Below are 55,932 nucleotides of genomic sequence, written 5' to 3'. Positions count from 1 at the left end.
GAGACGGAGGTGCGGTGCAGGTGGCGGAGGTCCGAGAGCGAGCCGGACTCGACCGTCCGCCCGGCCCTGATGATGGTGACCTGGTCGCAGAGCTTCTCGACCTCGGCGAAGATGTGGCTGGAGAGCAGGACGCTCCGCCCCTCACGCGTCAGCTCGCGGACGGTGTCGGTGAAGACGCCCTCCATGAGCGGATCGAGGCCGGAGGTCGGCTCGTCGAGGATCAGCAGCTCGGCGTCGGAGGCGAGCGCCGCGACGAGGGCGATCTTCTGCCGGTTGCCCTTCGAGTACGTCCGGGCCTTCTTCGTCGGGTCGAGGTCGAAGCGCTCGACGAGCGCGTCCCGCCTGGCGCGGTCGATGCCGCCGCGGAGCCGCGACAGGATGTCGATGGCCTGTCCGCCCGTGAGGTTCGGCCACAGGTTCACGTCGCCGGGCACGTAGGCGATGCGACGGTGGAGTTCGACCGCCTCGCGCCAGGGGTCGCCGCCGAGCAGGCGGGCGGTGCCGGCATCCGCCCTGGCGATGCCGAGGAGGATGCGGATGGTGGTGGACTTGCCGGAGCCGTTCGGCCCGAGGAAGCCCATGACCTGGCCGCGTTCGACGCGGAGGTCGAGCCCGTCGAGGGCGGTGACGGCGCCGAAGCGCTTGACGAGGCCGGCGACCTCGATCGCCGGGGTGGATGCTGCGTTCATGACGGTTCCTTGCTGCTGGGTCGGTGAATGGTCGGGAGTGCGCTCGTCGCGCTCACCGAGGCGGATCGCCGATGTAGAGCAGGTACTGGTCGAGGTAGGAGCTGTCGGCGAAGACGCCGTACGTGTAGAGCTCGATCGAGGGCAGGGCGATCTCGTCGAGCGTCGTCTTCAGCACCGTCTTGAAGTCGGCGAGGGGGATCTCGGGGTGCATCGCGAGCTGCACGATGAGGCCGCCGATCGCGTTCGTCACGAGCAGCCGTGCCCGGCCAGGCGGATCGAGGCTGGGGCGGAGGACGCCGTCCGCGACCGCGGCCTCGGAGTACGCGAGCGCGTCGGCGATCATGCGCTCGACGAAGGCGGTGCCGGCCGGGCTGCCGTCCTGCACGCTGCGGAGGATGTAGACGAGCAGCGCGCCGTGCTCGTCGGCCTCCGCGAGCTGGGCCATCGCGGCGGCGGGGCCGGCGAGTCCCTCGGCCTTGAGCGAGCGATGCCTGGCGAGCACCTCGACATCGCATTCGGCGCGGAGCGCCTCCTTGGAGCCGAAGTGGTGACGGATGAGTCCGGCGCTGACGCCCGCGCGGGCTGCGATCGTGCGCACGGAGGCCGGGAAGCCCTCGGCGGCGAAGCACTCGATGGCCGCGTCGCGCAACCTGGCCCGCGTCGTGAGGTCGCTCGGGCGATCGTCGGCACCGGCCGTGGCCGCCCTGGAACCCGCCGGGAGCGTGGGGGGCGGCACATCCGCTATACGCATGGATCGGATGTTACACGCGTGTATAGCGAACGTCCAGAGGTGCGCCGCCCAACCCGGTGCGGCCGGCAGGTGAACGTTGCGCGACCGGGCGCCGATGCGACGACATCGCGCACGTCCGGCCGTCACGCTGGAGGGGTGAAGGTCGCACTCCTCGCAGAATCGTTCCTCCCGCACATGAACGACGTGACGCATTCCCTGCTCCAGGTGCTCCGCCATCTCGATCGGCGAGGCCATGAGGCGCTCGTGATCGCCCCGCGCTCCGGGCTCGTCGGCGGAGCCCTCGACGAGTCGCTCCACGGTGCCCGGACGCTCTTCGTGCCGTCGGTGCCGCTGCCGAGCTATCCGGAGGTGCGCATCGCGCTCGCCGGGGCCCACCGCCTGGCCGGCGTGCTGCGCGAGCACGGCACCGACGTCGTGCACCTCGCCAGCCCGTTCGTGCTCGGCTGGCGGGGCATCGCCGCCGCCGAACTGCTCGGCGTCCCCTCGGTCGCCGTCTACCAGACCGACGTGCCCGGCTACGCCGAGCGCTACGGCATCCCGGGGGCCGCCCCGGCGCTCGCGAGGCACGTCTCCCGCCTGCACCGGCGGGCCACCATCACGCTGGCCCCCTCGACCTCGGCCATCGAACGCCTCACCTCGCTCGACGTCGAGCGTGACCGCATCGCGCTCTGGCGACGGGGCGTGGACACCGAGCGGTTCTCCCCGTCCCGCCGGACCGCGCGGTGGCGGCGGGATGTCGCCGGCGCCGTCGCCGACGAGGTGGTCGTCGGCTACGTCGGCCGGCTCGCCCCGGAGAAGCAGGTCGAGGATCTGCGTGCGCTCGCCGGCCTCCCGCGCACCCGGCTCGTCATCGTGGGAGACGGCCCGTCGCGTCCCCATCTCGAGCGGATGCTGCCGGGGGCGACGTTCACCGGATTCCTGGGCGGCGACGCGCTCGCCGAGGCGATGGCCGGTTTCGACGTGTTCGTCCACCCCGGCGAGAACGAGACCTTCTGCCAGACCGTCCAGGAGGCGCTCGCGAGCGGCGTGCCGGTGGTCGCCGTCGGACGGGGCGGGCCCCTCGACCTCGTCGGGTCCAGCATCGACGGGTGGCTCTACCGGCCGGGCGACCTCGCCGAGTTCCGGGCCCGCGTGCTCGACCTCGTCGGCGACGACGCCAAGCGGCGGGCCTTCGCCCTTCGCGCCCGCGAGGCGGTGCTCGGACGGGGCTGGGACGTCCTGGGCGACGAGCTGCTGGCGCACTACGATCGCGCGATCGCCGCGACACGGGCAGCACCGGCACCGGTTCCGGCTGCGCCGGCCGCGACGGCGATCGGCCGGGCGCAGCCGCCGGTGACGCCGTCGCCACCGCGCTGGCATCGCTACGTCGCCGTCGGCGACTCGCTCACCGAGGGACTCTGCGACGCCTCGCGGATGGCGGCGGGGGAGTACCGCGGCTGGGCCGACCGCCTCGCGATGCTGCTCGCGCTCGCGAGTCCCCACGGCGACCGGGTCGCCTACGCCAACGTCGCCGTGCGCAGCCGCAAGGTGGCCGACGCGGTCGAGACCCAGATCCCGCTCGCGACGGCGATGCGGGCCGACCTCGTGAGCGTGTTCATCGGCGCGAACGACCTGGTCGGACCCCGCCCCGACGTGCACGGCCTCGCGGACCGGCTCGCGGAGGCCGTCGCCGCGCTGCGCGCGACCGGGGCGGACGTGCTGCTCGTCACCCCGTTCATGCCGCGGCGGCCCGCGTCGCGGCTCTACGCGTCGCGGTTCACTGCCTTCGCCGAGCGCCTGCGGGGCATCGCGCGCGACACGGGCGCGATCCTGCTCGACGTCGGTGCGCTGCCCGAGCTCCGCGCCACGTCGATGTGGGCCGAGGACCGCGTGCACCTGAACTCCGGCGGACACCGCGTCCTCGCCTACGCCGCCGCGCGCGTCCTCGGCGTGCCGGATGCCGCCGCCCTGGGCGAGCTCGAGCAGGCCGCGCACGATGCGCCGCGGCCGGGCGGCGAGGGCATGTCCGGCGGGGGAGCGGCCGGCGATCGCCAGGTCGGCGACCTGGAGTGGTTGGCCCGCCACGCCGCGCCCTGGATGGCACGTCGGCTCAGGGGGCGGACCGCCGGCGACGGTCGCGAACCCAAGCGCCCGGAACCGACGCCCGTGCTCACGCCCGCCGGGACGGCGGCCACCGAGGGCGTCAGGCCCGCGACATCCGCTGTTCACGGGCGAAAAACACGGCCTCTGCTAGGCTGAGCGAGGTTGCCGGTGGGCTGCCGTGCAGGTGCACGGCGAGAATCGGCCGCCGATGGAGCAGGCCGGCAGGAAGCTGGTCCCCTGTGGTGGATCACCAATCGAACCCCAAGACGTGGCGCGATTCGAGTGGTGGACTTCTACTGGTGGCCAGCGTGAACGCATCGACCTGATGCGATTCGTATTGCCTGTTCCTGCTCCGACGTAGGAGTCGTGCCCAAAGGGGGTGCGACGAAAAACAAAGGAGAGAGACCTCTTGGAAGGTCCTGAAATCACGTTCGCCGAAGCCGTCATCGACAATGGCAAGTTCGGCACCCGCACCATCCGGTTCGAAACCGGCCGTCTTGCGCAGCAGGCGCAGGGCTCGGCCGTCGCCTACATCGACGAAGAGACCATGCTGCTCTCGGCGACGTCCGTCTCCAAGCAGCCGAAGGACCACTTCGACTTCTTCCCGCTCACGATCGACGTCGAGGAGCGCATGTACGCCGCGGGTCGCATCCCGGGCTCGTTCTTCCGTCGCGAGGGCCGCCCCTCGACCGAGGCGATCCTCACCTGCCGCCTCATCGACCGCCCCCTGCGCCCCTCGTTCGTCGAGGGCCTGCGCAACGAGGTCCAGGTCGTCGTGACCGTGCTGGCCATCGAGCCCGACGAGCTCTACGACGTGCTCGCCATCAACGCCGCGTCGCTCTCGACGCAGCTCTCCGGCCTGCCCTTCTCGGGTCCGGTCGCCGGCGTGCGCGTCGCGCTCATCGACGGCCAGTGGGTCGCCTTCCCGAAGCACTCGCAGCTCGAGGACGCCGTGTTCAGCATGGTCGTCGCCGGTCGCGTCGTGACCGAGAAGGACGGCTCGCAGGATGTCGCGATCATGATGATCGAGGCCGAGGCCACCGACAACGCGTGGAACCTCATCCAGGCCGGCGCCGTCAAGCCCGACGAGACGGTCATCGCGCAGGGCATCGAGGCCTCGAAGCCCTTCATCAAGCAGCTCGTCGAGGCGCAGCAGCAGGTCGCCAAGACCGCGGCGAAGCCCACCGCCGACTACCCGACCTTCCCGCCGTACCAGGCCGAGGTCAAGGCAGCCGTCGAGGCGTTCGCGAGCGCCGAGCTCAAGGACGTCTACAAGATCGCCGGCAAGGTCGAGCGTCAGGACGCCGATGACGCGCTCAAGTCGCGCGTCAAGGAGCACGTCGCGACCAAGGTCGAAGCGGGCGAGCTGCCCGAGTCGGCCAACGCCGAGGTCTCCGCGGCCTACAAGTCGGTCACCAAGAAGGTCATGCGCACGCGCGTCCTCGAGGAGGGCGTCCGCATCGACGGCCGCGGCCTCGCCGACATCCGCCCGCTCGATGCCGAGGTGCAGGTCGTGCCCCGCGTGCACGGTTCGGCCATCTTCCAGCGCGGCGAGACCCAGATCCTGGGCATCACCACGCTGAACATGCTGAAGCTCGAGCAGTCGATCGACTCGCTGAGCCCGGTCACCAAGAAGCGCTACATGCACAACTACAACTTCCCGCCCTACTCGACCGGTGAGACCGGTCGCGTCGGGTCGCCGAAGCGTCGCGAGATCGGGCACGGCGCACTCGCCGAGCGCGCCCTCGTGCCGGTGCTGCCCACGCGCGAGGAGTTCCCCTACGCGATCCGCCAGGTCTCCGAGGCGCTCGGCTCCAACGGCTCGACGTCGATGGGCTCGGTCTGCGCCTCGACCCTGTCGCTCCTGAACGCGGGCGTGCCGCTGCGCGCCCCCGTCGCGGGCATCGCGATGGGCCTCATCTCCGACACCGTCGACGGCGAGACGCGCTACGCGGCCCTCACCGACATCCTCGGTGCCGAAGACGCGCTCGGCGACATGGACTTCAAGGTCGCCGGCACGAGCGAGTTCGTCACGGCGATCCAGCTCGACACGAAGCTCGACGGCATCCCCGCGTCGGTCCTCTCCGGTGCGCTGACGCAGGCCAAGGAGGCTCGCACGACGATCCTCGCCGTGCTGAACGCCGCCATCGACGCGCCCGACGAGATGGCCCCGACCGCGCCCCGCGTGATCTCGGTGCAGATCCCCGTCGACAAGATCGGCGAGCTGATCGGCCCGAAGGGCAAGACGATCAACGCGATCCAGGACGAGACCGGCGCCGACATCTCCATCGAGGAGGACGGCACCGTCTACATCGGCGCCGTCGACGGCCCGTCGGCCGAGGCCGCGCGTGCCCAGGTCAACGCGATCGCGAACCCGACCAACCCCGAGATCGGCGAGCAGTTCCTCGGAACCGTCGTCAAGATCGCGGCGTTCGGCGCGTTCGTCTCGCTCCTCCCGGGCAAGGACGGCCTGCTGCACATCAGCGAGGTGCGCAAGCTCGCCGGTGGCAAGCGAGTCGAGAACGTCGAAGACGTGCTCGGCGTCGGCCAGAAGATCCTCGTCGAGATCACGAAGATCGATGACCGCGGCAAGCTCTCGCTCGCCCCGGTCGTCGCGGAGGAGGCGGACACCGCCGGTCGCGAGACCGCCGGGACGCACACGGAGGAGCCCGCCGAGGGCGCCGACGCGTAGTCTCCACGTCGCATGACACGCGGATGCCCCGCCCGATTCGTTCGGGCGGGGCATCCGTCGTCTCCGCCGGGTTCGCTGCAACGCCCGCCGAGAGCGTGTCGTCGCGCGCCGCGGACGCGAACGGCCGCGTCACGACGGCCGGCGCGACCATTCGCGTCCGCGCAGGCCGCGCGCGTGACTAGTACAGGTTGCTCGCGCTGCTGCGGATCATCGCGTCGCGTTCCGCGAGCGCGGCCTCGGCGAGGGCACGGGCCTCGAGGCGCCGCCGAAGGAGCTCGGGGTCGTTGCGGCGGGCCGCCCGGCGGAGCCCCCACTCGGCGACGGAGAGGCCGCCCCGCACCGCGAGCGCGGCGAGGACTCCTGAGGGGGGCGAAAGGGTCGCGGTACTCATCTCACTGCTCCTTCTCGGATGCGCCGGCGGTCGCGTCGGCGGCGGAAGCCGTCGCTGCGTCGCTCGGCGTCGGTGTCGCCGCCCCACGCACGAGCGGGAAGGCGTTGACGTGGATCTGCACCGGCATCGAGCCGGGCGTCGGCGTTCGCTTGTAGGCGTCGATGAACTTCTTCAGCACGACGTCGATGTCGGCGACGAGCTCGGCGAGCTGCCCTGGCGTCAGGCGCAGGTTGATCGTGTCGCTCGTCGCGATGTCGAGCCACTCCTCGCCGAAGACGTGCTCGCCCTCGACGATGAACTCGCGGAGGTTCTGCTCGCGGCTGCGGAACCACTCCTCCTCGAGGAGCTTCACCGCCAACCGGTCGGCGCTGCCCGGTGCGAGGGTGCGGGCGTCGGGCACCGCGATCGACCCCGGCATGCGCTCCCACCAGCGTTCGCGGCCCTTGCCGCGCGTGGTGTCCTCGCGCACGAGCCCGGCGCGTTCGAGCTGTCGGAGGTGGTAGCTCATCGAGCCGCTGGACTCGCCGAGCCGCTCCCCGAGCCCGCTCGCCGTGAACGGCCCGTACGAGGAGAGCTCGTCGTAGATGCGCACCCGCAGGGGGTGGGCGAGCGACTTGAGGCTCGCCGACGGCAGCACATGGTCGATGCCGGGGTGGCGGGTGCTGCTCGGCTGCGAGGAGAGGTCGCGGGCGTCGTTGGAGGTCATGATGCAAAGATACCGCTGCAAAGAAAGTGTTGCAAGGATTTCTTTGCATTACATTCTTTGCATGTCCTCCGTCATGCTCGGCGCTGCAGGAGCGGCGCGAGGCGGTACGGGATCAGCTCACCCATCGCGAGCGAGGTCTCGGTGCGCTCGACCCCGTCGATCGCGAGGATCTCCCCGTCGATCCGGAAGAGGTCGTGCGCATCTCGGCAGACGACCCGCACCAGGAGGTCGACCGACCCGGAGAGTCCGTGCGCCTGGATGACCTCGGGGATCTCGCCCAGTCGATCCGCCACCTCGCCGAGCTGTCGCTGCCGCACATGCACCGACACGAACGCCTCGAGCGGGAAGCCGAGCGGCGTCGGGTCGATGCTGCGCTCGAACGAGAGGAATGCGCCGGATGCCTCGAGCTTGGCCATGCGCGCCTGCACGGTGTTGCGCGAGAGGCCGAGGCCGTCGGCCAGGGCCACGACGGTCGCGCGGGGATCGGCCCCGAGGGCGAGGAGCAGCGCTCGGTCCACATCGTCGTAGGCGGTCATACCGCCACACGATAGCACCGCCCGACGGCGCCTGATTGCGCAAGATGCTCAACAGATTCACTCATGCTTGAGCGCAGTGCTGGATCGACGTAGTCTCACGGTATCCGGCAACGCCGCCGGGTGCGGCTGCTCACGAGGCGGCCGCCGAGCGCGAGGATCCTCCGATGACCCCATCCGACCGACACGCCACCGGGCTCCTGACCAGGCCCGACGAGTTCGTGCAACTCATCACACCGACGGGCGAGCGACGTTCCGATCCCGAGCTCGACCCCTGGGTCGCCGACATCGACACGGACGCCCTGAGCGCACTCCACCGCGACATGGTCGTCGTGCGCCGCCTCGACACCGAGGCCACGGCGCTGCAGCGCCAGGGCCAGCTCGGACTCTGGCCGCCGCTGTCCGGCCAGGAGGCCGCGCAGATCGGCTCCGCCCGTGCGCTCCGCGAGGACGACTTCGCCTTCTCCAGCTACCGCGAGCACGCGGTGGCCTGGGTCCGCGGCGTCGGCCCCGCAGACCTGCTCCGCGTCTGGCGCGGTGCCGCGGCATCCGGCTGGAACCCGTACGAGCACGGCATGGCCGTGCCGCAGATCATCATCGGCGCACAGGCGCTGCACGCGACGGGCTGGGCGATGGGCGCGAGGTGGGACGACACGGATGCCGCAGCCGTCGCGTACTTCGGCGACGGTGCGACGAGCGAGGGCGACGTGAACGAGGCCCTCGTCTTCGCCGCGAGCTTCGACGCGCCCGTGGTCTTCTTCTGCCAGAACAACCAGTGGGCGATCTCGGAGCCCGTCGGGCTCCAGTCGAGGCAGCCGCTCGCACGCCGGGCGGACGGCTTCGGCATCCCGGGCGTCCGGGTCGACGGCAACGACGTGCTCGCGGTCATGGCGACCACGCGCATCGCGTTGGACCGCGCGCGTCGCGGCGAGGGCCCCACGTTCATCGAGGCGGTCACCTACCGCATGGGCCCCCACACGACCGCCGACGACCCGAAGCGGTACCGCGGCGAGGACGAGCTCGCGGAGTGGCGTGGCCGCGACCCGATCGCGAGGGTCGCGGCGCTGCTCGCGGCATCCGGTGCCGATGTCGCGGCGGTCGAGCGCGAGGCGGGGGAGGAGGCCGACCGCATGGCCGCCGACCTGCGTACGGCGATCACCTCGATCGCCGACCCCGAGCCGCTCAGCGTCTTCGACCACGTCTACGCCGAGCCGCACGCCCACCTCGACCGGCAGCGCGAGCACTACACGCGCTACCTCGGGCAGTTCGACGACGCGGCCGGCGCCGCAGCGCCCGCGCGGGGAGGCTCGCGATGACCACGCTCACCCTCGGCGGCGCTCTGAATGCCGGCCTTCGTCGCTCGCTCGCGGGAGACGACAAGGTCGTGCTCCTCGGCGAGGACATCGGCACCCTCGGCGGCGTCTTCCGCATCACCGACGGGCTGAAGGCCGAGTTCGGCGCCCACCGCGTCGTCGACACGCCCCTCTCGGAGGCCGGCATCGTCGGCACCGCCGTGGGCCTGGCGTACCGCGGCTACCGTCCCGTGGTGGAGATCCAGTTCGACGGGTTCATCTACCCCGGGTTCGACCAGATCGTCGCGCAGGTCGCGAAGCTGCACTACCGCTCGCACGGCAACGTGCGGATGCCGATCACCATCCGCGTCCCGTTCGGCGGCGGCATCGGCGCGGCCGAGCACCACTCCGAATCGCCCGAGGCGTACTTCGCGCACACGGCCGGCCTCCGCGTCGTGGCGTGCTCGGATGCCGCCGACGCCTACGTCATGATCCAGCAGGCCATCGCGAGCGACGATCCCGTGCTGTTCTTCGAACCCAAGCGCCGGTACCACGTGAAGGGCGAGGTCGACGAGACCGCGAGCCTCGCGGACGCGAAGCCGATGGGCGTCGCCTCCGTCGTGGCATCCGGAACCGACGTCACCCTCGTGACCTACGGCGCGCTCGTGCAGACCGCCCGCGATGCGGCCACCGCGGCCCGTGAGGACGGCGTCTCGATCGAGGTCATCGACCTGCGCTCGCTCTCGCCGATGGACCTCTCGACCGTCGCGGCATCCGTGCGCCGTACGGGGCGGCTCGTGATCACGCACGAGGCCGGCCAGCAGGTCGGGCTCGGCGCCGAGATCGCGGCGAGCATCACCGAGCGGTGCTTCGAGTTCCTCGAGGCTGCCCCGGTGCGCATCACCGGCCACGACATCCCGTATCCGCCCGCGAAGCTCGAGCGTCACCACCTGCCGGACCTCGACCGCATCCTCGACGGCGTCGATCGCGTGCTCGGACGCCCGAACTCGCTGAGCGGGGTGGAGGCGTGAGCATGATCCGCGAGTTCCCGCTGCCCGACCTCGGAGAGGGCCTGACCGAGTCCGAGGTCGTCGCCTGGCGCGTCGCCGTCGGCGACCGCGTCGAGCTGAACCAGATCGTCGCCGACGTCGAGACCGCCAAGGCCGTCGTCGAACTGCCGACGCCCTACGCGGGCGTCATCACCGCACTGCACGCCGTCGAGGGCGAGACGGTCAACGTCGGCGAACCGCTCTTCTCCTGCGAGACGGGTGACGGCGCGTCCGGCGACAGCCTGCCGGGTGCGCCGGCGACGGATGCCTCGGAGCCGACGCCCGGCGATGCCGATGCGCCCTCCGCCACGACGCCCGAGCGGGTTCCGGATGCGGCGCCTGGCCCGAACCTCGTCGGCTACGGCGCTCGCGACGAGGGCGGCCCGAAGCGGCGAGCGCGTCGCGCGGCGCTCGCCGCCGACCTCGTGCCCCAGTCCGTGGTCGGTGGCGACGGGGACGCCGCAGCCGCCGCGACGACCGTCGCCGCCGAGCACGTGGTCCCCCGACCCGAGCGGCCGCGGTCCACGCCGCCCGTCCGCAAGCTCGCCCGCGATCTCGGCGTCGACCTCGAGTCCGTGCCCGGCACGGGGGAGCGCGGGCTCATCACGCGCGCCGACGTGGAGGCGGCGGCATCCGCCGGACCCGCTGCCGACGGCCGGCCGACGGACGCCACGGCCGGGGGCGAACGACGCATGGAGGCGCCCTCGGACGTGCGCATCCCGATCCGCGGCGTGCGCAAGCACACGGCGGCGGCCATGGTCCGCAGCGCGTTCACGGCCCCGCACGTCACCGAGTTCCTCACGATCGACGTGACCGCGACCATGGACTTCGTGCGGGGGCTCCGGGAGGATCGCGCCTTCGCCGGCCACCGCATCACGCCGCTCGCCGTCGTGGCGAAGGCCGTCTGCCTCGCGGCCCGCCGCACGCCCGAGGTCAACGCGCGCTGGGAGGAGGACACCCAGCAGATCGTGCAGTTCGCGGGCGTGAACCTCGGCATCGCCGCCGCCACGGATCGCGGGCTCGTCGTGCCCAACGTCAAGGCCGCCGATCGGCTGACCCTCGTCGAGCTGGCCGACGCCATCGGCGAGCTCGCGACCACCGCCCGCGAGGGGCGCACCGCCCCGGCGGACCTGACCGGCGGCACGATCTCGATCACGAACGTCGGCGTCTTCGGCATCGACGCCGGCACGCCGATCCTGAACCCCGGCGAGGCGGCCATCCTCGCGATGGGCGCCGTGCGCCGGCTCCCATGGGAGCATCGCGGCGAGATCGCCCTGCGCGAGGTCATGACGCTGAGCCTCTCGTTCGACCACCGGCTGGTCGACGGGCAGCAGGGCGCGGCCTTCCTCACGGATGTCGGCGCGATCCTCCGCGACCCGGCACGCGCGCTGACGATGGTCTGAGCGCGCGTCGCGCGGTGCGGCCGGCGGATGTGGCGCGCGCCGGCCATGCGCGGGAAAATGGGGGAATGGACGCATCAGGCACCCTCGATCCCGAGCAGACGGCGGCCGACCTGGCCCCGACGGGGTTCACCCACGCCGACGACCGGCTGCTCGCGACCTTCACGACGGCCGACTTCGCGAGCGCGGTCCGCCTGCTCGATGCGGTGGCCGTCGTCGCCGACGAGTCGAACCACCATCCCGACGTGCACCTCGGGTGGGGCCGCGTGACCTTCGAGCTCTCCTCCCACGATGCCGGGGGCGTCACCGGGCGGGACGTCGAGCTCGCGCGTCGCATCCGCGCGCTCGCCGACCAGCAGGGCGCGCGGCCGAACTGACCCGGCCGCGCCGCGCGAACGGGGCGACGTCGGACGTCGGCTCGCGGCATCCGTCGCTCGCGCCGATCCCGGCGCGGCCCGGCTCGTCAGTCGAGCCGGTGGAACTCGCCGTCGACGCGCCGGAACCCGCAGCGCTCGAGCACGGCGACGGATGCCGCGTCGCCGGCCGGCTTCGCGTGCACGGGGCGCGGCAGCGTGTCGACGAAGAGCCGCAGGGCGCGCACGCGCACGGCTTCGCCGAGTTCGGCGGGCAGCGCGTCGAGCGAGACGACGATCACCTCGCCCTCCCGGACGCTCTCGAGCTCGCCGACGATCTCGCCGTCGGCGCGGACCGTGCGGCGCACGAGCCCCGTCGCGGATGTGTCGTGGTGCGGGTTTCGGTGCAGGGTGTCGAGATCCGTGTCGCGGGTCGCGCGCAGGGTCACGACATGAGGCTCGCCCATGCCATCTCCTCGAGGATGCCGCGGACGGTGCCGTCGGCGGGTCTGCGCCCAGGGGTGCGGGCGCTGTGGGGTGTGGAGTTCAGCAGTCCGAAGGCGGCGTGTGCCCGGAACCGCAGTTCCACCTCGGCCCGGTCGGGCCTGAGCTCTGCGAGGGTGGCGACCCAGTGCTCGACGTAGCGGCGCTGCAGCGAGCGCACGTCGTGGCGGACGCCGGGGTCGAGCTGTTCGAGTTCGCGGTCCTGCACGACGATGACGTCGGCGTCGGCGAGGGCGAAGTCCACGTGGAACGCGATCAGCGAGCGCAGGGCGGATGCCGCGTCGGGGGCGTTCGCGAGCACCTCGTCGGCGCCGTCGAGCAGCGACCGGCTGGCACCCTCGAGGATCGCGGCGAGAACGGCCGACTTGCCGGAGAAGTGGCGGTAGACGGCCGGCCCGCTGACGCCGACGGCCGCGCCGAGGTCTTCGATGGTCACGCCGGCGTACCCGCGGTCGGCGAAGAGGCGCGCTGCGGCGGTGAGGATGGCGGCGCGCCGGTCGGCCTTCTGCCGCCCCCGCTCGGTCAACGGCTCGCCCGTGAACTCGGGCGACGTCGTCGACGTGGGTGTGCTTGCCATTTGCCTGCCTGCTCGCTACTCTCGGGAAATCGAGTTAGTGAACACTAACCGAAAATCGCGGCGCGGCACAAGAGGCTCGCCACGAGCACGCGGAGGGCCGATGCCGACACTCACGACCATGGTCGACCAGCGCGACGACGCCGCGCGGCGCAACGCCGACGGGCACGCCGCACTCGTCGATGAGTTGCGCGACCGCCTCGCCGCCGCCGCGCTCGGCGGCCCGGAGGCCTCGCGCGACCGGCACGTGGCGCGCGGCAAGCTCCTGCCCCGCGATCGCGTCGACCGGCTGCTCGACGAGGGCAGCCCGTTCCTCGAGCTCTCGCCGCTCGCGGCCGACGGCCTGTACGACGACCAGACCCCCGGGGCCGGCATCATCACGGGGGTCGGCCTCGTGCACGGCCGGCCGGTCGTGGTCGTCTGCAACGACCCGACCGTCAAGGGCGGTACCTACTACCCGATGACGGTCAAGAAGCACCTCCGCGCCCAGGAGGTCGCCCGAGAGCACCGCCTCCCGTGCGTGTACCTCGTCGACTCCGGCGGCGCCTACCTGCCCATGCAGGATGACGTGTTCCCCGATCGCGAGCACTTCGGCCGCATCTTCTACAACCAGGCCCAGCTCTCCTCGCTGCGCATCCCGCAGCTCGCGGCCGTGCTCGGGTCGTGCACCGCCGGTGGCGCCTACGTGCCGGCGATGAGCGACGAGTCCGTGATCGTGCGCGAGCAGGGAACGATCTTCCTCGGCGGCCCGCCCCTCGTGAAGGCCGCGATCGGCGAGGTCGTCACGCCCGAGGAGCTCGGCGGCGGGGAGCTGCACTCGAGGGTGTCGGGGGTCACGGACCACCTCGCCGACGACGACGAGCACGCCCTCGAGCTCGTGCGCGACATGGTCGCCACCCTCCCGCCCGAGGCGCCGCGCGCCTGGGCCGTGCGCGAGCCCAGGCCGCCGGCGGTGGACCCTGCGACGCTCACGGCCGCGGTGCCGGTGGGCGTCGCCCAGCCGTACGACGTGCGCGAGGTCATCGCCCGTCTCGTCGATGCGAGCGAGTTCAGCGAGTTCAAGCCCGACTACGGTGACACCCTGGTCACCGGCTTCGCGCACCTCGACGGGCACCCGGTCGGCGTCGTGGCGAACAACGGCGTGCTCTTCAGCGAGTCGGCCATGAAGGGCGCCCACTTCATCGAGCTCTGCGACCAGCGGGGCATCCCGCTCGTGTTCCTGCAGAACATCTCCGGGTTCATGGTCGGCCGCGACGCGGAGGCCGGCGGCATCGCGAAGCACGGGGCGAAGATGGTCACCGCCGTCGCCACCACCCGGGTCCCGAAGCTGACCGTCGTGATCGGCGGTTCGTTCGGAGCCGGCAACTACTCGATGTGCGGGCGCGCGTACTCGCCGCGCTTCCTCTGGATGTGGCCGAACGCCCGCATCTCCGTCATGGGCGGCGAGCAGGCGGCATCCGTGCTCTCGACGGTGAAGGGCGACCAGCTGGCGATCAAGGGCGAACCGTGGTCGGATGCAGCGGCCGAGGCCTTCGCGGCCCCGATCCGCGAGCAGTACGAGCAGCAGGGCAGCCCGTACCACTCGACCGCAAGGCTCTGGGACGACGGCATCATCGACCCCGCCGACACCCGCACGGTGCTCGCCATGGCGCTCGAACTGGCAAGCCGGACGCCGCTGCCCGAGCCGCGGTTCGGACTCTTCCGCATGTGACCGCGGCCTGACCGCGCGGCGGATGCGCCATCGGGCGTCTCCGGCATGCCAGAGTGTTCCCGTACGCGGATCGCGGATGGGGGCGGCATGCAGCGACCACTGGCCGGGTTGACGAGGCGGAACCTCGGCACCGAGCTGTTGGCGGGGGTCACCCTGATCGCGATCGCGATCCCGCTCAACATCGGCTACGCCCAGATCGCCGGGCTTCCCGCGACGGCCGGTCTCTACGCGCTCATCGTGCCGACCGTGGCCTACGCGCTGGTCGTCGCGTCGCGGCAGGTGGTGGCCTCCCCGGACGCCGCGGCGGCCGCCCTGGTCGCCTCCTCGATCGGCGGGCTCGCGGCGGCGGGCAGCGAGGACTACGCCACCATGGCGCTCGCGCAGGCGATCATCTGCGGCGTCATGTTCGCGCTGCTCTCGGTCTTCAAGCTCGGGTTCCTCGCGAACTTCCTCTCCAAGCCCATCTTGATCGGCTTCGTCGGCGGCCTGGCCCTGGACATCATGGTCAGCCAGGTCGCCAAGATGCTCGGCGTGAAGATCGACTCCGGCGGCGAGTTCGTCGACAAGGTGGTCGGGCTCGTGAGCGGGCTCGGCACGACCAACGCCTGGTCGTTGGCCATCTCCGCTGGCTCGGTCGCGGTGCTCCTGCTGGGCCGGAGGTACCTCCGCGCGGTGCCCTGGGCGCTCGTGGTGCTCGTGCTCACGACGGTGCTCGTGGTCGTCGTCGACCTCGACGACGCCGGCGTGGCCGTGCTCGGGGAGGTGCCCGCCGGTCCGCCGACGATCACCTGGCCGGTGCTCGAGTGGACGACCTGGCTCGCCCTCGTCCCCTCCGCCATCGCGCTCACGCTCGTCACCACCGCCGAGGGCCTGCTCGTCTCCCGCTCGTACTCCGAGCGACGCCGCTATCCGTTCCGCGCCAACCGCGACCTCATGGCCTTCGGCGTCGCGAACATCGCCGCAGGTGCGCAGGGCAGCTTCGCGGTGGGGTCCTCCACCTCGCGCACGGCGGCGATGGACCAGGCCGGGTCGCGCACCCAGCTGCCCTCGATGGTGCTCGCCGTCGGCACGCTGCTCCTGCTGCTGTTCGGCACGGCTCTCCTCGCCGACATCCCGTCTCCCGCGATCGGCGCGGTCGTCGGCGTCGCGATCATCCCCCTCCTCGGAATCCGCGAGTTCGCCGACCTCTGGCGCAAGGACCGATTCGAGTTCGTCGTCGGCGCGGTCTGCTTCCTGGTGACCCTGTTCGTGGGGGCGATCCCCGGCATCGTGGTCGCGTTCACGCTGGCACTCATCAATCTCGCGAAGCGCGCCGCCAACCCGGCCATCGACGTCCTCCTCGACTCCGGCGACCCCGGCGAGTCGCTGCTCGACGACGCGCCGGCCGGCACCACCACGGCGCCGGGCGTCGTCGTCATCCGCCTCGCCGCGCCCCTGTTCTTCGCGAACGGCAGCGTCTTCACCTCCGCGGTGAAGCGCGCGGTGACCTCGGCGGAGGGTGAGCCCGTGCACGACGTGGTCGTCGACATGGAGGCCGTGACCGACATCGACGTCACCGGGGCCGAGGAATTCGAGGCGCTGAAGGCGTGGCTCGCCCGCACCGGCGTGGCGCTGTCCTTCAGCCGCATGCGCGAGCCCGCCCGCCTCCGACTCGTGCAGCTCGGCCTCCTCGGCGACGAGCGGGTCTTCGAGACCAACCGCGCGGCGATCGCCGCCCTGACCACGACGGCGCCGGGATCCGGCGCCACCAGAGAGAAGAGCACACCATGAACGGCGCCATCGGCGGCATCCTCCCGCTCGCCCTGGGTGTGGCGATCAGCCCCATCCCGATCATCGCGGCGATCCTCATGCTCCTCTCGCCGAAGGCGCGCGTGACGAGCGTCGGCTTCCTGCTCGGCTGGCTCATCGGCATCATCGTGGCCGTCGGCGTGTTCACCGCGCTCGCCTCGGTGCTGCCCGAGTCCGATCCCGACGCGTCCAAGCCGATCAAGGGCGCCATCCAGTTGCTGCTGGGCGCCGCGTTGCTCTTCCTCGCCGTCGGCCAGTGGCGCAAGCGCCCGCGGGAGGGCGTCGAGCCCGCGCTGCCGAAGTGGATGCAGGCCATCGACAAGCTCAGCTTCTTCGGTGCCTTCGGCCTGGCCTTCCTGCTGTCGGCGCTGAACCCGAAGAACCTCATCATGGCGGCCGGGGCCGGCGCCGAGATCGGCGACGCACAGCTCGACACGGGAGAGCTCGTGCTCGTCATCGCGATCTACGTCCTGATCGCGGCATCCACCGTGGCCATCCCGGTCATCGCCTACCTCATCGCGTCCGAGCGGCTGCGCGGACCCCTCGATGCGCTGCGGGTCTGGCTCGGGCAGGAGAACGCGATCATCATGGCGGTCCTGCTGCTCGTGATCGGCGTCTCGATGATCGGCAAGGGCATCGGCAGCTTCTGAGCCGTTCCGCGGCGCTCGGGCACAGCCCGGTGCGCGGCATCCGCTCGTGCCCTGGCGATCAGGACCCGGATGCCGCCGCCGCGCGCTCGACCGCCGCGATCGCCTGCTCCACGCCGCCGCGCCACGGCGCACCGTGACCCGGGATCACCCACGTGGCACCGAGCCCGGAGATGCGCTGGAGGGAGGCGATGGCCTCGGCCGGGTCGTCGGTGAAGGGCGCCGGCTGCGGACCCTCGGTTCCCGTGAGTACGTGTCGGGTGGTGAGGCCGTCGCCCACGAAGACCGCGTCGACCGACGGGACGTGGATGGCGATGCTGCCGGGGGAGTGGCCGGGGAGCGAGATGATCTCGGGCGCACCCGGCAGGTCGAGCACGTCGCCGTCGCGGACGGCGACGACCTCGGCGAGCGGCGTGGTGCGCAGTCCGTCCTTGCGCAGGGCGTACCAGAGGAACCTCGTCGTGGCGCCGAGGCGCATGCGTCCCCACTCGGGCTTGGTCGACTCCTCGCCCTTGGCGCGGGCGGCGTCGGCCTCGTGCACGAAGACGGGAACGCCGTGGTCGCGGCGCAGGCGCTCGGCGAAGCCGATGTGGTCGCTGTCGCCGTGGGTGAGCACGACGCCGCGCACGTCGTCGAGCGAGCGACCCATGGCGTCGAGCTCGGCCAGCAGCTCCGTCCACTGGCCGGCGAAGCCGGCGTCGATGATCGTCACGCCGTCGGGCGAGTCGACGAGGTGGACCGCGACGATGTCGTTGCCGATCCGGTGGAGCGAGTGTGCGAGCTGCATGCGAGCGGGCCTTCCGTGTGGGGGATCGTGGCGTGGTGGCGATGGCTACGATACATAGCTATGATGGCTAACGTCAATAGCCATTGATCTGGAGGTACCGGATGCCGACGCCTGATCGCACATCACTCGCCGAGATCGTCGAGGCCGGCCGGTCGCTGCTCGAGCAGCACGGCCTCGACGGGCTCACCATGCAGGCCGTGGCCGCCCGCGTCGGCGTGCGGGCGCCCTCGCTCTACAAGCGCGTGGCCGGCCGCGAGTCCCTCATCGCCCTCGTGGCCGAGGCGACCCTCCGCGACCTCGCCGAGGCGGCCGAGCGTGCATCGGCCGCAGCAGGCGCGGATCCGGGGGCCCGCCTCGGCGCCCTTGCGCGAGCCGTCCGCGACTTCGCCCACCGGCGACCCGTCGCGTACGGCCTCGTGTTCTCGCCCGGCGCCGAACAGCGGCTGGACCCCGACCTGCTCGCCCAGGCGAGCGCGCCGGTGCTCCGGGCGGCCGCCGACCTCGCCGGCGAGGAGCGCGCACTCGACGCCGCGCGCACCTTCACGGCGTGGGCCAACGGCTTCGTGGGCATGGAGCTCTCGGGCGCGTTCCGCCTCGGCGGCGACGTCGAGCGCGCCTTCGAGTACGGCGTCGAGGCCATGGCCGCGGCGGTCGGCGGCGCTGGGGCGGCTGCGCGGTCCTGACGGGGGGTCCGCCTGCTTGCGATTTCAGTTAATCCTCACTAACATCGGATCCAGTTAGTGCGCGTTAACCGACTCTGGTCCGCGCCGACCCGCAGAGAGGCGGATGACGCGAGAGATGGCCACGATCGACGCCGGCAGCCGACCGTTCGAGCGCGTGCTCGTCGCCAACCGCGGCGAGATCGCCGTCCGGGTCATCCGCACGCTCCGTCGCCTCGGCATCCGCTCGATCGCCGTCTTCTCCGACGCCGACGCCGACGCACCGCACGTGCGCCTGGCCGACGAGGCCGTGCGCATCGGCCCCGCACCGGCCGCCCAGAGCTACCTCGATCCCGACCGGATCATCGCCGCGGCGCGCGACACGGGCGCCCAGGCCGTGCACCCCGGCTACGGGTTCCTCTCCGAGCATGCCGGGTTCGCCGAGGCCTGTCGTCGCGCGGGCATCGTCTTCATCGGCCCCGGTGACGAGGCACTCGCCGTCATGGGCGACAAGATCCGCGCCAAGCGCCACGTCGCGGCATCCGGCGTACCCGTCGTCCCGGGCGTCGCCGACCCGGCCCTCGACGACGACGGCCTGCTCGCGGCCGGGCTGCAGGTCGGCTTCCCGCTGCTCGTGAAGCCGTCGGCCGGCGGCGGCGGCAAGGGCATGCAGGTCGTGCGCGATGCCGGCGAGCTCGCCGACGCGATCCCGGCCGCGCGCCGCATCGCCCGCACGTCCTTCGGCGACGACACGCTGCTCCTGGAGCGCCTCATCGAGCGGCCCAGGCACATCGAGGTCCAGGTGCTCGCCGACGCCCACGGATCGGTCATCCACCTCGGCGAGCGCGAGTGCTCGCTCCAACGTCGCCACCAGAAGGTTGTCGAGGAGGCCCCGTCGCCGCTCCTCGACGAGGCGACGCGCGAGCGGATCGGGCGGGCGGCCTGCGACGCGGCGCGCAGCGTCGCCTACCTCGGTGCGGGAACGGTCGAGTTCCTCGTGTCCGATGCCGCCCCCGAGGAGTTCTTCTTCATCGAGATGAACACGCGCCTGCAGGTGGAGCACCCGGTCACCGAGCTCGTGACGGGCGTCGACCTCGTCGAGCAGCAGCTGCGCATCGCCGCGGGGGAGCCGCTGCCGCTGCAGCAGGAGGACGTGCGCCTGGTCGGCCACGCCGTCGAGGCGCGCGTCTACGCCGAGGCTCCCGAGCGCGGCTTCCTTCCATCGACGGGCGAGGTGCTCGCGTGGGGGGCGCCGACGGGCGACGGCGTGCGGGTCGACGCCGGCATCCGCGGCGGCCAGCACGTCACCGCCGACTACGACCCCATGCTCGCGAAGGTCATCGCGCTCGGCGCCGACCGCACCGAGGCCCTCGAGCGGCTCGACGCCGCGCTGGCCGGCACGGTCGTGCTCGGCGTCGACACGAACATCGCCTTCGTGCGGCGGCTGATCGCCGAGCCGGCGGTGCAGGCGGGTTCGCTCGACACGACCCTCATCGACCGCCTGCCCGCTCCGGAGGCTGTGCCCGCCTCGCCCGGGCAGCTCGCGGCTGCGGCATCCGCGGTGCTCGGCGACGGCGTCGCGACGACCGCGGATCCGTCGGCCGGGCCGCGGGCCTGGGCGGATGCCGCGGGCTGGCGCATCGGAGCCCACCGCACGCCGTCGGTCCTGCTCGCCCCGCGCGACGCGCCCGACGCCGTGACCGCCGTGACCGCCGTGACCGCCGGCACGCTTCCGACGCCCACCACCGACGGCGCCACGGTTCGCATCGCCGCCGACGGAACGATCTGGGTGCACGCCGAGGGTTCCACCACGGCGTTCGTGCAGCACGACCGCCGAGAGCTGGCTTCCGCCCGGCGTGCGGCCGCCGTCCGCGGCGGAGTTGCCGCCAACCCCGAGCTGCGCGCCCCGATGCCCGGAACCGTCACCGCCGTCTTCGTCGCCGACGGTGACCACGTCGACGAGGGCGCCCCCGTGATCGCGATCGAGGCCATGAAGATGGAGCACCGCATCACGGCCACGACCGCGGGCATCGTGCGGCTCGCGGCATCCGTCGGCGACCTGGTCTCACGAGACCAGCCTGTCGCACGCATCGAACCCGCCGTCGACACCACCGACGCGGCATCCGCATCCCTCGCATCCCAAGAGGAACACGAACAGGAGCACACGAATGCAGTATGACCTGAGCGCCGACGAGCAGCGCCTGTACGACGACGTCGCCGACTTCGCCGACCGGGTGGTCGCGCCCGCCGCCTACGCCTACGACACCGAGCGCCGCCTGCCGATGGAGATCATCGCGCAGATGGGCGACATGGGACTCTTCGGGCTGCCCTTCCCGAAGGAGGTCGGCGGCCAGGGCCGCAGCTACTTCGAGCTCTGCCTCGCGGTCGAGGCGCTGGGTCGGGTCGACCAGTCGATCGGCGTGACGCTCGAGGCCGGCGTCGGCCTCGGCGTCATGCCCATCTACCGGCACGGGACCCCCGAGCAGCAGGCCGAGTACCTGCCCGACCTCGTCGCCGGGCGGGCGCTCGCCGGGTTCGGCCTCACGGAGGCGGGCGCGGGCAGCGACGCGGGGGCCACGGCGACGACGGCCGAGCTCGTCGACGGCCAGTGGGTCATCAACGGGTCGAAGCAGTTCATAACGAACTCGGGCACCCCGATCACGCGCTTCGTCACGATCACCGCCGTGACGGGGCAGCGCACCGGCGCCGACGGCCAGGTCAAGCCCGAGCTCTCGACGATCATCGTGCCGAACGACACCCCCGGGTTCACCGTCGAGCCGGCGTACGACAAGGTCGGCTGGCACACCTCCGACACGCATCCGCTGACGCTCCGCGACGTGCGGGTGCCAGAGTCGAACCTGCTCGGCGAGCGGGGACGCGGCTACGCGAACTTCCTGCGCACCCTCAACGAGGGCCGGGTCGCGTTCGCGGCGCTCGCGACCGGTGCGGCGCAGGGCTGCCTCGAGGAGGCCCTCCGCTACGCGAAGGAGCGCAAGGTCTTCGGCACGAACATCGGCTCCAACCAGCACATCGCCTTCAAGATCGCCAAGATGCAGGCGCGCGTGCACCAGGCCCGACTCGCGTGGCACGACGCGGCCCGCAAGCTCGATGCGGGCAAGCCCTTCACACTCGAGGCATCCATCGCGAAGATGGTCTCGGGGGAGGCGGCCATGGACAACGCGCGCGACGCGACGCAGATCTTCGGCGGCTACGGCTTCATGAACGAGAACGCCGTCGCACGCCACTACCGCGACTCGAAGATCCTCGAGATCGGCGAGGGCACGACCGAGGTGCAGCTCATGATCATCACGAGGGAGCTCGGGCTGGCCGCCTGAGCGGGCGCCCGCGAGGAGGAGCAGATGACGGATGCCGCGACGGCGCCGGACTCGAGCGGGTCGGCGCCCATCCGCGAGGTCGTGCAGCGCGGCCTCTGGTACGAGGAGTTCGAGGAGGGGGTGCGCTACCTGCACCGCCCGGGGCGAACGGTGACCGAGGCCGACAACGTGCTGTTCACGACGCTCACCATGAACCCGCAGCCGCTGCACCTCGATGCGGCGTTCGCGGCGACCCAGCCCTTCGGGCGCATCCTCGTGAACTCGCTCTTCACCCTGTCCACCCTCGTCGGGCAGTCGGTGGGCCAGCTCACCCAGGGCACGCTGGTCGCGAACCTCGGCTTCGGCGAGGTCGCCTTCCCGAACCCGGTGTTCGTGGGCGACACGCTCTACGGCGAGAGCGTCGTCGTGTCGAGGCGGCTCTCGTCGTCGCGGCCGGGCGAGGGGGTCGTGGTGCTCGCGCACACCGCGCGCAACCAGGACGGCCTGGTCGTGGCCACGGCGTCGCGGACCATGCTCGTGCAGACGAGGGAGGCGGGCGAGCGACGGGCCGCCGGGTCGCGGCACGCCGGGACGACGGCCGGGCAGGGGACGAGCGGATGACGCATCCGTCGTTCCGCTTCGGCCCGGCACTGCTCTTCTGCCCGGCCGATCGCCCCGACCGCTACGAGAAGGCGCTGGGACGCGCCGACGCCGTCATCCTCGACCTCGAGGACGCCGTCGCGCCCGAGGCCAGGGCCGCCGCCCGGCGCGCGGTCGCCGCATCCGACCTCGACCCCGAGCGCGTGATCGTCCGCGTGAATCCGGCCTCCTCGCCGGAGTTCGCAGCCGATCTCGCCCTGCTCGGCGACACCCCGTACCGAACCGTCATGCTCGCCAAGTGCGAGGGCACGGCCGACCTGGTCGAGCTCATCGACTTCGAGGTCATCGCCCTCTGCGAGACGGCACGCGGCGTGCTCGCGGCCGAGCAGGTCGCCGCGATCCCCAACGTGACGGCGCTCATGTGGGGCGCCGAGGACCTCGTCGCGTCGCTGGGCGGCTCGACCAGCCGCCACGCCGACGGCACGTACCGCGGTGTCGCCGTGCACGCCCGCGCCCGCGTGCAACTGGCCGCGGCGGCCAACGGCATCGCGGCGATCGACACCGTGCACCTGGACATCGGCGACCTCGAGGGCCAGTCCGAGGAGGCCCGCGATGCCGCAGCGCTCGGCTTCGCGGCCACGGCCTGCATCCATCCGTCGCAGGTCGACGCCGTGCGCGCCGCGTACCTGCCCGGCGAGGAGCAGGTCGAGTGGGCCAGGGCGGTGCTCGCCGAGGCCGGCCGGGCGCCCGGCGTCTTCGCGTTCCGGGGCCGCATGGTCGATGCCCCACTGCTCCGTCAGGCCGAGGCGATCGTGCGGCGCGCGGGCACGCCGCGCTGACGGCGCCGCACCACTCGCACCGCCGGCTGCGCATCCGCACCGCGCCCGGCGACCGCCGGGCTGCGCGACGACGGATAACGCCTCGTCCGCGCGGGTCCCATCCGTTCGGTGCTCGGCTCCGAATCACCTCTGACCAGCGACATCGACCTCAATTCGGGGGACATGCCGACACGATTCGGTAACAGTTCATCCGGAATTCCCGTGGCGGCATCAGTCGCCGCCGACGGGCACCGTATTCTCGATGGCATCCTGGGGAGGAGGACGACGTGGCACGACGGCACATGGCAGGAGCTCGCGACACGCGCGCGACGGGGGTGGCGCTCGCCGAGCGCGAGGCCGAACGCGGCGCATACCCGAGCACGGATGCGTCGGATCCGACGCACGTCGAGCGCCGCACGCCGGCACATCTCGCCGAGTCGATCCCGTCGAACACGTTCTCCGGTCCCATCCTCGTCCCGCTGCGGTCGAGGCTCGGCGACACCGACATGATCGTGCACCCGCTCGCGCTCGGCACGAGCACCTTCGGCTGGACCCTCGGCAACGACGACGCCTTCGCCGTGCTCGATCGATTCGCGGGCACGGGCGGTGACCTCGTCGACACCGCCGACAGCTACGCCTCGGGCCGCAGCGAGTCGATCATCGGCTCGTGGATGGCCTCGCGGCGGACCCGCGACCGGATGCACCTCATGACCAAGGTCGGCCGGTCGGCCGCGAACCCCGGACTCTCGCCCGAGGCGATCCGCGCGGCCGTCGACGACAGCCTGCAGCGCCTCGCGACCGATCGCATCGACGTGCTGTTCTTCCACGGCGAGGACGCCGCAGTGCCCCTCGAGGAGTCGCTCGGCGCCGTCGGCGCCCTCGTGGACGCCGGCAAGGTCCGCACGGTCGGGGCGAGCGACTTCTCGCCCGAACGACTCATCGAGGCCCGCGTGCTGGCCGCGAACGGACTCCCGCGCTTCCAGGCGCTCACGACCAGGTACAACCTCATGGAGCGCAGCGGATTCGAGGGGGCCCCCGAACTCGTCGCGCACGCGCAGGGTCTCGCCGTGCTGCCGTACTTCCCGCTGGCGAACGGCTTCCTCGGCGGCGGCATCCGCCGTCGTGCCGATGTCCGCCATGACGCGAGGGGCGAACGCGCCGGCGCGCACCTCGGGCGCCGCGGCGCGAAGGTGCTCGCGGCGCTCGACGACATCGCCCGCGCGCACTCGGTCGCACCCGCGACGGTCGCCCTCGCCTGGCTCCTCGCCAAGCCCTCCGTGCTCGCCCCGGTCGCGAGCGCCTCGACGCCCGACCAGCTGGACGCGCTCATCGCGGCGGCATCCCTCGACCTGCACCGGTCCGAGCTCGTCGAACTCGACCGCGCCTCGCACTGAGCGCCGCGCGGGAGCGCGCACCCCCATCGCGAGGACCAGTGGCATAGGCTGGGTCGCGATGAACGGTGCCGTCGAACTTCCGCTCGGCACTGCCGAACTCACTTTCACCGCCGCCGGCGAGGCGCGGGTGCGACGCAGCATCCTCCCGTCGGGCGTGCGCGTGCTCACCGAGCAGGTGCCGGGCAGTCGCAGTGCGACGGTCGGCTTCTGGGTCGCCGTCGGCTCCCGCGACGAGAGCGCCGCCGAGGCGGGACATCCGGCCACCTTCGGGTCCACCCATTTCCTCGAGCACCTGCTCTTCAAGGGCACGCCGACGCGCACGGCGCTCGACATCGCGATCTCCTTCGACGCGGTCGGCGGGGAGCACAACGCGCTGACGGCCAAGGAGTACACCTGCTACTACGCCAAGGTGCAGGACCGCGACCTGCCGATGGCCGTCGAGGTGCTCTCCGACATGTTCACCTCGTCGCTCCTCGACCCGGTCGAGTTCGACAACGAGCGAGGCGTGATCCTCGAGGAGCTCTCGATGGCCGGCGACGACCCGGGCGACGTCGCGAACGAGCGGTTCTTCGAGGCGATCCTCGGCGAGCATCCGCTCGGGCGACCGATCGGCGGCAGCGCGGACACGATCAACCGGGCGACCCGCGAGGCAGTACACGAGCACTACCTCGCGAACTACCGGCCGAACGACCTCGTGGTCACCGCCGCCGGCGCCGTCGACCACGACGAGCTGGTCGCCGGCCTCGAGCGGGCGCTCACCGCCGGCGGATGGAACCTGGCCGTCGAGGCCGCTCCCGTCGAGCGGCGCGCGAAGACCCCGGTCGCTCTCGCGCCGTCCCGCGAGCTCACCGTCGTGCAGCGGCCGATCGAGCAGGTGAACCTGCTGCTCGGCGTTCCCGGCCTCGTCGCGACCGACGACCGTCGCTCGACCATGAGCGTGCTGAACACCGTCTTCGGCTCCGGCATGTCCTCACGCCTCTTCCAGGAGGTCCGCGAACGCCGCGGCCTCGCGTACGCCGTGTACTCGTTCTCGCCGTCGTACTCCGACGCCGGCCTCTTCGGCATGTACGCCGGCTGCGCGCCCGCGAAGGCCCCGACGGTCGCCGAGCTCATGCGCTCCGAGCTCGACCGCGTCGCCCGCGACGGCGTCACCGCCGAGGAGCTGCGACGCGCCACCGGGCAGCTCGCCGGGGCATCCGCCCTCGCCCTTGAGGACTCCGACACGCGGATGTCGCGCCTCGGGCGAGCCGAGCTCACGCTCGGCGAGTTCGTCGACCTCGACGAGGCCCTGCGCCGCATCGCCCGCGTCACGGCCGAAGACGTCCGCGCGCTCGCGGCCGACCTCGCCGCCCGCCCCTTCTCGCTGGTCGCCGTCGGCGCGAGCGAGGAGTCCGACTTCGAGGGCCTCGTGAACGGCCCGCCCCGCTCCGACGTCGCCTGATCGCGCGTCACCGTCCGACCGACTGCCGAGGAAGCGCACCGTGCCACACCATCTCTACCTCGTTCGCCACGGCGAACAGCTCGACGCCGAGCACGGCATGGGCGACGGCCCGCTCTCGCCGCGCGGTCGCAGGCAGGCCCAGCTGCTGGGCGAGCGCCTCGGCGGCATCCCCTTCGACAACGCCTGGCATTCGCCGTTGCAGCGCGCGACGGAGACCGCGGAGATCATCGCCGCGAAGATGCCCTCGCTCTCGCCCGAGCCGTCGGCGCTGCTCTTCGACTGCGTCCCGTCAGGCCCGGCCCCGGCGACCCCGAAGGCCTACGACGCCTTCTTCGGTTCCGTGACCGAGGCCGAGATCGAGGCCGGCACCGCGCAGATGGAGGATGCCGCGGCCGAGTTCCTGCGCTCGCACCGCGACGACCGCCACGACCTGCTCATCACGCACAACTTCGTGATCGGCTGGTTCGTGCGGGAGGTCCTCGGCGCGCCGGACTGGCGCTGGCTCTCGATCAACCAGGCGAACTGCGGGCTCACGGTCCTCACGCAGAAATCCGGTCGCCCCTGGAACCTCGTCGTGCACAACGACCTCGCGCACCTGCCGTTCGAGCTGCGCACCGGGCTCCCCGAGCCCTACGCGGTCTGACCACGATCGGCGGATGCCGCGTGCCGCATGCATCCCGGCACGTGGCGTCGCGTGGCGCTCAACCCGAGAGTCGCTTGGCGAACCAGGTGGTCGCGTTCGGGTTGTCGTTGTAGGGCTCGATCTCGACGAAGCCGCTCGATCGGTAGAGCCCGCCCGCGGCGGTGAGGCTCGCGTTGGTGTCCAGGACGAGCTCCTCGGCGCCGAACTCCCGAGCGCGCCGCTCCAGCTCGACGAGCAGCGCCCGCCCGGCGCCGCGCCCGCGCGCGGCATCCGTGAGCCACAGGTGCTTGACCTCGTACCGCGTGCGGCCCGTCGCGGGGTCGGGGGCGATGCGCCGGATGCCGCCGCAGCCGATCGCCGCGACCTCGGCCTCCTGCGTGTCGGCCGGTTCGTTCGGCTCGTCGGTGCCGCCCGTGCCGCTGGGCTCGACCGCCGCGTCGACGATCAGGAAGACGCCCACGGGCGGCGTGAAGGCGGCATCCTCCGGGAAGGTCGGCCGGTACTCGCCCTGCGTCGGGGGAAACCCCGCCGCACGCTCGGCGAAGTACGACGTGAGCATGCCATGGGCCTCCGAGCCGGTGACCTGTGCTGTCCTGAACCGCATGGCGTCCAGCCTAATGCGGGCTTGCTAGGGTGATTCCGTGACGATACGGGTGGCCGTGGCCGGGGCCACGGGCAAGATGGGCACTCTGGCGACCGCGCTCATCGAGGCGGCCGACGACCTCGAGTTGCACGCGGGGCTCTCCTCGACGTCCGAGCTCGACGAGATGCTCGGCGCCGACGTCGTCCTCGACGTCTCGCACCCCGCCGCGAGCGTGGGCATCGTCGAGTTCGCCACGGGGGCCGGCATCCCGATCGTCGTCGGGACCTCGGGCTGGTCGGCCGACCGCATCGCCGACATCCGCCGGTTCGTCCGCGATCACGACGAGGCCGGCGCGGTCCTCTTCATCCCGAACTTCTCGGTCGGCAGCGTGCTCGGCACCGCGTTCGCCGCGCTCGCCGCGCCCTGGTTCGACTCCATCGAGATCGTCGAGGCGCACCACGCCGGCAAGGTGGACTCCCCGTCCGGCACGGCGGTGCGCACGGCCGAACTCGTGGGCGAGGCGCGCGCGGCCAAGGGACCGGTCGCCGCCCCGCATGCCGACCAGCGGGCCAGGGGCCAGCTCGTCTCCGGAATCCCCGTGCACAGCCTGCGCATGTCCGGCCTCCTCGCCGAGCAGCGGGTCGTGCTCGGCGGCGACGGCGAGACCCTGACCATCGCGCACTCCACCCTCTCGCCGAGCTCCTACGAGGCCGGCATCCTGCTGGCCCTCCGGCACGCGCCCCAGGCGGTCGGCGTCACGGTCGGGCTCGGCACGCTCATCGGGCTCGACCTGCCCGTTGCCGGGGCCGACGCGTGACCGCTCACCCCACGGCCGACGCGACCACCGCCCGAACGGGGCGCCGGTGACCGCCAAGGTCGGAGCCCTCGCCATGGCGGTGCTGCTCGCCGTCTACGTCGCGCTCGTCGGCTGGCGTGCCGTGCAATTCCTCGGCACGGGGGAGCCCGTGGCCATCGGCATCGGCATCGCCCTCCTGGTCCTGCCGATCATCGCCGTCTGGGCGATCTGGCGGGAGCTCGCATTCGGCATGCGGTCGCAAGCCCTCGTCAAGCGGCTCGAGGCCGAGGGGGGTACCGACCTCGGCATCGAGATGCGCGAGAGCGGTCGCGCCGACCGTGCCTCCGCCGATGCGGAGTTCGCACGCTTCCGCGCGGACGCCGAGGCGGACCCCGACTCGTGGCGAGCCTGGCTGCGCCTCGGCATGGCCTACGACGCCGCGGGCGACCGCCGACGGGCCCGCACCGCGGTGCGGCGGGCTATCGAACTGGAGCGGGCCGGCTGAGCATCGCGTCGAGGGCCGACTCGACGCTCTCGTGGGCGAACGCGTACCCGTCGTCGACGAGGTGCTGCGAACTCACCTTCTGGCTCGCGAGCAGCAACTCGTCGGCCGCCTGCCCGAGGGCGAGGCCGAGCACGCGCTCGGGCACCGCCAGGGCATACGGACGGTGCATCCGCTCCGCCATCGCGCCCATGACCCGGTCCGCCGTCGCCGGAATCGGCCCGACGAGGTTCACCGGACCGGCGAGCCGCGAGCCGAGGAGGTGGGCGATCGCGCCGACCTCGTCGTCGAGCGCGATCCAGGGCCAGTGCTGGCCCCCGGTGCCGAGCCGGGCCGAGACGCCGAACCTGGTCAACGTCGCGACCCGCCGCATGGCGCCGCCCTCGCCGATGACCAGCCCGGTGCGGAACGTGACCGTGCGGGTCTCGGAGGGAGCGAGCCCCGCGGCGCTCTCCCATTTCTGGACGACGTCGGCGAGGAATCCCGTTCCCGCGGGCGAGGGCTCGGCGAGCAGCTCGCCCGGACGGTCGCCGTAGTAGCCGACCGCCGAACCGCTCAGGAACACGGCCGGGGGAGTGCGTGCCTTGCGCATCGCGTCGGCGAGCGTGCGGGTCGCGCTCACGCGCGACTCGATGATCTCCGTTCGGTAGGCCTTCGTCCACGGCAGGCGCGCGAGCGAGGCGCCCGAGAGGTTCACGACCGCGTCGATGCGGTCCATGATCGTGAAGTCGATGATGCCCGCCGCCGGCGACCAGGTCACCTCGTCGGCGGACTGCGCCCGCCGGCGGACGAGCCGGAGCACGTCGTGGCCGTCCCGGGTCAGCCGATCGACGAGGGCCGTGCCGATGAAGCCGGACGCCCCGGCGATGAGCACCCGCACGTCAGGCGAGTTCGGCTTCGATCGTGATGGGGATGCCCGCCAGCGCCTGGGAGATCGGGCAGTTCGCCTTCGCGTCCTCGGCGAACGCCTCGAACGCCTCTTCGGTGAGGCCCGGCACGCGCGCACTCACGAGCAGGTGGCTGCCGAGCACGCCGCGGCCGGCCTCGAACGTGATCGCCGCCGTCGTCTGGATGGACTCTGGAGCGTGGCCGGCACCGGTGAGCGCGTGGGCGAGTGCCATGGAGTAGCACGCCGAGTGCGCGGCGCCCAGCAGCTCCTCGGGATTCGTGGTGCCGGCCTCGCCCTCGGAGCGGGCCTTCCAGTTCACGGGGAACTCCGCGACGCCGGAGGAATCCAGCTTGGTCGTGCCCGAACCGCCCGCGAGGGTGCCGGTCCAGACGGTGGTCGATTCACTCGTGACGGCCATGGGTCCTCCTCGTCGAGCCGGGCTCTCAGCCTAGCCGCGCCCGGCCGCGGTTGTCAGGCCCGCTGCAGGACCCGTGCGCGGACGAGGAGCACGTAGATGCGGCATCCGAGGCAGAAGTCGAACACCGCGTTCAGGAACGCAGCGACGAACGCGATGCTCGCGGCGATCGGCACGGCTGCCGGGACGCCGGCGATCGCGAGCAGCACGCCGACCACCGTCACGATGAAGCCGACGAGTTGGGCGAACGTCGGCGGGCGCGGGTCTTCGAGCTCGACGGGCGGTGCGAGGCGCGGGCGCACGATCGCGCGGAAGAGGGCCCCGAACGGATGCCGCCGGACGCCGGCGATCGCGCCCCAGAGGAAGAGGGCGCTGATCGCCGCGAGCAGGACCAGGGCTGCCGTTGCGGCACCGGCCACCCAGAGCACGACGACGGCGAGCAGGAGCACCGCCGTGATGGCGGCCGCGAATCGCGGCGCGCGCGGGTCGATGCCGGCCGGGTCAGCCGTGGCGCGCTCGGGGTCGGCGGATGCGGGGTGATCAGGATGCGACATGGGAACTCCCGGTGAGGGTCTCGAGGTGGCTGCGGACGGCACCGGTGCGGGGGACGCCGCCGATGCGGGCCGAGAGGGTGCCGTCGGCGGCGAGGATGAGGGTCGTCGGCGTCTCGCGCACGGCGAAGCGATCGGCGAGGTCGGCGCGGCGGGTCAGGTCGACCTCGACGTGCCGCACGCCGGCGAAGTCGTCGGCGATCGCCCGCAACCCCCTCGCCGTCGCGGGGCAGCGGCTGCAGAACTCGGTCGAGAACTGCACGAGCGTCGCTGCCTCGCCGAGCTCCGTCTCGCGGAGATCGAGGGCGAGCGCCGCTGCCGTGCGTCCGGAGCGAACGGCGCCCACGTCGCCCGGTGCGGCGGATGCGGCATCCGTCCTCGTGGCGACGCGCAGCCTGCCGGTGCGCGAGCGCCAGACGAGGCCGATCGCCGTGGCGACCGCGGGCAGGGCGAGCCCGGCGATGAGCGCGGCCGGCCAGTCCATGCGACCGAGGCTATTTCGGCGCGGCACCGCGCGGTCGACTGTGACGAGGGATGACGCGACGCCGCGCCGCGGCATCCGCCCGACCGCCCTCCCATCGCGGGTAGCATCGAGACGATGTCCGAGACGATCGCAACCCCGTACGAAGACCTCCTCCGCGACGTGCTCGAGCACGGCACGCGCAAGACCGACCGCACGGGCACCGGCACGACCAGCGTGTTCGGCCGCCAGCTGCGGTTCGACCTCGCCGAGGGCTTCCCGCTCGTCACCACGAAACGCGTGCACTTCAAGTCGATCGCGTACGAGCTGCTGTGGTTCCTGCAGGGCTCCTCGAACGTCGGCTGGCTGCGCGAGCACGGCGTCACCATCTGGGACGAGTGGGCCGACGCCGATGGCGAGCTCGGCCCGGTCTACGGGGTGCAGTGGCGCTCGTGGCCGACGCCCTCCGGCGAGGTGATCGACCAGATCTCCGACGTGATCGAGCAGATCCGCACGAACCCCGACTCGCGCCGCCTCATCGTCTCGGCGTGGAACCCGGCCGACATCCCCGACATGGCGCTCGCCCCGTGCCACGCGCTCTTCCAGTTCTACGTCGCCGACGGGAAGCTGTCCTGCCAGCTCTACCAGCGCTCCGCGGACCTCTTCCTCGGCGTGCCGTTCAACATCGCCTCCTACGCGCTCCTGACGCACATGATCGCGGCGCAGACCGGGCTCGAGGTCGGCGACTTCGTCTGGACCGGCGGCGACTGCCACATCTACGACAACCACGTCGAGCAGGTCCGCACGCAGCTCGAGCGCGAGCCCTTCGCGCCGCCGACGCTGCGCCTCGCGCGCACCCGAGACACGGTCTTCGACTATGAGTACGACGACTTCGTGGTCGACGGCTACCAGCACCACCCCGCGATCCGCGCGGCCGTCGCGGTATGAGCGAAGCGGATGCCACGGGCGTCCACGGCGACTCCGGGACCTCGGACGGGACGCCGGCGATCGGGCCGAAGCTGGGCCTCATCTGGGCCGAAGCGGCGCGCGGCGTGATCGGGGCCGGCGGCGTGATGCCGTGGCACGTGCCCGAGGACCTCGCCCACTTCAAGGAGATCACGCTCGGCAGCCCCGTCGTGATGGGACGCAAGACCTGGGACTCGCTGCCCGAGCGGTTTCGCCCGCTGCCCGGCCGCGCGAACATCGTCGTCACCCGCGATGAGGACTGGGCTGCCGAGGGGGCCACGCGCGCAGGATCCATCGACGCCGGGCTCGCGCTCGCCGCGGCATCCGACCCCGACTGGGTCTGGGTGATCGGCGGCGGCGAGGTGTTCGCGCGGGTCATCGATCGGGCGGATCGACTCGAGGTCACCGAGCTCGATCTCGACATCCCGGGCGACGCCCATGCCCCCTCGATCGACCTGAGCTGGCGTCTCGTCGAGACCGATGGCGGCGCGACACGCCTCTCCCGTACCGGCGTCGCGTACCGCTTCCGCCGCTACGACCGGCCGTGACCGACTGACGCGTGACCGCATGACCGCGTGTCCCGCGACCCGGTGCGCCGCCGTGGTGCGCGAGGCGCGCCGCGGCCCGGCGGTGGACGGGGCGCGGCCCGCGTCGCGGGGCCGACCCGATACGCTGGAGGGCGTGACTCAGGAAAACCCCTTCGGACAGGTACTCGTCGCGCTCGTCACGCCGTTCACGGCCGACGGCGAAGTCGACTGGCCCGGGGTCGAGAAGCACATCGACGACGTGATCGCGGCCGGAGCCGACGGCATCGTCGTCACCGGCACGACCGGCGAGACCTCGACGCTCACGGACCCCGAGAAGATCCGCCTCGTCGAGGTCGGCAAGGACGTCGCAGCCGGGCGAGCGAAGATCATCACGGGCGGCGGCTCGAACGAGACCGCGCACGCGATCGAGCTCTACAAGCACTCCGAGCAGGCCGGTGCCGACGGCATCATGATCGTCACGCCGTACTACAACAAGCCCACGCAGGCCGGCATCCTGACGCACTTCCGCATGGTCGCCGACGCGACCGACCTGCCCGTCATCCTCTACGACATCCCCGGCCGCACGGGCGTCCCCATCACGTACGAGACGATCCTGCGGCTCGCGAAGCACCCGAACATCCTCGCGGTGAAGGACGCCAAGGGCAGCTTCTCCGAGGTCAGCCGCGTGCTGAACCAGACCGACCTCATGTACTTCTCGGGCGACGACGCGAACATCCTGCCGCACCTGTCGATCGGGGCCACCGGCCTCATCGGCGTCACGGCGAACATCGCGCCCGCGCCGTACCGCACGATCGTCGACGCCGTGAACCGGGGCGACCTGGCGGCGGCCACGGCCGCGCACCAGCAGCTCGAGCCGCTGGTGCGCGCCGTCATGACGCATGTGCCGGGCACCGTCGCGGCGAAGTACATCCTGCACGGCCTCGGCCGCATCGGCAGCCCTCGCGTGCGGCTGCCGCTCGTCGGCCCCGAGGAGTGGGAGGCGGCGCTCATCGAGGACGAGATCGACCACGTGCGCGGCGTCGAGGGCGTCGACTTCCGCAACTTCCGGCCCGACCGCAACGCCGCCGCCGGTGGCGCGCTGCCGAAGGTCGCCGGCACCACCCGCTGACCACATGCGGATGCCGCGACGAGCCCATGCCCGTCGCGACCCCGCCCGAGACATCCGCGGCCCCGAGGGTCGCACCGAACTGAACACCGAACGAAGGAGGGCCCATGCCCGATTCCATCATCGAACCTGCCCCGCTGACCCCCGGGACGCTTCGCATCATCCCGATCGGAGGCCTCGGCGAGGTCGGCCGCAACATGACGAGCTACGAGATCGACGGCAAGATCCTCATCGTCGACTGCGGCGTGCTCTTCCCCGAGGAGCACCAGCCCGGCGTCGACCTGATCCTGCCCGACTTCGGGTTCCTGCGCGACCGCATCGACGACATCGTCGGCGTCGTGCTCACCCACGGCCACGAGGACCACATCGGCGGCGTGCCCTACCTCCTGCGGCTGCGCGCGGACATCCCCCTGATCGGCTCGCAGTTGACGCTCGCACTCGTCGAGGCGAAGCTCAAGGAGCACCGCATCAAGCCCTACAGCCTCACGGTCAAGGAGGGCCAGGACGAGGAGATCGGCCCGTTCGACCTCGAGTTCATCGCGGTCAACCACTCGATCCCCGACGCACTCGCCGTCGCGATCCACACCGACGCCGGCACGGTCCTCGCCACGGGTGACTTCAAGATGGACCAGCTGCCGCTGGACGGCCGGCTCACCGACCTGCGCGAGTTCGCCCGGCTCGGCGAGGAGGGCGTCGACCTCTTCATGGTCGATTCCACCAACGCGGATGTCCCCGGCTTCACGCCGCTCGAGCGCGCGATCGGACCCGTGCTCGACGAGGTCATCGCCCGCGCCCCGCGCCGGGTCATCGTGGCGAGCTTCTCGAGCCACGTGCACCGGGTGCAGCAGGTGCTCGACGCGGCCCACCAGAACGGTCGCAGGGTCGCGCTCCTCGGCCGCAGCATGGTCCGCAACATGACCATCGCCGCCGAGCTCGGATACCTCAACGTGCCGGCCGGCGTGCTCGTCGACTACAAGAAGGCCGGCGACATCCCCGACGACAAGATCGTCTACATGTCCACGGGCTCGCAGGGCGAGCCCATGGCCGTGCTCAGCCGCATGGCCAACCGCGACCACCAGATCGAGGTGGGCGAGGGCGACACCGTGATCCTCGCCTCAAGCCTGATCCCGGGCAACGAGAACGCCGTGTACCGCGTGATCGACGGCCTCACCAAGCTCGGCGCCAACGTCGTGCACAAGGGCAACGCGAAGGTGCACGTCTCCGGCCACGCGGCCGCGGGGGAGCTGCTCTACTGCTACAACATCCTGAAGCCGAAGAACGTCCTGCCGATCCACGGCGAGTACCGCCACCTGTTCGCGAACGCGAAGCTCGCGCGCGACACGGGCATCCCCGAGCGCAACACCTTCATCGGCGAAAACGGCACGGTCTACGACCTGCTCGACGGCGACATGAAGGTCGCGGGCCAGCTCGACCTCGGCTTCGTCTACGTCGACGGCTCGACGGTCGGCGAGATCACCGACGCCGACCTGAAGGACCGCCGCATCCTCGGTGAGGAGGGCTTCATCTCCGTCATCATCGTCGTGGATGCCGCGACGGGTCGCATCATCTCAGGTCCCGAGATCCACGCGCGCGGGTTCGCCGAGGACGATGCCGTGTTCGAGGAGGTCAAGCCGAAGATCTCGGCGGCGCTGCTCGAGGCCGCCAAGAGCGGCGTGCGCGATTCGCAGGCGCTCCAGCAGATCGTGCGCCGCACGGTCGGCACCTGGGTCAACCGTCGCCTGCGTCGTCGTCCGATGCTCGTGCCGCTCGTCATCGAGGCGTAGCAGCAGACGCCCCGCCGGCACGGCGAGGGCGAGTCAGGGGCGGGTCGGGGTTCTCCCCGACCCGCCCCTGAATCATCCCCGCGGCGTATTCCGCCGGAGGCATCCCGGCCGATAGCGTTGGGCGACCCCGATCGACCCCTACCCGATGGAGGCGCGCCCATGGGCGTCTGGCGCAAGTGGATCTTCCCGATCGTCCGTATGGTGCTCGTGGCCGCGATCGCGGTCGCGCTCGTCAAGCTGGCGTTCTTCCCCGATGCTCCGCAGGCCGAGGCGGCCCTGCAGCCCACCGGCACGATCACCGAGCCGCAGGTGCCGGTGGCGCGCGCCTCGGTGCGCAACGACGTCGTGCTCTCCGGCACGGTCGCCGCCGACCCCGCGGTGGCCGTCAAGGCGACCGCGAACGGCACCGTCGACGAGGTCTTCGTGAAGGACGGGCAGCCGGTGAACGCCGGTGACGTGCTCTTCGACATCAAGGTCGTCGACGAACCGGTCGAGACGACGACGGCCGGGCCGGACGGGGCACCCCTCGTCGCGCCCGCCCCGCCCGGCCACCACTTCGAGCAGGTGCTCGCGCCCGTCGCCGGCGTGCTGACGGGCTTCGAGGTGCTGCCCGAGCAGGCGGTGGCCGTCGGACAGGACTCCGGTCGGGTGGCGCCGCCCTCGTTCCGCGTCCAGGCGACGCTCAGCCCAGAGCAGCAGTACCGACTGACGCAGGTGCCGGCCGAGGCGCAGGTGGCGATCTCCGGCGGCCCGGCACCGTTCGCCTGCACGGGCCTCACGATCTCGGTCGCGGATGCCGCGGCCGACACGGCGGGCGAGGGGGCGGCGCCGACCGGCGGATCCACCACGGCGCACTGCACGGTCCCCGGCGACGTGAAGGTCTTCGCCGGCCTCGCCGCAGAACTGACCATCTCGGCCGGGAGCGCCGACGACGTGCTCGTGGTGCCGACGACGGCCGTCGAGGGCGGGGCCGAGACCGGCGTGGTCTGGCTCGTCGGCGAGGACGGCGAGGGTGCCGAGCATCCGGTGACGCTCGGACTGACCGACGGCGAGAACGTGCAGATCCTCGACGGGCTCGCCGAGGGCGACCAGGTCCTGCAGTTCGTGCCCGGCGCGGCGGCCGAGCCCGACTGCATGGTCGATCCCATGGCCTGCGAGGGCGTGGTCATGGGCCTCGGCGAGTGAGCATCATCAGCCTCGAGGGCGTCGGCCGCACGGTCGAACGGCCCGATGCGCCGCCGTTGACCATCCTCTCGTCGGTCGATCTCGAGATCGCCGACGGCGATCGGGTGTCGGTCGTCGGACGGTCGGGGTCCGGAAAGTCCACGCTGCTCAACCTGCTCGGCCTCCTCGATCGACCGACGCAGGGCACCATCCGGTTCGACGGCGCCGAGGTGCGCCGACTGTCGGACGCGCGGCTGGCGAGGCTCCGCGGCGCGTCGATCGGCTTCGTGTTCCAGCAGTTCAACCTGCTGCCCGGGCGCACGGCGATCGAGAACGTGATGACGCCGCTCCTCTACGACCGCGGCACCGCCTTCTGGCGGCGCGAGCGACTCGCGACCGAGATGCTCGGGCGGGTGGGCCTCGGTGAGCGCATCACCTCGATGCCCGACCGCATGTCGGGCGGGGAGCAGCAGCGCGTCGCGATCGCGCGAGCGCTCGTGCGACGGCCCCGACTCATCCTCGCCGACGAGCCCACGGGAGCGCTGGACCTCGAGACCGGCGGGACCGTGATGGCGCTCATGGAGGAGGTCGCCCGCGAGACCGGTGCGGCGCTCGTCACCATCACGCACGATCCCGCGATCGCGCGGCGCGCCGTGCGCCACCTGCGGCTCGACGCGGGCGTGATCAGCCCGCTCGACGACGAGCCCGGGCCGGGCGGCACGAGTCCGGCGGATGCCACGGCACCGATCGGCGCCGTCGAGCGGGCGCCGCTCGCGCGTGTCGCGGCCACCGAGACCGACGAGGTGCTCGCGTGATCGCGTGGCTGGGTCGCACCCTCACGGGCGTCGTCTCGACCTTCGTGGAGTCCGCCGAGGAGTTGCGCATCCACCGCACCCGGGTGCTGCTCTCGCTGATCGGGGTCGCCGTCGCGGTGTTCGCGCTGACGACCGTCCTGGGTGCCGCCGCCGTCGCCCAGCAGGCCCTCGACGAGAGCAACGAGCGCGGCTCCGGGCGGCCCGCGATGCTCTCGGCGAGCCTGTTCACGCCCTCCGGCGAACCGGTCGACGCGGATGCCGCGAACGCCGCGTGGCGGAGCGCGGCGGAGCGGCACGAGATCGGCTACGAGTCCCGCGTCGCGTACGGCACCCTCTCCGCGCAGTTCGTCGACGGGCTCTCGAACGTGGACAGCACCGTCGTCGACGTCGACTACGGCGTCATGCACCGCACGGCCATGCAGGAGGGCCAGTGGTTCGTCGACGGTGACGAGCAGCGATTCGCCCCGGCCCTCGTGGTCAACCGGCCCTTCTGGGAGAAGCTCGGCAGTCCGCCGCTCGCGACCCACCCCACGGTCGAACTGCGCGGCGCCGACGGTCCCGTCACGGCCGTGGTGGTCGGCGTGGTGCGCACCTCCGACTACGAGACCTACCCGCGTTCGTTCGCGCTCGCGGACTCGGTCGACCGGTTCGGACTCGTTCCCGAGGCGTACCTCGCCTTCGGCTACGAGGCGTGGGTCCCGATCGACGCCGCCGAGGAGCTCGCGATACGGCTCACGGCGGAGCTCACCGCCGCGTTGCCGGGGACCGAGGCATCCGTGAACCGCCAGGACTATCTCTCATGGGGCGGGGGCGACCCGCTGCTCGTGCTGAAGCTCGTCGTCGCCGGCGTCGCCGTGGTCATCCTGCTGCTCGGCGCGCTCGGCCTCGTGACCATCTCGCTGGTGACGGTGAAGTACCGGATCCGCGAGATCGGCATCCGCCGCAGCTTCGGCGCGACGAGCGGACGCGTCTTCTTCTCGGTCCTCATGGAGAGCGTGGTCGGCACGGCGGTGGCCGGCGGCATCGGCGTGGCCCTCGCGATCGTCGCCGTGAAGAGTCCGCTGTTCGAGCAGCTCGTCGGCCAGGGCATGGTCGAGGACTTCCCCCCGTTCCCGCTCGACGCTGCGCTCATCGGCATCGCGTCCTCGGTGCTCGTGGGCGCCCTGGCGGGCCTCCTGCCGGCGGTCACGGCCGTGCGCGTGCGCGTCATCGACGCCATCCGGTTCTGACGCGCCATCCGGCTCCGACGCGGCATCCGGGTGCGAAACACGCTCGAAACCGCCGTGGCGTAGCATCCGGCCATGGCGGACTACACGATTCGCCCGGCGGTCGTGGGCGACGGATCCTTCCTCGCCGACATGGTGGTCGAGGCGGCGAACTGGCGGGCGGATGCGACCCGCCCGCGGCCCTCCGTGCTGAGCGACCCGGTGTACCGCAACTACGTGGCGGGCTGGCAGCGGCCGGCCGATCGCGGATTCGTGGCCGATGACGCGCAGGGCCGGCCGATCGCCGCAGCGTGGTACCGGCTGCTCGCGGCCGACGTGCCGGCGCACGGCTTCGTCGCCGCAGGCGTGCCCGAGCTCATCATCGGCGTACGACCCACCTGGCGGGCCCAGGGTGTGGGCCGGGCGCTCATGCGACAGCTCGCGGATGCCGCGCGCACGGCCGGGTTCTCGCGCCTCGCCCTCAGCGTCGAGCACGGCAACTTCGCCGAGGGGCTCTACCGCAGCGAGGGCTTCGCCGTCGTCGCCACGCGCGGCGGCCGCGACACGATGGTGCGCCGCCTCGGATGACGATGCCCCGGCCGAGGGCGTCGGATGCCGCGCCGGGGCACGCTCGATCGAGGACACTCGCGGCGGCCTGACGGTCGACGTCGGCCGTCGGCCCTAACGTAGTTCGCATGGCTACGAGCACCAGGTCGAACGGGCGCGCCCCGAGCGCATCCTCGCGCTCGGCCTCGAAGGCGTCGACCGCGAAGTCGGCGACCTCCAGGACCGCACCGACCAAGAAGCTCCCGGCGACGACGGCCCGGGGCGGCGGCGCGAAGGCGCAGGCCGCGGCATCCGATCGGCCGAACGTGCTCGTGCGCATGTGGATGGGCCTCGCGCACTTCACCGGCGGCGCGGCGCGCGCACTCGGGCCCGAGACGCTGTCGAAGGAGGAGCGTCGCGACGGACTGCCGTTCTTCCTCGTGCTGCTCTCGATCGCCGGCGCCGTGGTCGAGTGGTTCTTCATCAACGAGCCGGTCGCCCAGAACCTCGACTCCTGGACGTTCGGGCTCCTCGTGGGGCGGGTGGCCTTCGCGCTGCCCGTCATCATGCTCGTGTTCGCCGTCTGGCTGTTCCGGCACCCCAGTTCGGTGCACGACAACACCCGCATCGGCATCGGGCTCGCCATCCTCCTGCTCACGGTGTCGGCGCTGTGCCACCTCTTCGGCGGCAGGCCGGCCCCGAGCGAGGGCATGCCGGTGCTCGCGCGAGCCGGCGGCATCCTCGGGTGGATGCTGGCGGAGCCGCTCGCCCTGCTCATCACGCCGATCGGCGCGACCGCCGTCGTCATCGTGCTGCTGCTCCTGTCGGTGCTCATCATGACCAAGACGCCGCCGAACCGCATCCCGTCGCGCCTCCGCGAGCTGTACGCGTGGCTGTTCGGCGAGCCCGAGCCGGCCGAGGCCGTCGCGCCCGAGAAGGCCGAGAAGCCGCGTCGCGGCCGCAAGTCCGTGCCGGTGGAGCTCGACGGCATCGAGGCGCTGGATGCCGCCGACGACGAGGACCCGACGGCCAAGGGCGGCATGCTGCCGTGGTGGCGGCGCAACGACTCCAACCGCGAGGTCGATCCCGAGTTCGCCGCACCCGGCGCGGACGGGATCACCGCGGTCTTCGGCGCCGAGTCCGCCGCCGGCAGCTTCGAGTCTCCGATCGAGGGCGTGGGCGGCCCGGCCGGCTACGGCAGCGAGGTCATCGGCGACCTCGAGCGCGCCGAGTCCGCCCTGCACGCGTTCACGGGCGACGTCGCGCGCGGGGGCACCGGGCTCCGCGGTGACGACGCCGGCGCCACCGGCGTGCTCGCCGTCTTCGACGACGCGTCCGACGACCTCTCGGGTGCACCCGGGGGGGCGCTCCCGCCGATCGGCGAGCCCGCGGCATCCGAGCCCGACCGCCCCTACAACCTGCCCGCCTCGTCGACGCTCGCCGCCGGTGCGCCCGCGAAGTCGCGTTCAGCCGCCAACGACGAGGTCGTGCGCCAGATCACGGGCGTGCTCGACCAGTTCGGCGTCGACGCGAAGGTCACGGGATTCTCGCGAGGCCCGACCGTCACGCAGTACGAGATCGAGCTCGGCCCGGGCGTCAAGGTCGAGCGGGTCATCGCGCTTTCGAAGAACCTCGCCTACGCCGTGGCCTCCAACGAGGTGCGCATCCTCTCGCCGATCCCGGGCAAGAGCGCCATCGGCGTCGAGATCCCGAACGCCGACCGCGAGATCGTGACGCTCGGCGACATCCTCCGCTCCACGGCGGCGGTGAACGCGAAGCACCCGATGACCATCGGCGTCGGCAAGGACGTCGGCGGCGGCCATGTCGTCGCCAACCTCGCCAAGATGCCGCACCTCCTGGTCGCCGGCTCGACGGGCTCGGGCAAGTCCAGCTTCGTCAACTCGATGATCACCTCGCTCCTCATGCGCGCCAAGCCGGCCGACGTGCGCATGGTGCTCATCGACCCGAAGCGCGTCGAGCTCGCACCGTACGCGGGCGTGCCGCACCTCATCACGCCCATCATCACGAACCCCAAGAAGGCCGCAGAGGCACTGCAGTGGGTCGTGAAGGAGATGGACATGCGGTACGACGACCTCGCGTCGTTCGGATTCCGCCACATCGACGACTTCAACAAGGCCGTCGTGAACGACGAGATCGTGCTGCCGCCCGGGAGCGAGCGCAAGCTGAAGCCGTATCCGTACCTGCTCGTGGTCGTCGACGAGCTGGCCGACCTGATGATGGTCGCACCGCGCGACGTCGAGGACTCGATCGTGCGCATCACGCAGCTCGCCCGTGCATCCGGCATCCACCTCGTCCTCGCGACGCAGCGGCCCTCGGTCGACGTCGTGACGGGCCTCATCAAGGCCAACGTGCCGTCGCGCCTCGCGTTCGCGGTCACGAGCGTCACCGACTCGCGCGTCATCCTCGACCAGCCGGGCGCCGACAAGCTCATCGGCCAGGGCGACGGCCTCTTCCTCCCGATGGGCGCGTCCAAGCCGGTCCGCGTACAGGGTGCGTGGGTGAGCGAGGCCGAGATCGAGAAGGTCGTCAAGCACGTCACGAGACAGGCCAGGCCCGAGTACCGACAGGATGTCGCGGCATCCGTCGAGAAGAAGGAGATCGACGCCGACATCGGAGACGACCTCGAGCTGCTGCTCGCGGCGGCCGAGCTCATCGTCTCGACGCAGTTCGGGTCGACGTCGATGCTCCAGCGCAAGCTCCGGGTGGGCTTCGCCAAGGCCGGTCGCCTCATGGACCTCCTCGAGTCGCGCGAGATCGTCGGCCCGTCCGAGGGGTCGAAGGCGCGCGACGTGCTCGCCACCGCCGAACAGCTGCCCGACGTGCTCGCGCGACTGCGGGGCGAGCCCGCCGCGGGAGCGCCGGCGCCGCGACCGGCGACGCCGGCCCAGCCGACGGGTGCGCCCCAGGCGGCGCAGTCGGCCGACGACGGCTACGGTGCACCAGACGACCGGTACGACGACGACCCGGTCGCTCGCGCGACCCAGGGGCTGCCCGAGGTCGACGGCGACGCCGACGAAGACGCGTGGGGGCTCACCGGTCGGGACTGACCGTCCGTGCAGCGCGTTCGACGGCGCGCGTGCACGGTGGGCGTCCGAGGTGCAGGCCCGGCCGGTATTCTGTGGAGTATGACCTCCTCCGCCGGAAGCACCGGGCGATCGGCGAACTGGAACCTTCCGAACGCGATCACGATCGTGCGCATCATCCTCGCGCCGATCTTCTTCTGGATGCTGCTCGTCGACGACGGAGCCGACGGCTGGCTGCGCTGGGCCGCCGCTGCGCTGTTCATCATCGCGATCGCGACCGACGGCATCGACGGCCACATCGCGCGCTCGCGCGGACTCGTCACCGACCTCGGCAAGATCCTCGACCCGATCGCCGACAAGCTCCTCACGAGCGGCGCGCTCGTATGCCTGTCGATCCTCGGCGAGCTGCCGTGGTGGGTCACGGCGATCATCGTCGTGCGGGAGGTCGGCATCACGGTCTGGCGGCTCATCGAGCTCCGTCGCGGAAACGTCGTGCCCGCGTCATCCGGCGGCAAGTTGAAGACCGTCGTGCAGGCCGTGGCGATCTCGTTCGCCCTCGTCCCGCTCTGGACCGTGTTCGGCGAGTGGGTGCACTGGCTGAACGGCATCCTCATGACCGCGGCCGTCGTGCTGACGCTCTGGTCGGGCCTGCTCTACGTCCGCGACGCCGTGCTCCTTGCACGCAGCGGTCGCGCCTCCTCATGAGATGAGCGAGCGGATGTCGCCGCAGGGCGCATCGGCCGCCCGGCTGATCGCGGAGCTCACCGCCCGCGGCCTGCGCATCGCGGTGGCCGAGTCGCTGACCGGCGGCCTCGTGGCGGCCGAGCTCACGAGCGTTCCCGGCGCCTCGGTCGTCGTGTCGGGGGGCGTCGTCGCCTATGCGACGCCGGTCAAGCACGCGCTGCTCGGCGTCTCGTCCGAGCTGCTCGCCCGCGAGGGCGCCGTGCATGCCGAGGTGGCACGGCAGATGGCCGACGGCGTGCGGTTCGCACTGGCCCTCGACGGCCGGCCGACCGACGTCGGCCTGGCCACGACCGGCGTGGCGGGCCCCGATCCGCAGGACGGCAGGTCTCCCGGAACCGTGTTCGTCGGCGTGGCGATCGGCGGGCGGGTGGACGCCGTCGAACTCGAGCTCGCCGGTGGCCGCGATGCCATCAGGCGGGCTACCGTCGACGCGGCGATCCTGGCCGTGCTCGCACGGATCTGACGTCTCGCGGGACGCCCCGGGCATGCGATCGCGGGATCCTGATCGATGTGGCGGTGGACGGAATACCGATCGTGAAGACCCTGTTACATCTCGCAGGTTCACACGAAAGCCCCAGTGTGCGACGCTAGGTTGGAAGCACAGAGTTTCAGGTAGACTGACGCTCCCGTTTCTGGCTCCGGCGGAGTCGTAGGCAGTACGAAGGAGGTTCCCGATGGTTCTGGTTCGACAGGAGATCGGCGATGTTCTGAGGGACTTCCGGCTGCAGAAGGGTCGCACCCTTCGTCAGGTCGCGTCCAAGGCGAGCGTCGCGCTCGGGTATCTGAGCGAGGTGGAGCGCGGCCAGAAGGAGGCCTCCTCCGAGATCCTCGCCTCGGTCGCCGAGGCCCTCGACACGCCCATCTCGGTGATCATGCACGAGGTCGGAGACCGCCTCGCAGTGCTCGAGAGCCTCTCGGTCGTGCCCGACAGCCTTCCCGACGAGCTCGTGGCCGAGTTCGACGCGGGCATGATGGTGCGCTGAACCCCACGTTTTCGATCTCGATCGGCCGGTCCTCGGACCGGCCGATCGTTCGTTCGTTCCAGGAGCAGTTGTGAAGCTGAGCGAGTTCCAGTTCGCGGTCGACCAGGAGTTCGGGCCCGCCTACGGCGCCGTGGTGGTCACCGATCTCGCACTGGCCGGTGTCGGCGGTCGTACGGCGCGTGAGGCGCTCGCCGCGGGCGTGCCCGCGCGCACCGTGTGGTTCGCCCTGTGCGACGCGACGGATGTGCCGGAGGAGCGCCGACACGGTGCAGGCCGTCCCGCGCCCGGCGATGCGGGTGCGAGCCGCTCGCGATGAGCGGTCGCGCGAGCGCGGCGTCGCGCAGGCGGTGAGGCGGTCGGCGTCGCGGCTCCCTGCCGAAGGGGTGTTCGACACGCGGCGCGTCGTTCGAACACGTGTTCGGTTCCTGCAGTAGGCTCCTCAACAGCAGGAGCTTCGACGCGGCTCTCCACATCCGGGCGGTTCGCCCGACCGGATGTCGGTGGCCGGCCATACGGTTCAGATGTCGGAACACACCGCAACCGCCTTGTCGCCAGGCGTGCGGGCCACGGCCCGCACGAGCAACGACAGCCTAGAGGCAGCCGCATCACACCAAAGGAGCCACCATGCCATCAGCAGTAGACCGCGAGAAGGCCCTCGAAACCGCACTCGCCCAGATCGACCGCCAGTTCGGCAAGGGCTCGGTGATGCGACTCGGCAGCGAAGACCGCGCACCGGTCGAGGTCATCCCCACCGGCTCGATCGCGCTCGACGTCGCACTCGGCGTCGGCGGGCTGCCCCGTGGCCGCATCATCGAGATCTACGGTCCCGAGTCCTCGGGCAAGACCACGCTCACGCTCCACGCGATCGCCAATGCACAGCGCGCCGGCGGCATCGCCGCGTTCGTCGACGCAGAGCATGCCCTCGACCCCGAGTACGCCAAGAAGCTCGGCGTCGACATCGACGCGCTCCTGGTGTCGCAGCCCGACACCGGCGAGCAGGCGCTCGAGATCGCCGACATGCTCGTCCGATCCGGTTCCATCGACCTCATCGTCATCGACTCCGTCGCCGCGCTCGTGCCCCGCGCCGAGATCGAGGGCGAGATGGGCGACTCGCACGTGGGCCTGCAGGCTCGACTCATGTCGCAGGCGCTCCGCAAGCTCACCGGTGGCCTCAACCAGACCAACACGACGATGATCTTCATCAACCAGCTGCGAGAGAAGATCGGCGTCTTCTTCGGCAGCCCCGAGACGACCGCGGGCGGCAAGGCGCTCAAGTTCTACGCGTCGGTTCGTCTCGACATCCGTCGGATCGAGACCCTCAAGGACGGCACCGAGGCGGTGGGCAACCGCACGCGCGTGAAGGTCGTCAAGAACAAGATGGCGCCGCCCTTCAAGCAGGCCGAGTTCGACATCCTGTACGGCGTTGGCATCTCTCGAGAGGGCAGCCTCATCGACTACGGCGTCGACCAGGGCATCGTCAAGAAGTCCGGCGCCTGGTACACCTACGACGGCGACCAGCTCGGCCAGGGCAAGGAGAACGCTCGAAACTTCCTGCTCTCCAACCCCGACATCGCAGCCGACATCGAGACGAAGATCCTCGTCAAGCTCGGCATCGGTGCTGCCGGTGCTGCTGCTGCCGGTGCTGCCGGGGCGGTGGCCAAGGTCGAGCCCATCATCCAGCCGAAGCTCGCGCGCAAGGGCGCGTGAGTCGACGCAGCCTGCGCGTGGCAGCGGCTGCATGAACGATCAGGGGTCCGTCCACAGCGCGACGGCACGAGACCGGGAGCATGAATGAGCGACGCAACAGAGCACATCGCCCCGGTCTCGTACCTGCCCTGGGCGACACCCGACGACGATCATCGAGCTCCCGGTCGGAGCCGCGGCGACGGCACGGGAACCGGCGATGGCGCACGGCTCGATGCCATGCACGAGCCCGGCTCCGAGGAGGAGAGCGGCTCCTCCGGCTCGGCCGGCTCCTCGCGCCGGCAGCGTTCAGACAGGGGACCGGCGCCACGTTCCAAGGACGCTCGCTCCTTCGGCAGAGGCGCCCGTACGGCTGCGAACACGTCGTTCGCCGGCCGTCAGGCGCAGGGCGTCGACGTCGATGACGACGAGGTCGACGTCGAGACCGGGCCCGAGCGCGACGACCGCATCGACCGCCTCATCGTCTCGCGCCTTCGTCGTTCGGCACTGTCGGTCGCCGAGGTGCGCTCGGTGCTCGTCGAGCACGGGCTCGACCAGGTCGAGGTCGAGGAGTGGATCGAGCGATACGAGCGCTTCGGATACCTCGACGATGCGCGGCTCGCCGAGCAGCTCGTGCACGTGAGCGCCGGGCGGCGTGGCAAGGGCAGCGGCGCCGTCCTCCAGGAGTTGACGAGGCGCGGCGTCGACGCCGAGGCGGCGCGTGCGGCGATCGAGGGCCTCGACCCCGAGACCGAACTCGAGAATGCCCGCACCGTCGCCGAACGCCGTGCGCGCCAGCTTCAGGGGCTCGAGCGACCGGTGGCCGAGCGGCGGCTCTCCGCCTTCCTGCAACGCCGCGGGTACTCGGGTGAGGTCATCCGCGAGGTGGTGGCGGAGGCTCTGGCGCCCCGGGGCTCGTAAACTGGGGTCATCATGAGCATCATCGACGACGTCTCGGCAGCCGAGGCCCACGAGGCGGCAGCCGTGCCGCGCACCTACGAGGTGCGGACGTTCGGCTGCCAGATGAACGTCCACGACTCCGAGCGGCTGTCCGGCTCGCTCGAAGCCGCCGGCTACGTCCCGGCAGATGGTGCGGAGCCCGACATCGTCGTGATCAACACGTGCGCCGTGCGCGAGAACGCCGACAACAAGCTCTACGGCAACCTCGGGCACCTCGCCGGGGTCAAGCGACGCCACGCCGGCATGCAGATCGCGGTCGGCGGATGTCTCGCCCAGAAGGACAAGAACGTCATCCTCGAGAAGGCGCCGTGGGTCGACGTCGTCTTCGGCACGCACAACATGGGCTCGCTGCCGAGCCTGCTCGAGCGTGCCCGCCACAACGAGGAGGCGCAGCTCGAGATCCTCGACGCCCTCGAGGTGTTCCCCTCGACGCTGCCCACCAAGCGCGACTCGACGTACAGCGGCTGGGTCTCGATCTCGGTGGGCTGCAACAACACGTGCACGTTCTGCATCGTCCCCGCGCTCCGCGGGAAGGAGAAGGACCGCCGGCCGGGCGAGATCCTCGCCGAGGTGCAGGCCCTGGTCGACGACGGCGCCATGGAGGTGACGCTGCTCGGCCAGAACGTCAACTCGTACGGGGTCGAGTTCGGCGACCGGCAGGCGTTCGGCAAGCTGTTGCGGGCTGCCGGTCGCATCGAGGGCCTCGAGCGCATCCGCTTCACGAGCCCGCATCCGGCCGCCTTCACCGATGACGTCATCGACGCGATGGCCGAGACGCCCGCGGTCATGCCCCAGCTGCACATGCCGTTGCAGTCGGGCTCCGATCGCGTCCTGAAGGCGATGCGCCGCTCCTACCGCTCGGAGAAGTTCCTCGGCATCCTCGACCGCGTGCGCGCGAAGATCCCGAACGCGGCGATCTCGACCGACATCATCGTCGGGTTCCCCGGCGAGACCGAGGCGGACTTCCTCGAGACCATGCGCGTGGTGGAGGCGGCACGCTTCGCCTCGGCGTTCACGTTCCAGTACTCGATCCGGCCCGGCACGCCCGCGGCGACGATGGAGGACCAGGTACCGAAGGAGGTCGTCCAGGAGCGCTACGAGCGCCTCACGGCCCTGCAGGACCGCATCTCCTGGGAGGAGAACCAGAAGCTCGTCGGCCGCGCGGTCGAGGTGCTCGTGTCCACGGGCGAAGGCAAGAAGGACGCCGAGACGCATCGCCTCAGCGGGCGGGCCGAAGACAGCAGGCTCGTGCACTTCGAGGTGCCCGCGGGCTCCGAGGTCCCGCGCCCGGGTGACGTGGTCTCCGTCACGATCACGCAGGCGGCACCCTTCCACCTCATCGCCGACTCCGTCGATGGATCGCCGCTCGTCGTTCGTCGCACCCGGTCGGGCGACGCCTGGGATCGCTCGCAGGCCGAGAGCTGCGGCGTCCCATCCGCACCGACCACCGGTGCGGGGGAGTCCGGCGGGGGACCCGCGCGCGTCTCGCTCGGCCTTCCGACCGTCAGGGTGCTGCCCTCGACGGGTGAGCCGCTCATCAAGCCGGGCTTCGGGACCTTCCCGATCTACGACCTCGACGACGACCTCCGCTGAGCGCGGCGGGCACGGCATGACGCTCATCGCGGTCGTCGGCGCGACCGGCACCGGCAAGTCCGACTTCGCGCTCGACCTCGCGGAGGCCTTCGCACGCGCCGGACGCCCGGCCGAGGTCGTCAACGCCGACGCCATGCAGCTCTACCGCGGCATGGACATCGGCACGGCGAAGCTGGCAGTCGACGAGCGGCGGGGCGTGCCGCATCACCTGCTCGACGTGCTCGAGGTCACCGATGAGGCATCCGTCGCCGCGTACCAGCGCGATGCGCGAGCCGCCATCGAGGACATCCTGTCCCGCTGGCACGTCGCGCTCCTCGTCGGCGGCTCCGGTCTCTACGTCTCGTCGGTGATCCACGACTTCCGGTTCCCCGGCACGGATGCCGCGGTGCGGGCGCGGCTCGAGGCCGACCTCGTCGAGTTCGGGCCGGGCCTGCTGCACGCGCGGCTCCGGGCCATCGACGCCGAGACGGCGGCCGCCGTCGATGCGGCCAACGGGCGACGCATCGTGCGCGCGCTCGAGGTGATCGAGGTCACCGGCGAGCCGAAGGCGGCCCGCCTGCCCGAGGAGCCCGTGCCGTGGCATCCGCACCGCATCGTGCACCTGCGCAGCGACCGGGCGCAGCTGGTCGAGCGCCTCGACCGGAGGGCGGCGGCCATGTTCGAGGACGGCCTCGTCGACGAGGTGCGGGGGCTCGTGCCGCGAGGACTCGAGGCGGGCGTGACGGCCCGACGCGCGATCGGCTACGCGCAGGCTCTGGCCGAGATCCACGGGGATGCCACGCGAACCGAGGCCGTCGCCGAGACGCAGCAGCTCACGCGAACCTATGCGCGCCGGCAGGTCGGATGGTTCCGGCGCTACCGCGAGGCGACGGTGCTCGACGCGGCGGACCCGACCGCCAGGGCCGCGGAGCTGGCCAGGCAGTCCGCCATAGACTGAGCAGATGTCCTTCGACCTCCGCTTCACCAAGGGCCACGGCACCGGCAACGACTTCGTGCTGTTCAGCGACCCCGTCGGGGACACCGAGCTGACCCCGACGCAGATCGCCGCGGTCTGCGACCGGCACTTCGGCGTGGGGGCCGACGGATTCATCCGCGCGGTGCGCTCCGCGAGCCTGCCCGCTGGCGCCGCCGCGATCGCGGAGGACCCGGAGGCCACCTGGTTCATGGACTACTGGAACGCCGACGGCTCCGTGTCCGAGATGTGCGGCAACGGCGTCCGGGTCTTCACGCGGTTCCTCCTCGACCAGGGACTCGTCGAGCTCGCGCCGGGCGAGTCGCTCGCCATCGGCACGAGGGCGGGCGTACGCCGCGTGAGCCACTCCGAGCACGGCTTCGAGGTCGACATGGGCGCCTGGCGACTCGACGGCTCCGAGCCGCTCGTACGCGTCAAGGGACTGCCGGTGGCGCGTCCCGGCCTCGGCATCGACGTCGGCAACCCGCACGTGGTCGTGGCGCTGGCCGATGACGACGAGCTCGGCGGGCTCGACCTCGGCTACCTGCCCATCCTCGACCCGGTCCCGCAGGCCGGCGCGAACGTCGAGTTCGTGGTGCCCGCCGAACCGCTCGTCGAGGCGGGCGTCGGCCGCATCCGCATGCGGGTCCACGAGCGCGGCTCCGGCGAGACGCTCTCGTGCGGCACCGGTGCGGTCGCGGCCGCCCTGGCCGTGCGGCATTGGGCCGGAGCGGGTGCGCCGACCGAGTGGCGCGTCCAGGTTCCGGGCGGCGTCGTCGGCGTTCGCATGTTCGATGCCGACGACGGCGAGCACGCGGCACTCTCGGGCCCGGCCGAACTCGTGTTCGACGGCGTGCTCACGCTGGCCTGAACGACCCGGCTCACCGGGCCGCACTCGGGCTGCGGCTTCACCCCGTCGTTCAGTCGTCGAGTGGCCGACCGGCGGCGAGCACGCGGAAGCCCTTGGAGGTCTCGGCTCGCTCCACCTCGAGGCCGAGCTCATCCGCCAGCCACCGCTGCAGCGACTCGGCTCCGAGGTGCTTCGCGACGACGAGCCACGCCGTGGCTTCCTCCTCGAGCCGGGGGAGCCACGTCGAGAGCATGGCATGCAACTCCTGCTTGCCGACCCGGATCGGCGGGTTCGACCAGATCGCCCCGAACCGGATGTCCTCGGGAACATCCGCGGGGGTCACCGCGTTGACATTGACGAGGCCGAGGCGGGCGGCGTTCGCACGCACCAGTTCGAGGGCGCGCTCGTTGACGTCGACCGCCCACACCGTGGCATCCGGAGCCTGCAGCGCCAACGCGAGGGCGATGGGTCCCCATCCGGCGCCGAGGTCGAGCAGGTGGCCGGTCGCGGGCGGAGCGGGCACGGTGTCGAGGAGCACCGCGGTGCCCTGGTCGAGGTGCTCGGGACTGAACACGCCGCCCGAGGTGACGAGGTCGACCTCCCGCCCGACGAGGCGGACGCGGATGGTGCGGGTCTTGGCGTTGCTCCGAGGCGAAGCGGAGAAGTAGTGGTCGGAGCCCATCCCAGCACGGTAGCGCACCTGTCGTGCCCCGGCCGGGAGGAGTTCCCGCCGGAGAACATCGAAGAAGCAGAGCGAAGTAGGGTAGAGAGAATGAACGAAGCCGAAGACCGCCCCACCGACGACGCCGTCGACCGGGTGCTGCGCAGCGCCGAGTCCGGCGCGAGCGTGGCGCGGTTCGGCGCGGGCGACGCCAGCGCCATCATGCGAACTGATGCCGGTGCCGCGTCCACGACCGACGGCGACCAGTTCGAGCGTGAGGACCGAGCCGCGCTCCGACGCGTCGCCGGGCTCTCCACCGAGCTCGAGGACGTCACCGAGGTCGAGTACCGGCAGCTGCGGCTGGAGAACGTCGTGCTCATCGGCGTGTACCCGCAGGGCTCGCAGGAGGACGCGGAGAACTCGATGCGCGAGCTCGCCGCCCTCGCCGAGACCGCCGGCGCCCGAGTACTCGACGGACTCCTCCAGCGCAGGCCGCACCCCGACCCCAGCACGTACCTCGGCCGAGGCAAGGCCGAGGAACTCCGGCATGTCGTCGCGGCGGTCGGCGCCGACACGGTCATCGCCGACACCGAGCTCGCGCCGAGCCAGCGTCGCGCGCTCGAAGACGTGGTCAAGGTGAAGGTCATCGACCGCACCGCGGTGATCCTCGACATCTTCAGCCAGCACGCGAAGAGTCGTGAGGGCAAGGCGCAGGTCGAGCTCGCACAGCTCGAGTACCTCCTGCCCCGCCTCCGCGGCTGGGGCGAGTCGATGTCCCGCCAGGCCGGTGGCCAGGTCGGCGGCGCCGGCGCGGGCATGGGCTCGCGCGGCCCGGGTGAGACGAAGATCGAGCTGGATCGTCGCCGCATCCACTCGCGCATGGCGAAGCTCCGCAAGCAGATCGCCGGCATGAAGCCCGCCCGCGATGCGAAGCGCGCGAACCGCCGCCGCAACGCGGTGCCCTCGGTCGCCATCGCCGGGTACACGAACGCCGGCAAGTCGAGCCTGCTGAACCGCATCACGGGTGCGGGCCTGCTCGTCGAGAACGCACTGTTCGCGACGCTCGATGCGACGGTCCGCCGCAACACGACCGCCGACGGCCGCATCTACACGATCGCCGACACCGTCGGGTTCGTCCGGAACCTCCCGCATCAGCTGGTCGAGGCGTTCCGATCGACGCTCGAGGAGGTCGCCGACGCCGACCTCATCGTGCACGTCGTCGACGCCGCCCACCCCGACCCCGCCGGGCAGATCGCGACGGTCCGCGACGTGATCGGCGACGTCGGTGCGCGTGACATCCCCGAGCTCATCGTCTTCAACAAGTCCGATCTCGTCGATCCCGAGCAGCGCCTCGTCCTGCGCGGGCTCGCACCCGATGCGGTGTTCGCGTCGGCTCGCACGGGAGAGGGCATCGACGAGGTGCTCGCCGCGATCACCCGCATGCTGCCCGACCCCTCCGTCGAGATCGACCTGCTCGTGCCCTACGACCGCGGCGACGTGGTCTCGGCGCTGCACGAGACGGGCCGCGTCATCTCGACCGAGTACGTCGAGGGCGGCACGAGGGTGCGGGCGCTCGCCTCGCCCGAGCAGGCCGCGCAACTCGACGTCTTCTCGGCGGCATCCGCCCACGCCTGAGGTCGCTCCCGCGACGTTCGATGACACGGTGCGTCAAAGTGCGTCACAACCGATGCGCGCTGCGGTGACATCCGCGTAGGGTCGCAAGTGATCGAAACGTGCCCGGCTCGACGCCGGCCACTTGGAGCGACAGCCGAGCCCGGCACCCGCCCGCGAGACCACCAGCCGTGACGGCCGGGGTACGCGGCCTGTGTGCCCGCCCCGCCTCACGGTGTCTACCGGGGAGCAGAGCATGGCGCAGCACGGCAGCGGAACGACCGGCACGGGTGCGAGCACCACGCCGCTCTCGTTCGAGCTGTATCCACCGCGTACGGATGCCGCCGCGATGGCGCTCGGCCGCACGATCGACCGGCTCGTGCAGGTCGACCCGGCGTTCATCTCCGTCACCTTCGGCGCCGGCGGATCCTCACGCGATCGGTCGCTGACGGTCCTGCGCTACATCCTCGACCACACCGACGTCGAGCCGATGGCCCACCTGACGTGCGTCGGGTCCTCGCACGCCGAGGCCAACGAACTCGTGCGCAGGTTCCTCGACGCCGGCATCCGCAGCTTCCTCGCGCTGCGGGGCGATCCGCCCGCCGGAGCGGACCCCGATGCACCGCTCGGAGACCTCGCGACCGCGGCCGAGCTCGTCCAGCTCATCCACCGGGTGCAGCAGGAGCGCGAGCCGTTCCGGCAGGTCGACGTGCCGGGTACGCCGGGAGCCGCGCGGATCCGCGCTCGGGCCAGCAGCACCCGCGTCGCCGTCGCGGCCTTCCCGAACGGCCACCCGCGCTCGCGCGACCTCTCGCAGGACGTCGACATCCTCCTCGCGAAGCAGGTCGCGGGTGCCAACCTCGCCATCACGCAGCTGTTCTGGGTGGCCGACGACTACCTCGGCTTCGTCGAACGCGCTCGCGCGGCCGGCGTGACCATGCCGATCCTGCCGGGCATCATGCCGACGACGAGTCCGGCCCGGCTGGCGCGCCTGACCGAGCTGACCGGGGTCGAGCCGCCGGCCGAGTTCTCCATCGCCCTCGAGATCGAGCCGGATGCCACGGGCCAGACCGACATCGGCATCGCCTTCGCCGCCCGCCTGGCCGCCGACGTGCTCGCCGGAGGGGCGCCCGGCCTGCACCTGTACACGTACAACCGCCACGAGGCCGTGCTCGACGTCGTCGACCGCCTCGGGCTCGTGCCGAAGACCACCAACGAGAGGAACGTCGACAGACGATGACCGCACGCACCTTCCCCACCGGCACGATCATCGGGTACCCGCGCATCGGGCGGCGCCGCGAGCTGAAGCGCGCCGTCGAGGCGTTCTGGGCCGGCCGGATCGACGCGGAGGAACTCGAGCATGCCGCCGCCGAGCTGCGCGCCGCGACCCGTGAGCGCCTCGCCGGGCTCGGCCTCGGCCGTGACGACTCCTCGATCCCCGAGTCGTTCTCGTACTACGACCAGGTCCTCGACACCGCGGTCGCCGTCGGCGCGATTCCCGAGCGATTCGCGCACCTGCTCGACGACGAGGGACGAGCGGATCTCGCCGCCCTCTTCACCATCGCCCGCGGCGAAGGGGAGCAGGCGCCGCTCGAGATGACGAAGTGGTTCGACTCGAACTACCACTACCTGGTTCCCGAGATCTCGCCCGCGACCTCCTTCGCACTGCACGCGGAACGCATCCTCGGCACCTTCGCCGAGGCGCGCGCCGCCGGCTACCTCACCCGGCCCGTCATCGTCGGCCCGGTCACGTTCCTCGCGCTCGCCAAGGCCGCGGATGACGCGCCCGACGGGTTCCGACCGCTCGATCGCCTCGACGACCTCCTCCCCGTCTACGCGCGGCTGCTGGAGCGGCTCGGCGAGGCGGGCGCCCACTGGGTGCAGCTCGACGAGCCCGCGCTCGTGAGCGAGAGCCTCGACGAGAGCCGCGCGCGTCTCGTGGACGCCGCCCGCACGGCGTACGGCGCGCTCGGCGCCTTGGAACGCAGGCCCGCGATCTTCGTCGCGGCCCCGTACGGCTCGCTCGACGAGGCACTGCCCGCGCTGGCCGCGACGCCGGTCGAGGCGATCGGACTCGACCTCGTCCGAGGCGCCCTGCCCGCCGCGTTCGACCCCGCGACCGCGGAGTCGCTCGCGGCGAAGACGCTGGTCGCCGGCGTGGTCGACGGGCACAACGTCTGGCGGGGCGACCTCGCCGCGACGCTCGAGCGCGCCGAGGCGGTGCGTTCCATCACGGGCTCCGTGGCCGTCTCCACGTCGACCTCGCTGCTGCACGTGCCCCACGACCTCGAGGACGAGCCGCAGCTCGACCCCCGGCTCGCGAGCTGGCTCGCGTTCGCCGACCAGAAGGTCGCCCAGGTCGCGGTGCTCGCGCGGGGCCTCGCCGAGGGGCGGCCCGCGATCGAGCGCGAGCTCGACGCGGCATCCGCCGCCCTGGCCGATCGCGCGGAGGCACCCGGCGTGCGCGTCGCCGCGGTGCGCGATCGCCTCGCCGGGCTCGATCGCGACGACTTCTCACGTGCCCCCTACGCCGAGCGCGTCGAGGCCCAGGAGTCCCTCGGCCTGCCCGGCCTGCCGACCACGACGATCGGCTCGTTCCCGCAGACCGCGGAGATCCGGCGTGCCCGGGCCGGACTGGTGAACGGCAGCCTCCAGGCCGAGGAGTACACGGCTCGGATGCGCGAGGAGATCGAACGCGTCATCCGCCTGCAGGAACGCATCGGGCTCGACGTGCTGGTGCATGGCGAACCGGAGCGGAACGACATGGTGCAGTACTTCGCCGAGCTCCTCGACGGGTTCGCGGTCACCGCGAACGGCTGGGTCCAGTCGTACGGGTCGAGGTGCACCCGCCCGTCGATCCTCTGGGGCGACGTGTCCCGGCCGGCGCCCATGACCGTCGAATGGTCGAGCTACGCGCAGTCGCTCACCGAGAAGCCGGTCAAGGGCATGCTCACCGGTCCGGTGACGATCCTCGCGTGGTCCTTCGTGCGCGACGACCTGCCGCTCGGGGACACCGCCCGCCAGGTCGCGCTCGCCCTCCGCGACGAGATCTCGGACCTCGAGGGCGCGGGCATCCGCATCATCCAGGTGGACGAGCCCGCCCTCCGCGAGCTCCTCCCGCTGAAGCGCGCCGACCAGCCCGAGTACCTCGACTGGTCGGTCGGCTCCTTCCGACTGGCGACGGCTGGCGCGGCATCCGGAACGCAGGTCCACACGCACCTCTGCTACTCGGAGTTCGGCGTCGTGATCGACGCCATCCGGAACCTCGATGCGGATGTCACCTCGATCGAGGCGGCGCGCAGCCGGATGGAGGTCGTGGACGACCTCGCGTCGAGCGGATTCGACCACGGCATCGGGCCGGGCGTCTACGACATCCACTCGCCACGCGTGCCGAGCGTCGACGAGGTGACCGCGCTCCTCGAGCGCGCCGTCGGCGAGATCCCCGTGACGCGGCTCTGGGTGAACCCCGACTGCGGGTTGAAGACGCGCGGCTATGACGAGACGGTGGCCTCGCTCGAGAACCTCGTCGCCGCCACGAACGAGGTCCGTGCCCACGTGGGACGGGAATCGTCGGGGTCTAGCTGTACTGACCCGGATCGTTGTTGACGTAGGAGAGACCTCCGGGGTCGAGTTGGAGCTGTCTAGTTCTTCAGCTCGAACGCACGGAGGTCTCTCTTGTCTCACGCTAATGCCCGGCTGACTCC

54 protein-coding genes (1 of these 54 only partly in view) are annotated in these 55,932 nt (G+C 71.8%); 40 read left to right on the top strand and 14 right to left on the bottom strand.

Annotated elements, in window-relative coordinates:
* Both GQQ95_RS13330 and GQQ95_RS13325 read right to left on the bottom strand, forming a co-directional pair.
* Nucleotides 1-689 carry the 5' portion of an ABC transporter ATP-binding protein gene (locus tag GQQ95_RS13330; protein WP_157428158.1) on the bottom strand. 253 nt of this gene lie to the left of the window's left edge, so the window shows 689 of its 942 coding nt (coding positions 1-689); it begins with the start codon at nt 687-689; its stop codon lies beyond the left edge, outside the window.
* A gap of 52 nt (nt 690-741) precedes the next feature.
* Nucleotides 742-1,440, bottom strand: coding sequence for a TetR/AcrR family transcriptional regulator (locus tag GQQ95_RS13325; protein WP_170297062.1), 699 nt, complete (start codon nt 1,438-1,440; stop codon nt 742-744).
* A gap of 135 nt (nt 1,441-1,575) precedes the next feature.
* On the opposite strand from GQQ95_RS13325, the gene GQQ95_RS13320 reads away from it, so the two are divergent.
* Together GQQ95_RS13320 and GQQ95_RS13315 are read left to right on the top strand one after the other, a co-directional pair.
* Entirely contained in the window at nt 1,576-3,678 is a 2,103-nt protein-coding gene (locus GQQ95_RS13320; RefSeq protein ID WP_157428156.1) for a GDSL-type esterase/lipase family protein, read from the top strand.
* Nucleotides 3,679-3,931: 253 nt separating this feature from the next.
* Nucleotides 3,932-6,214: a polyribonucleotide nucleotidyltransferase gene (locus GQQ95_RS13315; protein WP_157428155.1), complete on the top strand. Its 2,283-nt coding sequence runs from the start codon at nt 3,932-3,934 to the stop codon at nt 6,212-6,214.
* Between the two features lie 178 nt (nt 6,215-6,392).
* Here GQQ95_RS13315 and GQQ95_RS13310 read toward each other — a convergent pair whose 3' ends face one another.
* From GQQ95_RS13310 to GQQ95_RS13300, 3 genes are all read right to left on the bottom strand, one after another.
* Nucleotides 6,393-6,605 carry a hypothetical protein gene (locus GQQ95_RS13310; RefSeq protein WP_157428154.1) on the bottom strand — a complete coding sequence of 71 codons (213 nt, stop codon included), beginning with the start codon at nt 6,603-6,605 and terminating at the stop codon, nt 6,393-6,395.
* A 1-nt stretch (nt 6,606) separates the two neighbouring features.
* Nucleotides 6,607-7,311 carry an ArsR/SmtB family transcription factor gene (locus GQQ95_RS13305; RefSeq protein ID WP_157428153.1) on the bottom strand — a complete coding sequence of 235 codons (705 nt, stop codon included), beginning with the start codon at nt 7,309-7,311 and terminating at the stop codon, nt 6,607-6,609.
* A gap of 71 nt (nt 7,312-7,382) precedes the next feature.
* On the bottom strand, nt 7,383-7,847 hold the full coding sequence (locus GQQ95_RS13300; protein ID WP_157428152.1) for an Lrp/AsnC family transcriptional regulator: 465 nt from the start codon (nt 7,845-7,847) through the stop codon (nt 7,383-7,385).
* 164 nt (nt 7,848-8,011) lie between these two features.
* Between GQQ95_RS13300 and pdhA the strand changes: the two genes are divergently transcribed.
* The 4 genes from pdhA to GQQ95_RS13280 all read left to right on the top strand — a co-directional run bounded on the left by pdhA (nt 8,012) and on the right by GQQ95_RS13280 (nt 11,962).
* Complete coding sequence (gene pdhA / locus GQQ95_RS13295) at nt 8,012-9,160, top strand: pyruvate dehydrogenase (acetyl-transferring) E1 component subunit alpha (protein ID WP_157428151.1); 1,149 nt, start codon at nt 8,012-8,014, stop codon at nt 9,158-9,160.
* Nucleotides 9,157-10,167, top strand: coding sequence for an alpha-ketoacid dehydrogenase subunit beta (locus tag GQQ95_RS13290; RefSeq protein WP_157428150.1), 1,011 nt, complete (start codon nt 9,157-9,159; stop codon nt 10,165-10,167). The genes pdhA and GQQ95_RS13290 overlap by 4 nt, the downstream gene beginning before the upstream one ends.
* 2 nt (nt 10,168-10,169) lie before the next feature.
* A complete protein-coding gene (locus GQQ95_RS13285) occupies nt 10,170-11,588 on the top strand; it encodes a dihydrolipoamide acetyltransferase family protein (protein ID WP_157428149.1) in 1,419 nt (472 codons plus the stop codon).
* Nucleotides 11,589-11,653: 65 nt separating this feature from the next.
* Nucleotides 11,654-11,962, top strand: a complete 309-nt coding sequence (locus GQQ95_RS13280; RefSeq protein ID WP_157428148.1) for a 4a-hydroxytetrahydrobiopterin dehydratase — start codon at nt 11,654-11,656, stop codon at nt 11,960-11,962.
* An 86-nt stretch (nt 11,963-12,048) separates the two neighbouring features.
* Here the strand turns inward: GQQ95_RS13280 and GQQ95_RS13275 are convergent, their stop codons facing one another.
* Both GQQ95_RS13275 and GQQ95_RS13270 read right to left on the bottom strand, forming a co-directional pair.
* Nucleotides 12,049-12,405 (bottom strand): hypothetical protein, encoded by a 357-nt coding sequence (locus GQQ95_RS13275; RefSeq protein WP_157428147.1) that lies wholly within the window; start codon nt 12,403-12,405, stop codon nt 12,049-12,051.
* Entirely contained in the window at nt 12,384-13,019 is a 636-nt protein-coding gene (locus tag GQQ95_RS13270) for a TetR/AcrR family transcriptional regulator (protein WP_157428146.1), read from the bottom strand. Before GQQ95_RS13270 ends, GQQ95_RS13275 begins: the two co-directional genes overlap by 22 nt.
* Nucleotides 13,020-13,137: 118 nt before the next feature.
* On the opposite strand from GQQ95_RS13270, the gene GQQ95_RS13265 reads away from it, so the two are divergent.
* From GQQ95_RS13265 to GQQ95_RS13255, 3 genes are all read left to right on the top strand, one after another.
* Nucleotides 13,138-14,727, top strand: a complete 1,590-nt coding sequence (locus GQQ95_RS13265) for a carboxyl transferase domain-containing protein (protein ID WP_246205505.1) — start codon at nt 13,138-13,140, stop codon at nt 14,725-14,727.
* 87 nt (nt 14,728-14,814) lie between these two features.
* Nucleotides 14,815-16,497, top strand: a complete 1,683-nt coding sequence (locus GQQ95_RS13260; RefSeq protein WP_157428144.1) for a SulP family inorganic anion transporter — start codon at nt 14,815-14,817, stop codon at nt 16,495-16,497.
* A complete protein-coding gene (locus tag GQQ95_RS13255; RefSeq protein WP_157428143.1) occupies nt 16,494-17,165 on the top strand; it encodes a GAP family protein in 672 nt (223 codons plus the stop codon). Before GQQ95_RS13260 ends, GQQ95_RS13255 begins: the two co-directional genes overlap by 4 nt.
* A gap of 58 nt (nt 17,166-17,223) precedes the next feature.
* Here the strand turns inward: GQQ95_RS13255 and GQQ95_RS13250 are convergent, their stop codons facing one another.
* The gene (locus GQQ95_RS13250; RefSeq protein ID WP_157428142.1) at nt 17,224-17,949 is read right to left on the bottom strand and encodes an MBL fold metallo-hydrolase; all 726 of its coding nucleotides are present in this window, start codon (nt 17,947-17,949) and stop codon (nt 17,224-17,226) included.
* Between the two features lie 101 nt (nt 17,950-18,050).
* On the opposite strand from GQQ95_RS13250, the gene GQQ95_RS13245 reads away from it, so the two are divergent.
* The 8 genes from GQQ95_RS13245 to GQQ95_RS13210 all read left to right on the top strand — a co-directional run bounded on the left by GQQ95_RS13245 (nt 18,051) and on the right by GQQ95_RS13210 (nt 26,818).
* A complete protein-coding gene (locus GQQ95_RS13245) occupies nt 18,051-18,632 on the top strand; it encodes a TetR/AcrR family transcriptional regulator (protein ID WP_157428141.1) in 582 nt (193 codons plus the stop codon).
* A gap of 115 nt (nt 18,633-18,747) precedes the next feature.
* Nucleotides 18,748-20,787, top strand: coding sequence for an acetyl/propionyl/methylcrotonyl-CoA carboxylase subunit alpha (locus GQQ95_RS13240; protein WP_157428140.1), 2,040 nt, complete (start codon nt 18,748-18,750; stop codon nt 20,785-20,787).
* The gene (locus GQQ95_RS13235; RefSeq protein WP_157428139.1) at nt 20,777-21,943 is read left to right on the top strand and encodes an acyl-CoA dehydrogenase family protein; all 1,167 of its coding nucleotides are present in this window, start codon (nt 20,777-20,779) and stop codon (nt 21,941-21,943) included. Before GQQ95_RS13240 ends, GQQ95_RS13235 begins: the two co-directional genes overlap by 11 nt.
* 24 nt (nt 21,944-21,967) lie before the next feature.
* Nucleotides 21,968-22,543, top strand: coding sequence for a MaoC family dehydratase (locus GQQ95_RS13230; RefSeq protein ID WP_157428138.1), 576 nt, complete (start codon nt 21,968-21,970; stop codon nt 22,541-22,543).
* Entirely contained in the window at nt 22,540-23,361 is an 822-nt protein-coding gene (locus GQQ95_RS13225) for an HpcH/HpaI aldolase/citrate lyase family protein (protein WP_157428137.1), read from the top strand. Before GQQ95_RS13230 ends, GQQ95_RS13225 begins: the two co-directional genes overlap by 4 nt.
* A 266-nt stretch (nt 23,362-23,627) precedes the next feature.
* Nucleotides 23,628-24,734 carry an aldo/keto reductase gene (locus GQQ95_RS13220; protein ID WP_246205494.1) on the top strand — a complete coding sequence of 369 codons (1,107 nt, stop codon included), beginning with the start codon at nt 23,628-23,630 and terminating at the stop codon, nt 24,732-24,734.
* 58 nt (nt 24,735-24,792) lie between these two features.
* Nucleotides 24,793-26,175, top strand: a complete 1,383-nt coding sequence (locus tag GQQ95_RS13215; RefSeq protein ID WP_157428136.1) for a M16 family metallopeptidase — start codon at nt 24,793-24,795, stop codon at nt 26,173-26,175.
* Between the two features lie 40 nt (nt 26,176-26,215).
* Nucleotides 26,216-26,818 carry a histidine phosphatase family protein gene (locus GQQ95_RS13210; protein ID WP_157428135.1) on the top strand — a complete coding sequence of 201 codons (603 nt, stop codon included), beginning with the start codon at nt 26,216-26,218 and terminating at the stop codon, nt 26,816-26,818.
* A gap of 58 nt (nt 26,819-26,876) precedes the next feature.
* Here the strand turns inward: GQQ95_RS13210 and GQQ95_RS13205 are convergent, their stop codons facing one another.
* Entirely contained in the window at nt 26,877-27,422 is a 546-nt protein-coding gene (locus GQQ95_RS13205; RefSeq protein WP_157428134.1) for a GNAT family N-acetyltransferase, read from the bottom strand.
* A gap of 37 nt (nt 27,423-27,459) precedes the next feature.
* On the opposite strand from GQQ95_RS13205, the gene dapB reads away from it, so the two are divergent.
* On the top strand, nt 27,460-28,218 hold the full coding sequence (gene dapB / locus GQQ95_RS13200; protein WP_157428133.1) for a 4-hydroxy-tetrahydrodipicolinate reductase: 759 nt from the start codon (nt 27,460-27,462) through the stop codon (nt 28,216-28,218).
* A 46-nt stretch (nt 28,219-28,264) separates the two neighbouring features.
* The gene (locus tag GQQ95_RS13195; protein WP_246205491.1) at nt 28,265-28,702 is read left to right on the top strand and encodes a hypothetical protein; all 438 of its coding nucleotides are present in this window, start codon (nt 28,265-28,267) and stop codon (nt 28,700-28,702) included.
* Here GQQ95_RS13195 and GQQ95_RS13190 read toward each other — a convergent pair.
* Genes GQQ95_RS13190 through GQQ95_RS13175 form a run of 4 tightly spaced genes read right to left on the bottom strand, consistent with a single transcriptional unit; the run spans nt 28,677 to nt 31,038 of the window.
* Nucleotides 28,677-29,579 carry a TIGR01777 family oxidoreductase gene (locus tag GQQ95_RS13190; RefSeq protein WP_157428132.1) on the bottom strand — a complete coding sequence of 301 codons (903 nt, stop codon included), beginning with the start codon at nt 29,577-29,579 and terminating at the stop codon, nt 28,677-28,679. The two genes, GQQ95_RS13195 and GQQ95_RS13190, sit on opposite strands and share 26 nt — an antisense overlap.
* A gap of 1 nt (nt 29,580) precedes the next feature.
* Complete coding sequence (locus GQQ95_RS13185; RefSeq protein WP_157428131.1) at nt 29,581-30,006, bottom strand: OsmC family peroxiredoxin; 426 nt, start codon at nt 30,004-30,006, stop codon at nt 29,581-29,583.
* Nucleotides 30,007-30,059: 53 nt separating this feature from the next.
* Nucleotides 30,060-30,557: a DUF4395 domain-containing protein gene (locus tag GQQ95_RS13180; protein WP_157428130.1), complete on the bottom strand. Its 498-nt coding sequence runs from the start codon at nt 30,555-30,557 to the stop codon at nt 30,060-30,062.
* A complete protein-coding gene (locus tag GQQ95_RS13175; RefSeq protein WP_157428129.1) occupies nt 30,544-31,038 on the bottom strand; it encodes a TlpA family protein disulfide reductase in 495 nt (164 codons plus the stop codon). The genes GQQ95_RS13180 and GQQ95_RS13175 overlap by 14 nt, the downstream gene beginning before the upstream one ends.
* 114 nt (nt 31,039-31,152) lie before the next feature.
* Here GQQ95_RS13175 and GQQ95_RS13170 point away from each other — a divergent pair, with 114 nt between their 5' ends.
* From GQQ95_RS13170 to dapF, 18 genes are all read left to right on the top strand, one after another.
* Nucleotides 31,153-31,962, top strand: a complete 810-nt coding sequence (locus GQQ95_RS13170; RefSeq protein WP_157428128.1) for a thymidylate synthase — start codon at nt 31,153-31,155, stop codon at nt 31,960-31,962.
* Complete coding sequence (locus GQQ95_RS13165) at nt 31,959-32,528, top strand: dihydrofolate reductase (protein WP_157428127.1); 570 nt, start codon at nt 31,959-31,961, stop codon at nt 32,526-32,528. The genes GQQ95_RS13170 and GQQ95_RS13165 overlap by 4 nt, the downstream gene beginning before the upstream one ends.
* A 133-nt stretch (nt 32,529-32,661) precedes the next feature.
* Nucleotides 32,662-33,636 carry a 4-hydroxy-tetrahydrodipicolinate synthase gene (gene dapA / locus GQQ95_RS13160; protein ID WP_157428126.1) on the top strand — a complete coding sequence of 325 codons (975 nt, stop codon included), beginning with the start codon at nt 32,662-32,664 and terminating at the stop codon, nt 33,634-33,636.
* 104 nt (nt 33,637-33,740) lie between these two features.
* Nucleotides 33,741-35,417: a ribonuclease J gene (locus GQQ95_RS13155; RefSeq protein WP_157428125.1), complete on the top strand. Its 1,677-nt coding sequence runs from the start codon at nt 33,741-33,743 to the stop codon at nt 35,415-35,417.
* A gap of 159 nt (nt 35,418-35,576) precedes the next feature.
* Nucleotides 35,577-36,602: an efflux RND transporter periplasmic adaptor subunit gene (locus GQQ95_RS13150; RefSeq protein WP_157428124.1), complete on the top strand. Its 1,026-nt coding sequence runs from the start codon at nt 35,577-35,579 to the stop codon at nt 36,600-36,602.
* Nucleotides 36,599-37,396, top strand: a complete 798-nt coding sequence (locus GQQ95_RS13145) for an ABC transporter ATP-binding protein (RefSeq protein ID WP_157428123.1) — start codon at nt 36,599-36,601, stop codon at nt 37,394-37,396. The genes GQQ95_RS13150 and GQQ95_RS13145 overlap by 4 nt, the downstream gene beginning before the upstream one ends.
* On the top strand, nt 37,393-38,625 hold the full coding sequence (locus GQQ95_RS13140) for an ABC transporter permease (protein ID WP_157428122.1): 1,233 nt from the start codon (nt 37,393-37,395) through the stop codon (nt 38,623-38,625). Before GQQ95_RS13145 ends, GQQ95_RS13140 begins: the two co-directional genes overlap by 4 nt.
* Before the next feature lie 72 nt (nt 38,626-38,697).
* Entirely contained in the window at nt 38,698-39,189 is a 492-nt protein-coding gene (locus GQQ95_RS13135) for a GNAT family N-acetyltransferase (RefSeq protein WP_157428121.1), read from the top strand.
* Nucleotides 39,190-39,296: 107 nt separating this feature from the next.
* On the top strand, nt 39,297-42,215 hold the full coding sequence (locus GQQ95_RS13130; protein ID WP_157428120.1) for an FtsK/SpoIIIE family DNA translocase: 2,919 nt from the start codon (nt 39,297-39,299) through the stop codon (nt 42,213-42,215).
* A gap of 78 nt (nt 42,216-42,293) precedes the next feature.
* On the top strand, nt 42,294-42,896 hold the full coding sequence (pgsA, locus tag GQQ95_RS13125; protein ID WP_157428119.1) for a CDP-diacylglycerol--glycerol-3-phosphate 3-phosphatidyltransferase: 603 nt from the start codon (nt 42,294-42,296) through the stop codon (nt 42,894-42,896).
* A gap of 1 nt (nt 42,897) precedes the next feature.
* Nucleotides 42,898-43,398, top strand: a complete 501-nt coding sequence (locus GQQ95_RS13120; RefSeq protein ID WP_246205490.1) for a CinA family protein — start codon at nt 42,898-42,900, stop codon at nt 43,396-43,398.
* A 211-nt stretch (nt 43,399-43,609) separates the two neighbouring features.
* The gene (locus GQQ95_RS13115) at nt 43,610-43,918 is read left to right on the top strand and encodes a helix-turn-helix domain-containing protein (protein ID WP_156999602.1); all 309 of its coding nucleotides are present in this window, start codon (nt 43,610-43,612) and stop codon (nt 43,916-43,918) included.
* Between the two features lie 70 nt (nt 43,919-43,988).
* Nucleotides 43,989-44,234, top strand: coding sequence for a DUF3046 domain-containing protein (locus tag GQQ95_RS13110; RefSeq protein WP_157428118.1), 246 nt, complete (start codon nt 43,989-43,991; stop codon nt 44,232-44,234).
* A gap of 308 nt (nt 44,235-44,542) precedes the next feature.
* Nucleotides 44,543-45,625, top strand: a complete 1,083-nt coding sequence (gene recA, locus GQQ95_RS13105; protein WP_157428117.1) for a recombinase RecA — start codon at nt 44,543-44,545, stop codon at nt 45,623-45,625.
* Nucleotides 45,626-45,709: 84 nt separating this feature from the next.
* Nucleotides 45,710-46,522, top strand: coding sequence for a regulatory protein RecX (locus GQQ95_RS13100; RefSeq protein ID WP_157428116.1), 813 nt, complete (start codon nt 45,710-45,712; stop codon nt 46,520-46,522).
* A 12-nt stretch (nt 46,523-46,534) separates the two neighbouring features.
* Nucleotides 46,535-48,154, top strand: a complete 1,620-nt coding sequence (gene miaB / locus GQQ95_RS13095) for a tRNA (N6-isopentenyl adenosine(37)-C2)-methylthiotransferase MiaB (protein WP_157428115.1) — start codon at nt 46,535-46,537, stop codon at nt 48,152-48,154.
* A 16-nt stretch (nt 48,155-48,170) separates the two neighbouring features.
* Nucleotides 48,171-49,091 carry a tRNA (adenosine(37)-N6)-dimethylallyltransferase MiaA gene (gene miaA, locus GQQ95_RS13090; RefSeq protein ID WP_157428114.1) on the top strand — a complete coding sequence of 307 codons (921 nt, stop codon included), beginning with the start codon at nt 48,171-48,173 and terminating at the stop codon, nt 49,089-49,091.
* Nucleotides 49,092-49,095: 4 nt separating this feature from the next.
* Nucleotides 49,096-49,977 carry a diaminopimelate epimerase gene (gene dapF, locus GQQ95_RS13085; protein ID WP_157428113.1) on the top strand — a complete coding sequence of 294 codons (882 nt, stop codon included), beginning with the start codon at nt 49,096-49,098 and terminating at the stop codon, nt 49,975-49,977.
* 49 nt (nt 49,978-50,026) lie between these two features.
* Here the strand turns inward: dapF and GQQ95_RS13080 are convergent, their stop codons facing one another.
* Nucleotides 50,027-50,638: a class I SAM-dependent methyltransferase gene (locus GQQ95_RS13080; protein WP_157428112.1), complete on the bottom strand. Its 612-nt coding sequence runs from the start codon at nt 50,636-50,638 to the stop codon at nt 50,027-50,029.
* 90 nt (nt 50,639-50,728) lie between these two features.
* Between GQQ95_RS13080 and hflX the strand changes: the two genes are divergently transcribed.
* From hflX to metE, 3 genes are all read left to right on the top strand, one after another.
* Nucleotides 50,729-52,252, top strand: a complete 1,524-nt coding sequence (gene hflX / locus GQQ95_RS13075; protein ID WP_157428111.1) for a GTPase HflX — start codon at nt 50,729-50,731, stop codon at nt 52,250-52,252.
* A gap of 232 nt (nt 52,253-52,484) precedes the next feature.
* On the top strand, nt 52,485-53,468 hold the full coding sequence (locus GQQ95_RS13070) for a methylenetetrahydrofolate reductase (RefSeq protein WP_157428110.1): 984 nt from the start codon (nt 52,485-52,487) through the stop codon (nt 53,466-53,468).
* Nucleotides 53,465-55,834: a 5-methyltetrahydropteroyltriglutamate--homocysteine S-methyltransferase gene (gene metE, locus GQQ95_RS13065; protein WP_157428109.1), complete on the top strand. Its 2,370-nt coding sequence runs from the start codon at nt 53,465-53,467 to the stop codon at nt 55,832-55,834. Before GQQ95_RS13070 ends, metE begins: the two co-directional genes overlap by 4 nt.
* Nucleotides 55,835-55,932: the final 98 nt, after the last annotated feature.

The organism is Agromyces salentinus (assembly GCF_009749395.1).
GTDB classification, from domain to species: domain Bacteria; phylum Actinomycetota; class Actinomycetes; order Actinomycetales; family Microbacteriaceae; genus Agromyces; species Agromyces salentinus.
The sequence above is the reverse complement of the archived record's forward strand: the minus strand, read 5'-3'. Positions and strand labels throughout refer to the sequence as shown.

Coding starts and splice junctions, on each gene's coding strand:
- GQQ95_RS13325 (WP_170297062.1), bottom strand. CDS start 1,440: ATGCGTATAGCGGATGTGCCGCCCCCCACGCTCCCGGCGGGTTCCAGG.
- GQQ95_RS13310 (WP_157428154.1), bottom strand. CDS start 6,605: ATGAGTACCGCGACCCTTTCGCCCCCCTCAGGAGTCCTCGCCGCGCTC.
- GQQ95_RS13305 (WP_157428153.1), bottom strand. CDS start 7,311: ATGACCTCCAACGACGCCCGCGACCTCTCCTCGCAGCCGAGCAGCACC.
- GQQ95_RS13300 (WP_157428152.1), bottom strand. CDS start 7,847: ATGACCGCCTACGACGATGTGGACCGAGCGCTGCTCCTCGCCCTCGGG.
- pdhA (WP_157428151.1), top strand. CDS start 8,012: ATGACCCCATCCGACCGACACGCCACCGGGCTCCTGACCAGGCCCGAC.
- GQQ95_RS13290 (WP_157428150.1), top strand. CDS start 9,157: ATGACCACGCTCACCCTCGGCGGCGCTCTGAATGCCGGCCTTCGTCGC.
- GQQ95_RS13285 (WP_157428149.1), top strand. CDS start 10,170: ATGATCCGCGAGTTCCCGCTGCCCGACCTCGGAGAGGGCCTGACCGAG.
- GQQ95_RS13280 (WP_157428148.1), top strand. CDS start 11,654: ATGGACGCATCAGGCACCCTCGATCCCGAGCAGACGGCGGCCGACCTG.
- GQQ95_RS13275 (WP_157428147.1), bottom strand. CDS start 12,405: ATGGGCGAGCCTCATGTCGTGACCCTGCGCGCGACCCGCGACACGGAT.
- GQQ95_RS13270 (WP_157428146.1), bottom strand. CDS start 13,019: ATGGCAAGCACACCCACGTCGACGACGTCGCCCGAGTTCACGGGCGAG.
- GQQ95_RS13265 (WP_246205505.1), top strand. CDS start 13,138: ATGGTCGACCAGCGCGACGACGCCGCGCGGCGCAACGCCGACGGGCAC.
- GQQ95_RS13260 (WP_157428144.1), top strand. CDS start 14,815: ATGCAGCGACCACTGGCCGGGTTGACGAGGCGGAACCTCGGCACCGAG.
- GQQ95_RS13255 (WP_157428143.1), top strand. CDS start 16,494: ATGAACGGCGCCATCGGCGGCATCCTCCCGCTCGCCCTGGGTGTGGCG.
- GQQ95_RS13250 (WP_157428142.1), bottom strand. CDS start 17,949: ATGCAGCTCGCACACTCGCTCCACCGGATCGGCAACGACATCGTCGCG.
- GQQ95_RS13245 (WP_157428141.1), top strand. CDS start 18,051: ATGCCGACGCCTGATCGCACATCACTCGCCGAGATCGTCGAGGCCGGC.
- GQQ95_RS13240 (WP_157428140.1), top strand. CDS start 18,748: ATGGCCACGATCGACGCCGGCAGCCGACCGTTCGAGCGCGTGCTCGTC.
- GQQ95_RS13235 (WP_157428139.1), top strand. CDS start 20,777: ATGCAGTATGACCTGAGCGCCGACGAGCAGCGCCTGTACGACGACGTC.
- GQQ95_RS13230 (WP_157428138.1), top strand. CDS start 21,968: ATGACGGATGCCGCGACGGCGCCGGACTCGAGCGGGTCGGCGCCCATC.
- GQQ95_RS13225 (WP_157428137.1), top strand. CDS start 22,540: ATGACGCATCCGTCGTTCCGCTTCGGCCCGGCACTGCTCTTCTGCCCG.
- GQQ95_RS13215 (WP_157428136.1), top strand. CDS start 24,793: ATGAACGGTGCCGTCGAACTTCCGCTCGGCACTGCCGAACTCACTTTC.
- GQQ95_RS13205 (WP_157428134.1), bottom strand. CDS start 27,422: ATGCGGTTCAGGACAGCACAGGTCACCGGCTCGGAGGCCCATGGCATG.
- GQQ95_RS13185 (WP_157428131.1), bottom strand. CDS start 30,006: ATGGCCGTCACGAGTGAATCGACCACCGTCTGGACCGGCACCCTCGCG.
- GQQ95_RS13180 (WP_157428130.1), bottom strand. CDS start 30,557: ATGTCGCATCCTGATCACCCCGCATCCGCCGACCCCGAGCGCGCCACG.
- GQQ95_RS13175 (WP_157428129.1), bottom strand. CDS start 31,038: ATGGACTGGCCGGCCGCGCTCATCGCCGGGCTCGCCCTGCCCGCGGTC.
- GQQ95_RS13170 (WP_157428128.1), top strand. CDS start 31,153: ATGTCCGAGACGATCGCAACCCCGTACGAAGACCTCCTCCGCGACGTG.
- GQQ95_RS13165 (WP_157428127.1), top strand. CDS start 31,959: ATGAGCGAAGCGGATGCCACGGGCGTCCACGGCGACTCCGGGACCTCG.
- GQQ95_RS13155 (WP_157428125.1), top strand. CDS start 33,741: ATGCCCGATTCCATCATCGAACCTGCCCCGCTGACCCCCGGGACGCTT.
- GQQ95_RS13150 (WP_157428124.1), top strand. CDS start 35,577: ATGGGCGTCTGGCGCAAGTGGATCTTCCCGATCGTCCGTATGGTGCTC.
- GQQ95_RS13135 (WP_157428121.1), top strand. CDS start 38,698: ATGGCGGACTACACGATTCGCCCGGCGGTCGTGGGCGACGGATCCTTC.
- GQQ95_RS13130 (WP_157428120.1), top strand. CDS start 39,297: ATGGCTACGAGCACCAGGTCGAACGGGCGCGCCCCGAGCGCATCCTCG.
- pgsA (WP_157428119.1), top strand. CDS start 42,294: ATGACCTCCTCCGCCGGAAGCACCGGGCGATCGGCGAACTGGAACCTT.
- GQQ95_RS13120 (WP_246205490.1), top strand. CDS start 42,898: ATGAGCGAGCGGATGTCGCCGCAGGGCGCATCGGCCGCCCGGCTGATC.
- GQQ95_RS13115 (WP_156999602.1), top strand. CDS start 43,610: ATGGTTCTGGTTCGACAGGAGATCGGCGATGTTCTGAGGGACTTCCGG.
- recA (WP_157428117.1), top strand. CDS start 44,543: ATGCCATCAGCAGTAGACCGCGAGAAGGCCCTCGAAACCGCACTCGCC.
- GQQ95_RS13100 (WP_157428116.1), top strand. CDS start 45,710: ATGAGCGACGCAACAGAGCACATCGCCCCGGTCTCGTACCTGCCCTGG.
- miaB (WP_157428115.1), top strand. CDS start 46,535: ATGAGCATCATCGACGACGTCTCGGCAGCCGAGGCCCACGAGGCGGCA.
- miaA (WP_157428114.1), top strand. CDS start 48,171: ATGACGCTCATCGCGGTCGTCGGCGCGACCGGCACCGGCAAGTCCGAC.
- dapF (WP_157428113.1), top strand. CDS start 49,096: ATGTCCTTCGACCTCCGCTTCACCAAGGGCCACGGCACCGGCAACGAC.
- GQQ95_RS13080 (WP_157428112.1), bottom strand. CDS start 50,638: ATGGGCTCCGACCACTACTTCTCCGCTTCGCCTCGGAGCAACGCCAAG.
- hflX (WP_157428111.1), top strand. CDS start 50,729: ATGAACGAAGCCGAAGACCGCCCCACCGACGACGCCGTCGACCGGGTG.
- GQQ95_RS13070 (WP_157428110.1), top strand. CDS start 52,485: ATGGCGCAGCACGGCAGCGGAACGACCGGCACGGGTGCGAGCACCACG.
- metE (WP_157428109.1), top strand. CDS start 53,465: ATGACCGCACGCACCTTCCCCACCGGCACGATCATCGGGTACCCGCGC.